The sequence below is a fragment of the Pseudomonas sp. ABa2 genome (genome assembly GCF_056676075.1).
The window spans coordinates 5,075,834-5,130,531 of the sequence record NZ_CM155239.1 but is presented as its reverse complement, the minus strand read 5'-3'; the positions used below and the strand labels follow the sequence as shown (position 1 = coordinate 5,130,531).

The window sequence follows — 54,698 nt, the reverse complement described above, 5'->3', positions numbered from 1 at the left end:
CGGCACCGCGATCAACCAGTTGCTGGTGGACGGTTTCACCGGCGCCCAGGACGCCGGCCTGGAACTGAAGCTGTTCAGCATGCTCGGCGAAATGCCGCTGACCGCCATCACCTCCTTTATCGGCATCGTGCTGGTGGTGGTGTTCTTCATCACCTCGTCGGACTCCGGCTCCCTGGTGATCGACACCATCACCGCCGGCGGCAAGGTCAACGCGCCGGTGCCGCAGCGGGTGTTCTGGGCCAGCATCGAAGGGGTGATCGCCATCGCCCTGCTGCTCGGCGGCGGCCTGGTGGCGCTGCAGGCCATGGCGGTATCGACGGGGCTGCCGTTCACCATCGTGCTGCTGGTGGGCTGCGTGTCCATCGTCAAGGGGCTGCTGAGCGAGCCGCGCTAAGCGCCGGCCTCGCCGCCTCGGAGAGCGCGCCTGCGGGCGCGCTTTTTTATGCGCGGGCCTCGCGACCTCGGGCTCGACACCCCCCTGTAGGAGCGGCGTTCCCCCCATCGCCAAGCGCCGCCCTCGTCGCTATTGGATAGCCCCGCGCCGCTTGCGCCGCGCAGGCCGGTTTTTCCTTCTGTTAGCGTCGGCCTCCGCGTTCGGCACTGCGCCGCGCGCCGCGTCGAGCACGCGATAACTATAAGGAGCAGCCATATGAGCCATGCCCGAGGGTCCAAGGGGCCCAGTACAGCCAACGACGACGGCATCCCCGCCCCGAGCGGCGCCGCCACTCTGATAGACACCGACTATGTGGTCGGCCAGGACAATATCCGCGGTCGCTACCTGGTCAATCTCGATATCCACGGCACGGTCTTCATCGTCTCGGCGCTCAGCGCGCTGTTGTTCGTGGTGCTGGCGCTGGCCCTGCACAATGAGGTGGAGCCGCTGTTCAAGGCCGTACGCGACTGGCTGACGCAGAACCTGGCGTGGTTCTTCATCGGCTCGGCTAATATCTTCGTGCTGCTGTGCCTCGGCCTGATCGTCTCGCCGCTGGGCAAGGTGCGCCTCGGCGGCACGCTGGCGCGGCCCGACTATTCCTACACGTCCTGGTTCGCCATGCTGTTCGCCGCCGGCATGGGCATCGGCCTGATGTTCTATGGCGTGGCCGAGCCGATGTCGCACTACGACTCGTCGCTGGCCGGCATCGCCGTCGGCGACAACGGCGCGCGCAGCGACTGGGCGCCGCTCGGCGCGGCGGCCGGCGATTCCGCCGAGGCGGCGCGGTTGAGCATGGCCACCACCATCTTCCACTGGGGCCTGCACCCCTGGGCGATCTACGCCATAGTCGCCCTGGCACTGGCGCTGTTCGCCTTCAACAAGGGCCTGCCGCTGTCGTTCCGCTCGATCTTCTTCCCGCTCCTGGGTGAGCGGGTGTGGGGCTGGCCGGGGCATGTGATCGACATCCTCGCGGTGTTCGCCACCCTGTTCGGCCTGGTCACCTCGCTGGGCCTGGGCGCCGAGCAGGCCTCCGCCGGGCTGCACAGCCTGTTCGGCCTGCCGGCCGACACCACCACCAAGGTGCTGCTGATCGCCGTCATCACCCTGATCGCGCTGTGCTCGGTGCTGGCCGGTGTGGACAAGGGGGTCAAGCGCCTGTCCGAGCTGAACCTGGGCCTGGCCCTGCTGTTGCTGCTGTTCGTGGTGGTCGCCGGTCCCACCGCGCTGCTGCTGAGCGGCGTGCTGGACAACCTCGGTGCCTACCTGCATTACCTGCCGGCGCTGTCCAACCCGGTCGGTCGCGAGGACGCCAACTTCAGCCAGGGCTGGACGGCGTTCTACTGGGCCTGGTGGATCAGCTGGTCGCCCTTCGTCGGCATGTTTATCGCGCGGGTCAGCCGTGGCCGCACCGTGCGCGAGTTCCTCATCGCCGTGCTGCTGGTGCCGTCGCTGGTGTCGGTGCTGTGGATGAGCACCTTCGGCGGCACCGCGTTGCATCAGGCCCTGGGCGGTCTGACCGAGCTGCAGCAGGCGGCGCTGGAGCTGAAGATGTTCGTCATGCTCGACCAGCTGCCGATCAGCGCGCTCAGCTCCTTCGTGGCCATCGTGCTGGTGGTGCTGTTCTTCATCACCTCGTCGGACTCCGGCTCGCTGGTGATCGACACCATCACCGCCGGCGGCAAGGTCAACGCGCCGCTGCCGCAGCGGGCATTCTGGGTGCTGCTCGAGGGCGCGCTGGCGGTGGCGCTGTTGCTCGGCGGTGGCTTGGTGGCACTGCAGGCCATGGCGGTGTCCACCGGCCTGCCGTTCACCCTGGTGCTGCTGGTGGGTTGCGTCGCCGTCATCAAGGGCCTGCTCAGCGAGCCGCGTGCGCTGCCGGGCGGGGCCGGGGTGCTGTCGCGCGACTAGCGTCTGTGCGAGGAGCCCCTGGCACTGGAGAAAAAGCCGCGATGCCGCTGGGTATCGCGGCTTTTTTCATGGGCGTTCGGGGCGCGCCGGCTATTCCCCTGCGAAGGTTGGGGCGCGGCTAGTGCCACAGCTCGCCCACCGGCGTATGCGTCCAGTGATGAGTGGCCGCCTGCGCCTGCAGCAGTTCGGCGGTGGCCAGGGCGTCGCTCAGCGCATGGTGCGCGCGGTACGCCGGCAGGCCGTAGCGCTGGCGGCTGTCGGCCAGGCGGATGGAGATCGGCCGTTGCCCGCGCAGGCGTCCCAGCAGGCCGGGGCGCCTGCGTGGATGCAGGCGCGCCTCCAGCGCCATGGTGTCGAGCAGGGGGAACAGCAACCCCTCGCCCAGCTGGCGGCGCAGCGCCTGGTCGAGGAAGCCGCGTTCGATGCGGTGGTAGTGCACCACCACCAGCTTGCCGGCCAGGGCCTCGAGCACCTCGCCGAGCACCGCGTCCAGCGGCGGCGCATGGCGCACGTCGGAGTGGGTGATGTGGTGGAAGGTCACCGAATCGCCGTGCAGTTCGCTGCTGGGACGCACCACCCAGTAGCGCGCCTCCTGGCAGCGGATACGGCGCAGATCGAAGGGCACCAGGCCGAGGCTGACGATGGCGTCGCGGCCCGGCTCCAGGCCGGTGGTTTCCACGTCCAGGGCGAGCAGCGGCGCCTCGCCCAGCGGCGTCTCGGCGGCCGGGCAGCCGGCGCGGTAGAAGGCCGCCAGGCGGGGATCGCGGGCAGCTTCGCCGAGCTGACGCAGGCGCTCGGACCAGTTCGCGGCGCTCATCACAGACGCCCCATGGGCTGCGCCGGATAGCGGAAGCGGAGGAATTTCTGCGCATTGCTGACGATCTGGAAGGCTTCCTTGAGGTTGTGCCGTTCCTCGCTGCTGATCTGCTCCGGTTCGATGTAGTTGCTCAGCTTGCGCTCGGCTTGCAGGTCGTGCGCCTGGTGGCGGATGCGCACCAGGCCGAGGAATTCGAAGGCGTAGCGCAGGCCCTCCAGCGCTTCGTTGGGCAGCAGCTTGGTGGTGGCGATGGCGTCCAGTCGTTCCAGCGAGTTCTGCGCGCGGGAGCCGCAGGCCAGGGCGTGCACGCGGATCAGGTCGGTGAGCGGCGCGGTGCCGCGGCCCTTGAGGTTGATGATGTGTTTCTGCTGGCCGTCGGTCTCCATCACGAAGGTGCGGAAGAAGCCCAGCGGCGGCGTGCGATTGAGCGCGTTGCGCGCCAGCGCGGCGAGGAACGCCGGGTTGCCGCTGGCGCGGCTGGCGAGCAGGTCCTTGAGGTTTTCCACCAGCTCGGTGGCGCCGTAGACGCCGTCGAGGTCGAAGAAGATGCTGGCGTTGAGCAGGGTCTCCGGGTTGGGCTGCTCGATCCACTGGATGAAGTAGTCGCGCCATACCCGCAGCGGTTTGCGCCACTTGGGGTTGTTGGCCATGATCCCGCCCTTGCAGTAGGCATAGCCGCAGGTCGCCAGGCCGTCGTTGACGAACTGCGCCAGCTCGGCGAAGTAGTCGCCGTGCAGGGCGGGGTCGAAGCTGTCGTCGAGCACCAGGGCGTTGTCCTGGTCGGTGAGCAGCAGCTGCTCGTCGCGTGCCAGCGAGCCGGCGACCATGAAGCAGTAGGGCACCGGCGGCGGGCCGAGCTTCTGCTCGGCGAGCGCCAGCAGGCGCTGGGCGAAGGCGCGGCCGATGCCGCTCATGGCCTTGCCGACCATGTTGACGTTGGCGTCGTCGGCGACCATGCGCAGGAAGGTGGCGCGCAGGTCCGGCGTCAGGCGCTTGAGCTCCTCCACCGACTGCTTGTTGAAGATGCCGTTGACCAGATACAGGCTGCTGCGCGACTCGTAGCGGACGATATCGGCCAGGTTGATGACGCCCACCGGCACGTTGCGGCTGAGCACCGGCAGGTGGTGGATGTTGTGCCGCAGCATGCTCAGCATGGCTTCGAACACCGAGTCGTCGGCCTGGGTGGTGATCGGATCGGGCGACATCACCTGGCTGACCGGGGTGTGGCCGGGCAAGCCTTCGGCCAGCACGCGGGTGCGCAGGTCGCGGTCGGTGAGGATGCCGGCCATCCGCTGCGCGGGGCGCCCGCCGGCGGCCGGGGCGGCGTCCTTCTGCGGCGCCACGACTATGACCGAGGACACGCTGTGCTCGGTCATCACCCGGGCGACTTCCTGCACCGGGGTGTCCGGCACGACGCTGACCGGCGCCCGGGTGACCAGCTTGCGCACGGTGATCTTCATCAGCTCGCTGGCCTTGCCCTGGCTGTCCTCCAGCGCCGACTTCAGGCGCGACTGGCCGACCAGCTCGACGAAGTCGGCGAAGCTGTCGAACTGCTCGCACAGCTGGTGGAACAGGACGCCGGGGATGAAATAGATCAGGCTGTCTTCCAGCGCCCGCGCCGACAGGCGCACGCGGTTGCCGCCCATCAGCCCGGCCTGGCCGAAGATCTCGCCCTCGGTCAGGCGGTTGTGCAGCTCGCCGCTGCGCCTGTGGATCTCCACCGCGCCGCTGCGCACGTAGTGCAACTCATGGATCGGCGCCCCCGGCGCGAGGATCTCGCTGCCGGCCTTGAAGTAGCCGACCTGCACCTGGCGGGCGATCTCGCCCAGGGTCTCCTCCGGCAGCTTGTCGAAAGGCGGAAAGCGCTTCAGGTGATCGCGGATCTCGATCAGCTCGATCTGCATGGGGCGTCCTTAGCTCGCGGGTGGCCTCCATCTAAGCATAGAGGCCACGGGATTCGCCCCTCTGAATGCGCCCAGCGCCGTCGCAGGCCCGCCGGCGTTTATGGCCGGACGGGGCAGCGGCTCGTGCCTCACCCCCAGTTCCAGCGGCTCTCGGCCACCGCGTCGTGGGCGTGCAGGCTTTCCGCGTGCACCACCCGCACGCGCAAGGCGCTGGCCTGCGGCAGCTGGCGCAGGACGCGGTGCAGGCGCCGCGCGGCGTCTTCGCAGAACATCAGGTTCTGCCCGTTGGCCAGGGCGAAGGCCTGCTCGTCGGCGCGTTTGACCGCGGTCTGCACCGGCGTGCCGAGGGCGCGCTCGGCGCCGTCGAGCAGCGCCAGCAGCGGCAGCTCCTTGCAATCCGGGTTCAGGCGCAGTTGCAGGGTCGCCGTGCTGCGCTGGCTGTGCGGCGTGGCGAGGATGCCCCGGGTGCTGCCGAGCCAGCCGATGATGTCGGCGCGATCGAGGTTTTTGCCTGCAAAATCTTCGTTGAATTGCTGCTGGATCAGCTGCCGGGCCAGCGCCGCCGAGCACGGGCAGGTGGACGAATAGGCCAGCTCGACCTGCAGTTCGACCTGGAATTGGCGGCCGTCCTGGCGTGCGCGAACCTCGAAGGGGTAGGCCTTCCAGCCGCTCAACGGGCTGATCAGCGCCGGGCGCTCCAGCGGCAGCGCGCCGCGCAGAGTCAGGCTGGCGCTGTCCGACAGCTCGCGGTGGCTGCCCAGGCAGTCGTCCAGCAGCCGCTGCAGCGCCGGCACGTCCAGGGGTTGGCCGGCCAGCGCCTGCAGGGCCAGGTACAGGCGTGACATATGGATGCCGCGCGCGCCGCCATCAATCAGGCTGACGCCGATATCGGCCTGGGCCGTCAGCGTCTGGCCGGCCAGCCGCAGCGGCAGGGCGATGCCGGCCATGCCGACCCAGTCCAGCGGCAGGTCGTGGTGGGTGGCTTGGGCGGCTATGTCCGGCAGGGTCTGTACGTTCATCGCAAATCCGTGGGTTGCTGGTTCGATTGAGTGTTATGTTATAACACTAAAAAATAAACCAGCCGATGTGCCATGACCCTGACTGTGCCTACCGAAGCCGAACTGCTCGCCCAGCCCGCCGACGCCTATATGAACGACGCCCAGCAGCGCTTCTTCCGCGCCCTGCTGCTGGCCCAGCGTGCCGAATTGCAGGCGCGCATCGACGAGGAATTCGCCGAACTGCGCGAGCGCGAGACCAGCAGCGACGTCGCCGATATCGGCAGCGCCGAGGAGCAGCGCCAGTGGCAGCTGCGCCTGCTGGAGCGGGAAAAGAAGCTGCTGGACAAGATCGACCAGGCGCTCGAACGCCTGGCGCGCGGTGAATACGGCTGGTGCGCCGAGACCGGCGAGCCCATCGGCCTGAAACGCCTGCTGCTGCGTCCCACCGCGACTCTGTGCATCGAGGCCAAGGAGCGCCAGGAGCAGCGCGAAAAACATCAGCGTGACCGTGACTGAACGAGGAACCCCCCATGAATCAGCGTCTACCCGTTACCGTGCTGTCCGGCTTTCTCGGCGCCGGCAAGAGCACCCTGCTCAACCATGTGCTGAAGAACCGCGAGGGCCGCAAGGTCGCGGTGATCGTCAACGACATGAGCGAAATCAATATCGACGGCGCCACCGTCCAGCAGGACGTCAGCCTCAACCGCGCCGAAGAGAAGCTGGTGGAAATGAGCAACGGCTGTATCTGCTGCACCCTGCGCGAGGACCTGCTCGACGAGGTCAGCCGCCTGGCCAGCGAAGGCCGTTTCGACTACCTGCTGATCGAATCTACCGGCATCAGCGAGCCGCTGCCGGTGGCCGAGACCTTCACCTTCCGCGACGAGCAGGGCCGCAGCCTGTCCGACCTGGCGCGGCTGGACACCATGGTCACGGTGGTCGACGGGGTGAACTTCCTGCGCGACTTCCACGAGGCCGACAGTCTGGCCAGCCGCGGCGAAACCCTGGGCGAGGAGGACGAGCGCTCGATCACCGACCTGCTGATCGAGCAGGTGGAGTTCGCCGACGTCATCCTCATCAGCAAGATCGACCTGATCAGCCAGGCCGAGCGCGAGGAACTGATGGCCATCCTCCGTGGCCTCAACACCCACGCCGAGATCCAGGCCATGAGCATGGGCCAGATCGCCCTGGACAAGATCCTCGACACCGGCCGCTTCGACTTCGAGCGCGCCGCGCAGGCGCCGGGCTGGCTCAAGGAGCTGCGCGGCGAGCACGTGCCGGAAACCGAGGAGTACGGCATCGCCTCCAGCGCCTACCGCGCGCGCCGGCCCTTCCATCCGCAGCGCTTCTTCGACTTTATCGCCCGCGACTGGGTCAACGGTCGCCTGCTGCGCTCCAAGGGCTTCTTCTGGCTGGCCAGCAAGTACCAGGAAGCCGGCAGCTGGTCGCAGGCCGGCGGCCTGATGCGCCATGGCCTGGCCGGGCGCTGGTGGCGCTTCGTGGCCAAGCAGCACTGGCCGCAGGACGAGGAGGGGCTGCAGGCGATCATGCAGCACTGGAGTGCCGAGGTCGGCGACTGCCGCCAGGAGCTGGTGTTCATCGGCCAGAACATCGACTTCGCCCGGCTGACCGCCGAGCTGGACGCCTGCCTGCTCACCGACGAGGAAATGGCCGGTGGGCCGGAGGTCTGGCGTCTGCTGCCCGATCCCTTCGGCGCCTGGCAGCAGGAGGCGGCCTGATGTTGGCCCTCAAGCTGCGCCCGGCGCCGCGTCAGGCGCTGGGCGAGGATATCCAGGTGCTCACCGAGGTGCTGCGCGACGAGGTCAACCTGGCCGTCTGGCAGCGCTGCCTGCCGGCGCAGATCGAGGACTTCGCCGCGGCGCTGCTGGCCCAGGGCGAATCCCTGGCGCAGTCCATGACCCTGGAGCTGGCGACGCCCGACAGCGCGCCGAATCTCGACGGCCTGGTGGCGCAGTACGCCGATCTGCCGGGCCAGGCCGCCTTTCTCGCCGACGTGGCCTGGCTGGTGCGCGCCTACGCCTGCCTGCTCGATGCCGAGCGCATCGGCCTGCGCCTGCGTGTGCTGGACAAGGCCATGTGCCCGCGCTTTCACGTCGACCACGTGCCGCTGCGGCTGATCACCAGCTACGCCGGGGTCGGCAGCCAGTGGCTGGAGGAGGGCGGCATGCCGCGCGCGCGCCTGGGCGATGGGTCGGCCGAGCCGCAGGACGCGGCAGCGATCCGTCAGCTGCAGGCCGGCCAGGTGGCACTGGCCAAGGGCGAGAAATGGCAGGGCAACGAAGGCCGCGGGCTGATCCACCGCTCGCCGCAGCCGCCGGCCGGCGAACGGCGGTTGCTGTTGACCCTGGATTGGCTGGCCTGAGGGCGGTTGCGACGGTTTCCGTTGGGCTTCGTCGCGGGCTCCTCAACCCACGGGATGGCCAACCAAAAAAATAGGCCGGAGCGACTGCCCCGGCCTTAAGCACCAAGAGATCATGTCGACGCGTGACTCGACATGAGGGCCATGTGAGGTACCCGCAGTCATTAGGCGCTGTTTGGGTGACGTTTTGATGTCAGGGTTCGATCCAGGTGCCCTGATACTGGCTGGTGCAGGCCGGCTGCAGATACAGCGCATCGCTGGCCACGCCGTAGTAGTGGATGTCCTGCCGATACAGACCGCTGCCGGCCCGCGCCTCCTGGCACACGCCGTAGGCGCCCGCGGGGCACTGTTCGAGGAACTCCACCTCCACCTTCTGGCCCTGCAGCTGCGGCTGGCAGAAGCCCTCGCGGAACAGCTGGCTCGGGATATTGCGGTTCTCCTGGCACAGCTGCACGTCCAGGCGCTCGGCCTGGCTGTGCACCACGCAAGCCTCGCCCAGGGCCAGGCCGGGCAACAGGGAGAACGGCAGCAACCACGCACGCATCGTATCGACTCCAGAGCAAATTGCCGGCGAATCTAGCACGCCGTCCACCTGCAGTCTGTGCTGGCAACGGCAGCCAAGACCGTCGACCATAGGCCCATGCTCAGTCAGATCCCCACCCACCTGATCGCCGGCCCCCTCGGTGCCGGCAAGACCAGCCTGATCCGCCAGCTGCTGGCGCAGAAGCCGGCGGCCGAGCGCTGGGCGGTGCTGGTCAACGAATTCGGCCAGATCGGCCTGGACGCCGCGTTGCTGGCGCGCGGCGAGGACGGCGTGGCCCTCGCCGAGGTGGCCGGCGGCTGCCTGTGCTGCGTCAACGGCGCGCCCTTTCAGGTCGGCCTCGGTCGCCTGCTGCGCCGGGCGCGGCCGGACCGCCTGCTGATCGAGCCATCCGGCCTCGGCCACCCGCTGCAACTGCTGGAGCAGCTGCGCCAGCCGCCCTGGATTGGGGTGCTGGCGGTGCAGCCGATGCTGCTGGTGCTGGACGCCGCCGCCCTGGCCCGCGGCGAGGCGCTGCCCGACAGCCAGCGCCTGGCGCTGGACGGCGCCGGCCTGCTGCTGCTGAACAAGAGCGAGCGCCTGAGCGCCGAGGACCGCGCCCGTATCGCCGCCGCATTGCCGCCGCTGCCTCTCTTCTGGACCACCCAGGGCCGTCTCGAGCTGGCGCTGCTGCCGGGCCGCTCCGCGCAGGCCGGCAACCCGGGCGCCACCGTACTGCCCAGCGCCGCAGCGCCCCTGCCGCAGCTGTGGCGCACGCCGGACGAACCCATCTGCCTGATCCAGGATCAGGCCGAAGGCTGGAGCATCGGCTGGCGCTGGCACCCGAGCCAGCGCTTCGACCTGCTCCAGGTGCAGCGCTGGCTGGACGGCCTGGACTGGCGCCGGGCCAAGGCGGTGCTGCACGGCGAAGACGGCTGGCGCTCGCTCAATGCCCTGCACGGCCAGGCCGGCGAGGGCTGGCGCTGCAGCGAATGGCGCAAGGACTCACGCCTGGAGCTGATCTTCAGCGAGGCGCAGGATGCCGCAGCCCTGCGCGTCGGCCTGGCCGCCTGCCGCGTCTCGTAGACCGCGTTAGCGGTCAGGGATGACTCTGGAACCAGGCGAGGATCTTGCCCGGCGAGCTGGCGAACCACTCGTGCCCGCCCAGCGCCTCGGTATGCCGCGCGGTCGGTATGCCCTGATGGAGCATGCGGTCGTAGTACAGCTCCATGCTCCACCAGGGCACGGTGAGGTCGACGAAGCCGTGCACGAACAGGGTCGGCGGATGGTCGGCCGGCAGCGTCGGCACGCTGCACAGCGGCCCCGAGCAGGTGGCGTAGGAGCCGGACTGGATCGCCAGCGCCTTGAATCGGCCGGGGAAGGACACCGCCATGCGGCTGCTGTTGTAGCCGCCACTGGAGATGCCGGTGGCGTACTGGCGGCTGGCGTCGAGCGGGCCGAAATGGCCGGCGGCGATGGCCTCCAGCACGTTGCCGAGGAAGTCGTAGTCGGTGCTCAGCTCGTAGTGCTGCGCCAGCCCGGGGATATTGGTCTGCCAGAACAGATCGGCCGGTGCGCTCGGCGCAACCACCGCGTAGCCGTTGTCGAGCAGGCGCTGGATCAGCTTGCCCTCGTAGAAGCCGCCGAACGGCATATTGCTGTAGTAGGTGAAGTCGTCGAGCGGGAAGAACGAGCCCTGGTAGATCAGCACCACCGGCCAGCCGGCGGCCGGCGGCGTGCCCAGCGGCGTCTGGTAGATCACCTGGCGCTGGCCGACCAGGCCGGAATCGATCCAGGCGGACTGATAGCTGCAACTGACCTTGGCTGGCAGCAGCAGGCTCTTGGCGCGCTCGCTGCAGCGCGAGGCGGCCTGGGCCTGGAGGGTGGACAGGGACAGCAACAGCAGGCAGAGACAGGCGGTGCGAAGGCGGGACATGGCGGAATGCTCCGTTGTTGTTATGGGTACCGCGCATCGAATTGAAACAGGAATTCCGATTCCGTCAAGTGCTGCAGGCCGCGCCAATCCTGGCCTGCAGGCGAATGCGGCGGGCTTGAGCGCTGCGGAGAGGAGAAAAATAGAACCGGGGGCTTGCCAGGCTGAAACCAGCGTACTAGTTTATTCGGAACCGATGTTCCGATTCCGATAAAAACAACAGCTGGAGGTCATCGTGGCACATCAAGGAAGGGGCCTGGCGGCAGCCGGCCTGGCATTGCTCGGGGCGCTGCCATTCGGCGTGGCGCAGGGGTTTCAGACCCGTCATGGCGACTGGGGCGTGTCGCTGGACACCACCCTGTCCTACGGCGTCAGCTACCGCATGGAGGGGCAGGACAGCAAGCTGATCGCCCGCGCCAACGGCGGCACAGGCGACAACACGGCGCTGATCAACTCCGACGACGGCAACCTCAACTTCAAGAAGGGCGAGCTGTTCTCCGAGGTGGTCAAGGCCGTCTCCGAGCTGGACCTGCGCTATCGGGAACAATACGGCCTGTTCGTCCGCGGCCGCGCCTTCTACGACTTCGAGCTCGAGGACGACGAGCGTCGCCATCGCCCGATCAGCGACGCCGGCCTCGACGAAGCCGGCTCCAGCGCCGACCTGCTCGACGCCTTCGTCTATGGCAGCTGGACGCTGGGCGAGCGCGCGCTGAACGCCCGTCTCGGCCGTCAGGTGATCAACTGGGGCGAGTCGCTGTTCTACCAGAACGGCATCGGCGCCACCAACCCGGTGGACATCAACGCGCTGCGCGCCCCGGGTTCGGAGATCAAGGAAGCCTACATGCCGACCGCCATGGTCTATGCCTCCTTCGAACTGCGCGACAACCTCAGCATCGAGGGCTACTGGCAGCCGGGCAAGGCCTGGGAGGCGTCGAAGATCGACCCCTGCGGCACCTACTACTCGACCCTCGACGTGCTCGGCGAGGGCTGCAACTACCTGTCGGTGGCGCCGCTGCAGGAGGCTATTCTCGGTACTGCCTTCGACAGCCCGGCCGTGGCCGCGGCCTACGGCGAGGCGCTCGGCCCCGGCTTCGTCAACGAGCTGATCCGCGGCTACCTGCCGCGCACCTTCATGCCGCGGGCGCAGGACATCGACGGCGACGACTCGCCCCAGTACGGCGTGGCCCTGCGCTGGTATGTGCCGCAGCTGAACGACACCGAACTGGGTTTCTACTACCTGCGCTACAACATGCAGGTGCCGATGATCGGCCTCACCGTCGGCCAGCCGGTGCTGGTACCGGTGGTCGGCCTGCTGCCGGACGCCAGCAGCTCGCGCTACTACGCCGAATACCTGGAGAAGCGCGACCTGTTCGGCGTCAGCTTCAACACCTCGGTCGGCGGCGACAGCATCTTCAACGGCCTGTCGCTGGCCGGCGAGCTGAGCTACCGACCGGACACGCCGATCGCCCTGGGCCTCGGCGAGTACCTGCCGGACGCCCTGTTCGGCAACCTCGCCGGCCTGCCGGTGGGCACGCGCCTGGACGGCTACCGCGAGAAGGACATGGTCCAGGCCTCGCTGTCGGCCATCTACAACTTCACCGGGCTGCTCGGCGCCAACTCCGCGACCCTGTTCAGCGAACTGGTGGCCAGCCGGGTGCAGGGCCTGGAGTCGGACGTCGACTACTACGAGGCCACCAGCAGCGCCTACGGCGCCCAGGCCAGCCTGCAGCTGACCTATAGCAACGTGTTCAACCTGGTCACCCTGGCGCCGAGTGTCAGCTACCAGTACAGCATCAACGGCGTCGCCCCTCAGCTCACCAACGGCCTCGACGAGGAAGCGCAGAGCTGGTCGCTGGGCCTCGACGCCATCTATCAGGAAGCTTTCACGGTCGGCGCCCGCTACGTCGGCTACAGCGGCGGAGGCTTGTCGAACAAGCGCACCGACCGCGACTACCTGAGCCTCAACGTCAAATACAGCTTCTAAGAGGGAACGCCATGCATCGTCTGAATATCACCCTGCTGGCCTTCGCCCTGCTGGCAGCCGCGCCGGCCATGGCCCAGGTCGACGCCGCGCAGGCCGCGCGGCTCGGCCAGGATCTCACCCCCATGGGGGCCGAGCGCGCCGGCAATGCCGCCGGCAGCATTCCCGCCTGGGACGGCGGCCTGGCCAAGGACAGCGGCGCCTTCGACGCCAAGCTCGGCTACAAGGACCCCTTCGCCGCCGACCAGCCGCTGTTCACCGTGACCCAGGCCAATGCCCAGCAGTACCGCGAGCAGCTCAGCCCCGGTCAGCTGGCCATGCTGCAGCGCTACCACGACAGCTGGAAGCTCAAGGTCTACCCGACCCGGCGCTCGGCGTCCTATCCGGACAAGGTGTACGCCGCGGTCAAGACCAACGCCACGACAGCCAAGCTGATCGAGAACGGCAACGGCATCGCCGACTTCCAGCTGGCCACGCCCTTTCCCATTCCCCAGTCGGGCCTGGAGGTGCTGTGGAACCACCTGGTGCGCTACCGCGGCGACAGCGTCAAGCGCTACTACGCCCAGGCCGTGCCGCACGCCAGCGGCGACTACTTCATGACCCGCATCGAGGATCTGTTCCTGTTCAACCAGGACGCCGGCGATCACAGCAAGGGTAACGGCAACGTGCTGTTCTACTTCCGCCAGTCGGTGCTGGCGCCGGCGCGCCTGGCCGGTACCGAGCTGCTGGTTCACGAGACCGTCAACCAGGTCAAGGAGCCGCGTCTGGCTTGGCTCTACGCCGCCGGCCAGCGCCGCGTGCGGCGCACGCCGAACGTCGCCTACGACTCGCCCGGCACCGCCTCCGAGGGCATGCGCACCACCGACAACTTCGACATGTTCTCCGGCGCGCCGGACAAGTACGACTGGCAGCTGCTGGGCAAGCGGGAAATGCTGGTGCCCTACAACAGCTACCGCTTCGCCGCCAAGAGCAACAAGTACAGCGACATCGTCCAGCGCGGCCACGTCAATCCCGAGCTGCTGCGTTACGAGCTGCACCGCGTCTGGCACGTACGCGCCACGCTGAAGGCCGGCCAGCGCCACCAGTACAAGCGCCGCGACTTCTACTTCGACGAGGACAGCTACCAGATCCTGCTGGTCGATCACTACGACAACCGCGACAACCTCTGGCGCCTCGGCGAGTCCTACACCATCAACTATTACGACCAGCCGCTGGTGTGGACCAAGGGCGACGCAATATACGACCTGATCGGCGGCCGTTATGTCATCGGTATTCTGTCCAACGAGGAGCCGGCGGATCAGTTCGATATTGCCCTGAAACCCACCGACTTCACCCCGGCGCAACTTAGAAGGGACAGTGTGCGTTAACTTTCGGCAACTTTCAGGTAATTGCAGATAAGCCGGGAAAGTTCCTCTGGCACAACTTCCCTGGGCGTCGTGCCGAGGCTGCCGACCATGGTGAAGTAGTTCATCCCGGCCAGCAGCAGATGGGCGCACAGATCGGCCGCCTGGGCGGGATTGGGGTGGCCCAGTTCGGCCGGGTTGGCCAGGGCGATACGGCAGAAGGTCTGACCGATATGGGCATTGAGCTGATGGAAGCGCTGGCGGAAACGCAGGTCCGCCGAGCTGCGCCGGATCAGCGCGCGGAGCAGACCCTCGCTGCCGTCGAACTGGCGCACCAGGCCCTGGATAAAGGCCGCGACGCGCGCCTGCAAAGGCGTTTCGGCATGTGCCAGCTGCTCGGCGAGGGCATCGATGGCGCTGCCGCTCTGCTCGATGAAGCGTTCGTGCACGGCGTACAGCAGCACGTCCTTGTCGCCCAGCAGGCGATAGAAGGTGCCCACCGAGGATTCGGCCAGCTGGGCGATCTGGGAAATGCCGGTGTCTTCGAAGCTGTCGTTGGCGAGCAGCTCGGCGGCGACGTTGAGGAAGCGTTCCAGAGCCTTTTTGCTGCGTGCCTGGGTAGGGCTGGCGATGCTGTACATGATCAATTCTCGAACCGGCACGGGCCGATTCTAGGGGGTTTGGCAAGTCAAGGCAAATAACCGATCCATTATTAGAAAGTTGTCTGGAAAGTTGATGGATTAACGCCCGGTGGATGATTCCTTTATTGCGAGTCAGGGCACTTTATTGTTTGTCGTTAATTAAGGAGTCGAGTGAGCTATGGACTATCTGCATCTACCCAGTGGACGCATCGCCTATGTTTGCCGCGGCCAGGGCCCGGCCGTGCTGTTGCTGCATGGCCTGGGCTCTTCCTCGCTCGACTGGCAGCCGCAGATCGAGCACCTGGCCCGGCACTTTCGGGTCTACGCCCTGGACCTGCGCGGCCATGGCCAGAGCGCGCCGCTGCGTGCGCCGGTGAGCCTGGCCGAGCTGGCGGCGGATGTGGCCGACTTCATCCGCGCCCTGGATATCGAGCCGTGCGTCCTGGTCGGCATCTCCATGGGCGGCATGCTCACCTTCCAGCTGCTCGCCGATCACCCCGAGCTGCTGCGCGCGGCGGCGGTAGTCAACAGCGCGCCGAGCTTTCCGCTGGACAGCTGGAAGATCCGCGCCCAGGTCGGCCTGCGCCTGCTGCTGGTGCGCGCGCTCGGCCTGCCGACGCTGGCGCGGCTGCTGGCCGGCAAGCTGTTCCCCAAGGCCGAGCAGCAGGCGCTGCGCGAGCAGCTGATCGAGCGCATCGCCGGTAACGACCGCACCTCCTACCTGCACGCGATGCGTGCCATTCCCGGCTGGAGCGCCTTGCCGCGGGCGGCGCAGGCGGACACCCCGCTGCTGGTGGTGGCCGGCGACCGCGACTACACGCCGCTGGCCTACAAGCGCGCCTATGTCGCCCAGTTGCGCAACGCCCGTCTGGAGGTGATCGAGGATTCCGGCCACGCCACCCCGCTGGACCAGCCGCAGCGCCTCAACCAGCTGCTGCAAGCCTTTATCGCCGAACATTCGCCGCCCGTGCCGGCCTGACGCGGCGCCGGCGCGCCGCTACACTGGCCAGCCGTCATTGGCTGCGGCTGGTCCTCTATGCAACTGCTTCCCTGGTCCCATTCCTGTTCCGCCGGCTTTACCCTGCGCGGCTGGCACAGCCCGCCCTCGGGCAAGCCGCTGCTGCATTTCCTGCACGGCAACGGCTACTGCGGGCGGGTCTACGAGCCGATGCTGGCGCGGCTGGCCGAGGACTTCGACCTCTGGCTGTGCGACGTGCAGGGCCATGGCGACAGCGATCACGGCGGCCGCTTCCACGGCTGGAACCGCAGCGCCGAGCTGGCGCTGGAGGCCTTCGAGGCGCTGCGCGCGCCGTTCGGCGCGGTGCCGCGCTTCGCCCTCGGCCACAGCTTCGGCGGTGTACTGACCAGCCTGATCCTGGCCCGTCACCCCGACCTGTTCCGGCGCGCGGTGCTGCTCGATCCGGTGCTGTTCAGCCCGGCGATGATCGGCGTGATGGCGCTGTCCGACGTGGTCGGCCTGGCCCAGCGCAGCGGCATGGCGAGCAAGGCGCGCAAGCGTCGCCGGCAATGGCCGGATCGCGCTGCCGCGCACGCCGCGCTGCACGGCCGCGGCATGTTCCGCGGCTGGGACGAGGCGGCTTTTTCCGCCTATATCGAGCATGCGCTGAAGGAGGTGGCGGACGGCGTCGAGCTCAAGTGCCGGCCGAGCCGCGAGGCCGAGATCTTCGGTTCCTATCCGCGCCGCCTATGGCCGTCGCTGGCCAAGGTGAGCACCCCGACCGAAGTGATCCACGGCGCGCGCAGCTATCCTTTCGTCGCCCGCTCGGTGGCGCGCTGGTGCGCGGGCAACCCCCATGTGCGCGGCCAGGTGGTGCCCGGCGGGCACTGCTTCATGCAGGAGCGGCCGGCCGACAGCGCCGAGCGGGTGGCCAACTTCCTGCTGCAGTGTGGCTAGGTCGTGAGCGCCGAGCGCGAGGACGTCTGGCTGGCGCTGTCCGACCTGTGGCTGGACAGCGAGCTGGACGAGCCCTGGCTGCGCAGCATCGCCGCGGTGCTGCGCAACAGCGGCCTGAGCCGTGCGGAGCTGGAGCGAATCTTCCACTACGAGGTGGCGCCGGTGGTGTGGCTCAACCACTGGGTAACGGCCGGGGTCTGGGGCGCCTTCGACCGCGACTGGCTGGTGGAGGGCTGCCGGCGCAACCAGGCCCGTGGGCGCTGGCATCGCGGCTGTTGCCGGCTGCTGCGCTGGCCGATGAGCTACGGCTGCCGCGGCGAATGGCGGCAGGTGCTGGCGCTGCTGGATGACGCCGAGGGCTGAGGGCTCACTCGGCCTTGCGCCGCCAATCCTCCAGGCGAATCACCTTGTCGCTGCCCTGGGTCGCCACCGGCTCCGGTTGGGCCTCGAGCACCGGGTGCGGCTGCAGCTCGATACGCCCCAGGTGCTGGCCGAACATGCTGATCTGCCCGCGCAGGCGCTGCTCGCCGGTGACGGTGAACTCGAAGTCGTAGAGCCGCGCCAGGCGCCGGTGGCCGCGGGCGTCGCGCAGGATGGCCAGGCGGCGCAGGGCCACCGCGCCGTCCAGCAGCTCGACGTCGAGCCTTGCGCAGTGCTGCTTGGCCAGGCTCAGGGCGCGTTCACGAATGCCGTGGCCGCGCCACAGCCAGGCGCAGAAGGCGGCGAACAGCATCAGCAGGAAGACATCGAACAGATCGATCATGGCGGCTCCGACGGCGGGAGACAGAGCTTAGCCTATCTGCCGCCCGCTTCTCAGCCCATGCGGTCGGGTGGACGCTGAGTGGCTCTCAGCTTTTCTCTTCGCTCAGGGCCTGGTAGCGCTGCTGCAGTTCGGCGCGGATCTGCCGGCGCTGGGCGGCCTGGCGCTGGCGGCGCAGGCCGTCGGGGGTGTCCGGCTGCAGCTCCGGCACCGGCGCCGGGCGGCCCTGCTCGTCCACCGCGACCATGGTGAAGAAGCAGCTGTTGGTGTGGCGCACCGAGCGCTCGCGGATGTTCTCGGTGATCACCTTGATGCCGATCTCCATCGAAGTGCGCCCGCAGTAGTTGACCGAGGCGAGGAAGGTGACCATCTCGCCGACGTGCACCGGCTCGCGGAAGATCACCTGGTCCACCGACAGGGTCACCACGTAGCGACCGGCGTAGCGGCTGGCGCAGGCGTAGGCGACTTCGTCGAGGTACTTGAGCAGGGTGCCGCCGTGGACGTTGCCGGAGAAGTTGGCCATGTCCGGGGTCATCAGTACGGTCATCGTCAGTTGTGCGGTTCCGGCTTCCATAGGTACTCCGTGGGCGGGGGATGGGCGGGACGCTGCAGGACGCCTGCTGTCGTGCCGGCTCGGCGCCGGGATCGCGGCGGCCTCCTGCAAGGACGCCGGCGGGTGCTCGCGCGCCACAGTCCGCGCCCGGTTTGGCCGCCGAACGTCAGCGCAGGCCGTACTGCGCCTTGAGCCGCTGCACGCTGGCGTCCTGTTCGACGAGGAAGCGGTCGAAGCGGCGGATCAGTTCCGGGTGGCGGTAGCTGCTCAGGTGGAAGCTGGTGTAGGTCAGCGGCAGTTGCTGGTCCAGCTGCAGGTAGTCGCTGGCCAGGCCCATCTCGCCGAGCTGGTAGCGCACCACCTGGGGGTTGGCGTAGAGCGCATCGAGCCGGCCGCGGGCGACCATCCGGATCAGGCTCTGGATGTCCTGGGTCTCCACCAGGTTCACCCCGCCCTTGGCCAGTAGCGGCTGCCAGGCCTCGGCGGTGAAGCCGCGCACCGTGCCGAGCTGGCGCACCCGGGCCAGGCCCTGGCCTCGCCGCTCGGCGAGCACCAGGGTGCCGTCGACGATCTGCGCGGCGGCATCGCTGTAGTGCAGGCGCCGACCGGTCTTGGCCTGGCGCGCCCAGGCCGGGTTGTCGGGGAATAGCAGATCGAGGCTCTGCTCGTCGAGCAGGTTGCGGTACAGGCGGTTGATCGGCTGCGGCAGCAGTTCCAGGGTCAGGCCCTCGTGCTCGGCGAAGGCCTGCAGCAGGTCGAGGCAGTAGCCTTCGGGCGGGCTGCCGGCGACGGCGCGGTAGTAGGGGAAGTAGTCGTGCAGCTCGATACCGACGCGCAGCGTCTCGCCCTGGCCCAGATTGGCCAGCAGTGCCAGAGCCAGCAACAGCCAGCGTTTCATGCGTTTCTCCCCGCCCCTCGCCGTAGCAAGCTTAGCCCAGGGTGCGCCGTTCAGGCGTGGCTCAGGTACCAGCGCCAGTCCTGCTCGCCCACCTCGCCCATGAACTGGCGGTACTCGGCCCATTTGATCGCCAGGAACACCTTGAGGAACTCCTCGCCCAGCGCCTGTTTGGCCCAGGCGGAGTTCTCCAGCGCGCGCAGCGCGGTGAGCCAGTCGGTGGGCAGGGTCTCGCGCGCCTGCTGGTAGCCGTTGCCGATGATGGCCGCCCCCGGGTCGATCCGCTCGCGGATGCCCTTGTGGATGCCGGCGAGGATCGCCGCCGCGGCCAGGTAGGGGTTGGCGTCGGCGCCGCAGATGCGGTGCTCGACGTGGCGACTCTTGGCCGGCCCGCCCGGCACGCGGAACGACACGGTGCGGTTGTTCACCCCCCAGCTCTTGGCCAGCGGCGCGTAGCTGTTGGCCTGGAAGCGGCGGAAGGAGTTGGCGTTGGGGCAGAAGATCGCCAGGGCGTCGTCGAGCGTGGCCATCATCCCGCCAATCGCATATTTCAACAGCGGCGTGCCCTGCGGGTCTTCGCTGGCCATGAGATTGTTGCCGTCCGCGTCGGCCAGCGACACGTGCATATGCAGGCCGCTGCCGGCCTGGTCGCCGAACGGCTTGGCCATGAAGCAGGCCTGCAGCCCGTGCTTGTTGGCCACGCCCTTGACCAGGCGCTTGTAGCGCACGCCTTCGTCCACCGCCTGCAGCGCGTCGAAGCGGTGCTCCAGGGTCAGCTCGAGCTGGCCGGGGGCGTATTCGGAGATCGCCGTGCGCACCGGCAGGCCCTGCGCCTCGCAGGCGGCGTAGAGGTCGTCGAGGAACGGCTGCAGCTGCTCCAGCTCGTACACGCCGTAGACCTGCGGTGCCTGCGGGCGCACACCGTTCATCTGCAGCGCCGGTTGCGGCCGGCCGCAGGCCGAGCGGGTCTTGTCCAGCAGGTAGAACTCCAGCTCCACCGCCATCACCGGGTGGTAGCCGTCGGCCTTGAGCGCCTCGATGGCGCGCACCAGCACGTGGCGTGGATCGCCCGGGGTGGCCGGCATGCCTTCGGTCGGGTGCATGCTCACCTGCAGCTGGCCGGTGGGCACCGCGCGCCAGGGTTGCAGGCACAGCGAGCCGGGGATGGGGTAGGTCCAGCAGTCGGCATCGGCCACTTCCCAGACCAGGCCGCTTTCTTCGACGTCCTCGCCCTGGATGGTCAGCGACAGGATCGAGCTGGGCAGCGGCCGGCCGTGCTCGTAGATGGCCAGCAGCTCGTCGCGGTGCAGCAGCTTGCCGCGCGGGATGCCGTTGGCGTCGATCAGCATCAGCTCGATGCTGCGTACCTCGGGGTGGCGTTCGAGGAAGTCGCGGGCTTCCTGGGGGTTGGCGAATTGCATGGTGGTCTCTCACCTGATGGGCACGTTGTGCACCGGGGCGTAGGGTGGATGGCGCTTTATCCATCCACCGGGTATCGGTGGCCTGTTGGTGGATGAAAAGAGCGTCATCCACCCTACGGTTTTATTCGCGGGCGCCGGGAATGGCCAGCAGCTCGGTGAGGGCCTGGTCGAGCATGCCTATCAGCTGGTCCACATCCTGCTCTGTGGTCGAGGGGCAGCACAGGGTCATATTGTGGAAGGGGGTGATCAGGATGCCGCGGTTGATCAGGTACAGGTGCAGGGCCATCTGCAGCTCGTCGTGGAACGCCGCCTCGGCCTCGGCGCCGGTGCGCGGCGCGGTGGCGCAGAACTGGAATTCGCAGCGCGCGCCCAGCTCGGTCACCGACCAGTTCAGCGCGTGCTGGCCGATCAGGCGGCGAAAGCCCGCCGCCAGTCTGGCGGCCAGGGGCAACATATGGGCGTAGGCGGCCGGGGTCATCACCTGTTCCAGGTTGGCGCGCATGCAGTGCATGGCCAGGGCGTTGGCCGACAGCGTGGTGCCCATGCCGCTATGGCCGTGACCCTGGCTGTCTGCGCTGGCGCGCTGGCGCGCGGCGGTCATGGCGTCGGCCATCGCCGCGCTGCAGCCGAAGATGCCGCAGGGCACGCCGCCGGCGATGGGTTTGCCGACCACGAAGAAGTCCGGCTCGAGATCCCAGAGTTTGGTGCAGCCGCCGATATCGGTGGAGATGGTGTGGGTTTCGTCGATGATCAGCAGGCTGCCGTACTTGCGCGTGAGTTCCCGGCACTGCTGCATGAAGCCCGGATCGGGCAGGACCATGCCGATATTGGTCATGGCCGGCTCGCAGAGCAGGGCGCAGATGTCGCCCTGGGCCAGCGCGGCCTCCAAGGCGGCGACATCGTTGAACGGGATCGAGCGGCTGTACTGGGTCAGGTCGTAGGCCTGGCCGACCAGCCCGGAGCGGGCCACGGTCTGGCCGTCTCTGTGGCGCACCATCACGTCGTCCACCGTGCCGTGGTAGCAGCCGTCGAATACCAGCAGGGTCTTGCGCTGGGTAATGGCGCGGGCCCAGCGCAGCACATAGCGATTCGAGTCCGTTGCCGTGGCGGTCACCTGCCAGTAGGGCAGGCCGAAGCGCGCCGCCAGCAGCTCGCCGCAGACCACGGCGTCCTCGCCCGGCAGCATGGTGGTCAGGCCGTTGTTACCCTGTTCGGCGATGGCCGTGGCGATCGGGTCCGGCGAGTGGCCGAACATGCTGCCGGTGTCGCCCAGGCAGAAGTCGATGTACTCGTGGCCGTCGACGTCGTAGAAGCGCGCGCCCTTGGCCCGCTCGACGAACAGCGGCACCGGCGTCGACCAGTCGGCCATCCAGTGCATCGGCACGCCGCCGTACAGCGAATGCCGCGCGCGCTCGGCCAGGGCGACGGACTTGGGGTTGCGGGCCAGGAACAAGGCGCGCTCGGCGGCGGCGAAGCGTTCCACGGCGGCGGGGCTGATAGCGCTGGCGGTCATCTGGGCATACCTCGGTAAGAATCTGGCGGCATGATATTTTGTGATCACATATTAGTAAATGATGTCGATGAATCCGCTATATTTCGCCGATATACGGTTTTTTAGTGATCACAAATAAGGTGCGCCAGTTCGTCGCTTAGGCACAAAGCGGCGTCTGGAGTACACTCGTGCACATTTTTCACGGAGGCCGCCATGCGTGACTGTAGCCTGACCCTTGCCCAACTGCCGGCGCCGCCGCTGGAGGTGCTCGATGGCCGATAACCTGCAGGAGCAGCTGTACCAGAAGATTCGCGAGGGCCTGCTGGCCGGGCGTTTCCAGCCCGGCGAACGGCTGAAGATCCGCGACCTGGCGGCGCAGTGGGGCACCAGCCCGATGCCGGTGCGCGCGGCGTTGCAGCGGCTGGTGGCCGAGGGCGCGCTGGAGGGCGAGCCGCAGCGTTCGGTGCGGGTGCCGGCGATGACCCGCGAGCGCTACGAGAACATCTTCCAGGTGCGCCTGGGCCTGGAAGGGCTGGCGGTGGAACTGGCCACGCCGCGCCTGCAGGCGGCCGATCTGGCCCTGCTGCGCGACTGCGTGGCGCGCATGGATGCGGCCATCGAGCAGCGTCAGGTGCAGGACTACCTCCGCGCCAACAGCCAGTTCCACCTGCACCTGTACGCCGCCTGCGGCAACCCGGTGCTGCTGCGCTCGATCGAGTCGCTGTGGTTGCAGATCGGCCCCTTCTTCAACCGCCTGTTCACCGGCGCCGACCTGTCGCTGCGGCTCAATGACTTCCACGAGGACGCTTTCGCCGCCATCGAGGCCGGCGACGCCAAGGCCGCGCGCCAGGCGATGGAGCAGGATCTGCTGTACTTCGCGCGCTTTTTGCTCAACCTGCTGGCGCTGGAGCAGGGCGAGGGATGAGGCGCTGCCCCCCAACGGCGTCGGGGGAGTCCTGCAGGCGGGGTTAGCCGCCAGCATGGTCAGTGGGGCGGGCGGCACTTTCGCGGCGGGGTGACCCAGCGCCGCTGCCCGGCCCTCAGCTTTCCAGCCAGACGTCGCGGCACCAGTGCCACACCGAGTCCCAGCTCTCGTCGGTCAGCTCGCCCTCGTCGCCGTCCCACAGCCAGACCTGGCCTTCCACGTCCACCGCATAGTAGTCGCGGCCGCTCTGGCACAGCGGCACCAGGTCGCGCGGCAGGCCCAGGCTCCAGGCCTCGGCGGCCACTTCCGGCAGGTAGGTGTGCGATTGCGGGTCGCTGGCGGTGACCGGCTCCAGGCGGCCGTAGACCACGTCGCTGACCTTGAGCAGGAACTCGCGCAGCTCGAAGGGCAGGTGGATGAGGATCTGCTCCTGGATCTCCACCAGGGTTTCCTCGTCCGGCAACTCCAGCGGCACCGGCACCGGTTCGTTGAGTTCGCGCAGCTGTTCGATGACTTCTTCCACGGTGGCAACCTCCTGATCAATGCGGCGGGCTTTATACCCCAACAGCCTGCTGGGGCGGTATCGGTGCGCGACGGCTTCAGCCGGCGTGGAAGAAGGCCAGCTTGTTGCCGTCCGGATCGCGGAAGTAGCCGATATAGAAGCCGGGCATGCGTTCGCCCGGTGCGCCTTCGTCGCTGCCGCCGAGGCTCAGTGCCTTGGCGTGCAGTTCGTCGACCTTGGCCCGCGAGCCCGCCACCAGGGCGGTCATGCAGCCGTTGCCGACGCAGGCCTGCTCCTGGTCGTAGGGCAGGCAGACGCCGAACATCGGCTGCTTCATGCTGGTGCCGAACAGGGTCAGCCGGCCGATATCCACCAGCGGCTTGGCGCCAAGGCCGGCGAGCAGCTCGCCGTAGAAGGCCTTGGCCTTGTTCAGGTCGTGGGTACCGACTGTGGTGTATCCGATCATCCGCGCGTGCTCCTCGAGGTAGGCGCTATCACTCTAGCCGAAAGTCGACGGGCAAAAGAAACCCGGGACAAGCCCGGGTTGCTGTGTTGCGCGGCGCGATCAGTTCTGGCGGATGCCGGCGATCAGCCAGGGCTGGTTGTCGCCCTGGGCGCGTTCCAGGCGCCAGCTTTCGCTGAACGGCTCGCCCTGGTCGAAACGCGAGGTCTTGGCCACGCCGCTGAAGGTCAGGGTGGCGGTGGTCTTCTCGGCATTGTCGTCGACGCCGTCCAGCTGCACGGCCAGCTCGTCGATGTAGGTGGACTGGAAGCCCTCGCCCAGTTCGGCACGCTCGCGTTTGAGGAAGTCCAGCAGCTGCGGGGTGACGAACTCGGCGATCTTGTCCATCTCGTCGGCGTCCCAGTGCTGCTGCAGGCTGAGGAAGTGCTCGCGCCCGGCGGCGATGAAGCTCTGCTCGTTGAACCAGGCCGGGGCGTTGATCACCGGACGGGCCGCGGCAGCGGCGTTGCCGCCGAAGATCGAGGTCGGCGCGGCGCTGGCCGGCATTTCGCGCTGGTAGGGCGCGCCGGCGGCGGCGACTTGCGGCTGCTGGCGGGCGCGACGGGCGGCGAGGAAGCGGAACAGCAGGAAGGCGATCAGGCCGAAGATCAGCATGTCCATGATCTGCAGGCCTTCGAAACCGTCACCCATGAACATCGAGGCGAGCAGGCCGCCGGCGGCCAGACCGGCCAGCGGGCCGAGCCAGCGCGAAGCGCCGCTGGCGGCGGCCGGTTGGCGACCGGCGGTCGGGGCGGTGGCGGCCGGCTGCGTGGGCTGGGCCTGACGGGTCTGGTGGCTGGGCGCGGAGCCGAACGACTTGCCGCCGCCGAAGCGCTTGGCATGGGCCTCGAAGCTGAAGGTCAGGGCCAGGCACAGGACCATGGCGATACTGAGGAAACGCTGCATCACGGTTTTCTCTCTGGTGGAAAGGCGTGGCGGCATCTTGCCCGGCATGGGCGGCGATGACCAGTGACAGAATGTTTCCGGCTTTTGCTTTGCGCCGCGACGGTGCAGCATGGCGGTCGATTCGAGCCTGTCCGGAGCCGCCACCTTGTATCAGCCGAAAGCCTTCGCCGTGAGCGATCTTGCCGCCCTGCACCAGTTGATCGAGCAGAGCCCGCTGGCGACCCTGGTCAGCCCGGGCGCAAACGGCCTGCAGGCCAGCCATCTGCCGTTGCTGCTGGTGGCGCAGGAGGGCGAGTTCGGCACCCTCTACGGTCATTTCGCCCGGGCCAACCCGCAATGGCGCGAGCTGAACGGCGACGCCGAGGCGCTGGCGATCTTCCAGGCCGGCGAGGCCTACGTCAGCCCCGGCTACTACCCGAGCAAGGCCGAGCACGGCAAGGTGGTGCCGACCTGGAACTACCAGGCGGTGCACGTGCGCGGCCGGCTCGAGGTATTCGACGAGCGCGAGCGCCTGCTCGATCTGGTCGGCCGCCTCAGCGCCCATCACGAGCGGGGGCGGGCGCAGCCCTGGGCGGTAAGCGATGCGCCGGCCGACTATATCGACAGCATGCTGCGCGCCATCGTCGGCTTCGCCCTGCCGATCCGGCGGATCGAGGGCGTGCGCAAGCTCAGCCAGAACAAGGGCGCCGCCGACTTCGCCGGCGTGCGCGAGGGTTTGGCGCAGTCGTCGCGGGCGGAGGAGCGGCGGATCGCCGAGGCGATGGCGGGTCTGAAGCGCTAGGCTGTCGCCGGGCCGCCCAGGCGGTGCGCATCACGGCCTTGTCGGGATTGCGCCCCGGTGTGCGGTTGCTCCTGTAGCCGGATGCAATCCGGGCCTGTGCACGAGGATTTCCGCGCCGCGCATGCGCGCCATTTCCCCTTCAGCGGCGCAGCAGCAGGGCCAGCGCGCCGCAGCGCAGCTGGCCGCGCAGGAAGGCGCGGAATTCGGCGGCGTCTTCCTCGGGGTGGCGCAGCCAGTGCACGAAGCTGCGCAGGTAGGCGCCGGTGAGCAGGGTCTCTTCGGCGATGCGGCGCAGGTGCAGGGTCTCCCGCCCGGCGGCCTCGCGCCACCACTGCACGGTGCGGCTGACGCGCATCAGGCCGAGCAGCTGCAGGTGGATATGCCCGGGCTCGAGCTTGTACAGCAGCATCTGCCCGGTCACCGCGCGGTGCGCGGCGAGGCTGTCGAGCCAGGCCAGCAGGCAGGCTTCCAGGCGCTGTTCGGCGTTCAGTTCGGCGAGGTCGGGCTGGCGTGCGCGGGCCAGCATGGCCAGGTCGGCGCGGTCGAACCAGGCTTCGACCAGGGCGTCCTTGTCGCGATAGTGCGGGGCGATGTCGTCCAGTCCGGCGCCGAGGGCGGCGGCCACTTCGAACAGGTGCAGGCGCTCCCAGCCGCAGACGTCGGCCAGCTGCAGGGCGCTGTCGAGGATGCGGGCGGGGGTGAGGGCGGCTTTCTTCATCGGTTCACCTCGCCTTCGAGTATGGCCGCGCCGCCGCCACCCAGGGCCTGAAACGACAAACGGAAGCCGAGGCTTCCGTTTGCGGGCATGTCATCCGGGCTACGCAGTTCGTAGGGTGGATCACGCTTCACCGATCCACCGTTTGGTGGATGTGGAAAGCGACAGCTACGCGCCCCGATCCACCCTACGCTTGTCCGGCTGCGACGCTCGCCTCAGCGCCAGTTGTACAGCTCTTTCTCCGAGACTGAATGCATCGGCGCGGCGAGGGCCTGGAAGGCCTTCATCGAGGCCCAGATGCGGCCGTTCAGCTCGCTCTGCGCGGCCAGCTCGCCGAGCACCACATCGGCCTCGCGCTGCATGGCGTCGAGCACCTCGTCGGGAAAGCGCTTGAGCAGGGTGCCGCTCTTCTTCAGCTGATCCAGGGCCAGGGCATTGTGGTAGACGTAGTCGTCGAGCATGTCCTGGCTGGCGCCGCGGGCGGCCTCGGTGAGGATCGCCTGCAGGTCGGCCGGCAGGCTGTCCAGGGCCTTCTGGTTGACCAGCAGCTCGAGCACTGCCTGTGGTTCCTGCCAGCCCGGGTAGTAGTAGTACTTGGCCGCCTGCTGCAGGCCGAAGGCCTGGTCGTTGTAGGGGCTGACCCAGTCGGTGGCGTCGATGGCGCCGGTCTGCAGGGCGGTGAACACCTCGCCGCCGGGGATGTTGACGGTGATCGCGCCGAGCTTGGCCAGCACCTCGCCGCCCAGGCCCGGGGTGCGGATCTTCAGGCCCTTGAGGTCGTCCAGCGAGTTGATTTCCTTGTTGAACCAGCCGCCCATCTGCATACCGGTGTTGCCGACCACGAAGGGCTTCACCCCGTGCGGCGCATAGGCCTCGTCCCACAGCGCCTGGCCGCCGCCCTTGCTCAGCCAGGCGTTCATTTCCAGGGTCGACAGGCCGAACGGCACCGAAGTGAAGAACTGCGCGGTGCTGACCTTGCCCTTCCAGTAGTAGGCGGCGCCGTGGCCCAGCTCGGCGGTGCCGCGCGACACGGCGTCGAACACCTCCAGCGGCGGCACCAGTTCGCCGCCGGCGTAGACCTTGATGGTCAGGCGGCCGTCGCTCATGGTCTTGACCCGTTCGGCCAGGCGCTCGGCGGCGGTGCCGAGGCCGGGGTAGTTCTTCGGCCAGGCGGTGACCATCTTCCACTGGTAGGTCTGCGCCGGGGCGGCGGCCTGCTCGCTGCCGGCCTGGTCGTCCTTGCAGCCGGCCAGGCCGAGGGCGGCCAGCAGGGCCGCGGTGGCGGTGAAGAGATGACGGCGATTCATCGGGGCTTCCTTATTGTGGGTTCTCAATCCCGTGGTCCGGAGGCGAATCGGGACGATGGTCAAAGCGCCTCCAGCTTGGCGTAGCTGAGCATCAGCCACTTGCTGCCTTCGCTTTCGAAATTCACCTGCACCCGCGCCTGCGCGCCGGCACCCTCGAAATTGAGGATGGTGCCCTCGCCGAACAGGCTGTGACGCACGCGCTGGCCCAGGTTGAAGGGGGTCTGCGGCACGGCGCTGCCGGCGAACAGGCTGCCGCCGCCCATCGCACTGGTGCTCATGGGCCGGCTGACGCTGTTGGACAGGCGCACTTCCTGAATCAGCGGTGCGGGGATTTCGCGGACGAAGCGCGACACCTTGTTGTAGGTCTCGCTACCGTAGAGACGCCGGGTCTCGGCGTAGCTGATCACCAGCCTGTGCATGGCACGGGTAATGCCGACATAGGCCAGGCGGCGTTCTTCTTCCAGGCGGCCCGGTTCTTCCAGGCTCATCTTGTGCGGGAACAGACCCTCTTCCATGCCCACCAGGAACACCAGCGGGAATTCCAGGCCCTTGGCGCTGTGCAGGGTCATCAGTTGAATACTGTCTTCGTTCTCGGCGGCCTGGGTGTCGCCGGCCTCCAGCGAGGCGTGGGTGAGGAAGGCCTGCAGCGGGGTCAGCTCGTCGTCCTCATCGTTCTCGAAGGTGCGCGCGGCGCTGACCAGTTCCTCCAGGTTTTCCACCCGGGCCTGGCCCTTCTCGCCTTTTTCCGCCTGGTGATAGGCGAGCAGGCCGCTCTGCTCGATGACGGTCTGGGTCATCAGGTGCAGGGGCATGGCCAGGACCTTCTCGGCCAGGGTCTCGATCAGCTCGATAAAGCCGGCCAGGGCAGTGGAGGCGCGTCCCGGCAAAGCCTTGCCCGCCAGCATCAGGCGAATCGCTTCCCACATGTGCACGTCGTGGGCGCGGGCGTATTCGCGGATGCTCTCGATGGTCTTCTCGCCGATGCCGCGCGCCGGCACGTTGACGATGCGCTCCAGCGCCGCGTCGTTGCCGCGGCCGTCGAGCAGGCGCAGGTAGGCCATGGCGTTCTTGATCTCGGCGCGCTCGAAGAAGCGCTGGCCGCCGTAGATGCGGTAGGGGATCTTCTCGCGCAGCAGCGCCTCTTCCAGCACCCGCGACTGGGCGTTGGAGCGGTAGAGGATGGCGATCTCGCTGCGCTTGAGGCCTTCCTTGCGCAGCGCGTCCTCGATGCTCTCGACCACGTAGCGCGCTTCGTCGTGCTCGTTGAACGCGGCGTACAGCGCCAGCGGCTCGCCGTCGTCGCCGTCGGTCCAGAGTTCCTTGCCCAGGCGCCCCTGGTTGTTGGCGATCAGCGCGTTGGCGGCCTTGAGGATGCCGGCGGTGGAGCGGTAGTTCTGCTCCAGGCGGATCAGCTGGGTATCGGGGAAGTCGCTGGAGAACTGCTGGATGTTCTCGATCCGCGCGCCGCGCCAGCCGTAGATCGACTGGTCGTCGTCGCCCACCACCATCAGGCTGTCGCCGCCCTGGGCCAGCAGGCGCAGCCAGGCGTACTGCACGGCGTTGGTGTCCTGGAACTCGTCGACCAGGATATGGCGGAAGCGCCGCTGGTAGTGCTCGAGCAGGCCCGGCTTGTCGCGCCACAGGTCGAGGGCGCGCAGCAGCAGCTCGGAGAAGTCGATCACCCCGGTGCGCGCGCAGGCCGCCTCGTAGGCCTCGTAGATGCCGCGCATGGTGGCCAGGAACAGGTCGCCGCCGGCCTGGATATGCGCCGGGCGCAAGCCCTCGTCCTTCTGCCCGTTGATAAACCACTGCGCCTGCTTGGCCGGCCAGCGCTGCTCGTCCAGGCCCAGCTCGCGGATCACCCGCTTGATCAGGCGCTGCTGGTCGTCGGAGTCGAGAATCTGGAAGTTCTCCGCCAGCCCGGCTTCCTGCCAGTGCGCGCGCAGCAGGCGATGGGCCAGGCCGTGGAAGGTGCCGACCCACATGCCGGCCGGGTTGTGGCCGAGCATCTGCTCGATGCGCGCGCGCATCTCGGCGGCGGCCTTGTTGGTGAAGGTCACCGACAGGATCGAATGGGGCGAGGCGCCCACCGCCTGGATCAGCCAGGCGATGCGGTGCACCAGCACGCGGGTCTTGCCGGAACCGGCGCCGGCCAGCACCAGTTGGCGCCCCAGCGGGGCGGCCACGGCCTGGACCTGGGCGTCGTTGAGAGAAGCGATCAGGAGTTCGGGGTCGTTTTGCATCGCGGCATTCTAGGGGGCGCGGCCACGTCGGGCAAACCGCGCGCGGCGCACGGCGGCAGCTGACGACCGGCGGGTCAGCGCGGCGACCGGCGAACCAGGGCGGCGGCGGCGCGGACGGCCCGTCGAAAGTTAGGCGCGAGCGGGTGAAATTGGTCACATCTTGGTTGGGCGATGCGTCTGTCTCGGGTATTCTGCCGCGACGCCTAGGCACCATTACAAGAAAATCGCCTATGACCGCCACCACTAGCGCCGTAGTCCCTGAAGTGACGCTGGATCCGTACGCGGCCGAACAGCTGTTCGCCACGGATATCGCCGTCGAACGTACCCGCCTGCTCTACCAGGGCTCGCGCCTGCCCACCCTGTTGATGCTGCTCACTGGCCTGGCCTGTGCCTTCCTGTTATGGAGCGAGCAGCGCGCGCCGCTGCTGGCCGCCTGGCTGGGCTGGATGGTGCTGCTGGTATTGCTGCGCCTGGTGCAGGTCAAGGCCTTCGACGCCGCGCTGCCCAGCCGCCAGGCCGAAGCCCGCTGGCGCCGGCGCTTCCTGATTGGCGCCGGTGCCTCGGGGCTGACCCTGGCCTTCGCCGCCATCGTCCTGGTGCCGGCCGATGCCTTCTATCAGCAGGCGCTGCTCTACGGCCTGATCGCCGCGGCGATCCTCTCCGCCAGCGTCGCCTACGCCGTCAGCCTGCCGGCCTTCCTCACCTTCGCCTTGCCCTGCCTGCTGCCCTCGGTGACCTTCCTGCTGGCTGAAGGCAACAACCTGCAGCGCGGCTGGGGCGGGCTCGGCGTGATCCTCTCGCTGGCCTTGCTGGTGGTGGCCTGGCAGGTTAACCGCCTGGTCCAGCGCAGCCTGCTGCAGCGCTTTCACAACCAGGCGCTGATCGCCAACCTGGAGCACGCCAAGCTGCGCGCCGAGGGCCTCAACGAGGAGCTGGCGCGCGAGGTGGAACAGCGCCGGCGCGCCGAGCGCGAGCTGCGCGGCGCCCATGGCGAGCTGGAAATGCGCGTGGCCGAGCGCACCCTGGAACTGGACGAGGCGACCCACGCCCTGGGCAAGAGCCAGGCGCGCCTGGCCCTGGCCCTGGAGGCCAGCGAACTGGGCCTGTGGGACTGGGATCTGGAAAGCGACCAGGTGCACCACTCGCACCTGCGCGAGCTGTTCGGCCTGGACGCCGAGCAGGTGCAGGTGATGCTGCGCGACCTGACCCCGCGCCTGCACCCGGACGACCTGCCGACGCTGCGCCGCGCCCTGGTCGAGCATATGAAGGGGCGCAGCGACGGCTATCAGGTGGAATACCGGTTCAAGCACGCCGACGGCCACTGGCTGTGGATCGAGGACCGCGGTCGCGCGGTGGAGCGCGACGCCGCCGGGCGCGTGCGGCGCATGCTCGGCACCCGCCGCGACGTCAGCGCGCGGCGTCAGCAGGAACAGCAGCAGCGCCTGGCGGCCACGGTGTTCGAGGCGGCCAGCGAGGGCATCTTCATCCTCGACCCGGACTACCGCCTGCTGGCGGTCAACCGCGCGTTCAGCGCGGTGACCGGCTACGCCCGCGAGGAGGTGCTGGGGCGCACGGTGACCAGCCTGATCGGCAGCCGCGAGATGCGCCGCCAGTACCAGCTGATCCGCCAGGAGCTGGACGGCAGCGGCAGCTGGCAGGGCGAGCTGATCGAGACGCGCAAGAGCGGCGAGCTCTACCCGCAATGGCTGCAGCTCAACCTGGTGCGCGACGCCAGCGGGCGGCCCAGCCATATCGTCGGCTTCTTCGCCGACCTCAGCGCGCGGCGCGAGGCCGAGGAGCGCCTGCGCTACCTGTCGCACTACGACGAACTGACCGGCCTGGCCAATCGCAGCCTGTTCAGGGAGCGCCTGCACGAGGCCAGCCAGCGCGCGCGGCAGAGCGGGCGCAGCGTCGCCCTGCTGCATATCGACCTGGACCGCTTCAAGCTGCTCAACGACAGCCTCGGCCACGAGGTCGCCGACCAGCTGCTGCGGCAGATGAGCCGCCGCCTGACCCAGGCGGTGCCGGAGGCCGACTGCATCGCGCGGCTGTCCGGCGACGAGTTCGCCATCATCCTCGATGCCTACGGCAGCCTGTCCAGCCTGGCGCGGGTGGCCAGCCGGCTGCTGGCCAAGCTGCGCGTGCCGATGGACGTCGGCGGCCACGAACTGGTGGTCAGCGCCTCGCTGGGCATCAGCCTGCTGCCGGACTACGCGCGCGAGATCAGCGCGCTGATCAGCCAGGCCAACATGGCCGTGCAGCACGCCAAGCACCTGGGCGGCAACACCTTCCAGTTCTTCACCGACAACCTGCAGGCCTGCACCCTGGAGCGCCTGCAGCTGGAGAACCAGCTGCGCAAGGCGATCGAGGAGGGCCAGCTGGAAGTGTTCTACCAGCCCAAGCTGTGCCTGGCCGACGACCGCCTGAATGCCGCCGAGGCGCTGGTGCGCTGGCGCCATCCGCAGCAGGGGCTGGTGCCGCCCGGCGAGTTCATCGGTCTGGCCGAGGAAACCGGGCTGATCGCGCCGATCGGCGAATTCGTCCTGCGCCAGGCCTGTCGGCAGGCGCGCGAGTGGCAGCGCCAGGGCCTGGCGGAGATCCGCGTGTCGGTGAATATCTCGGTGCATCAGCTGCGCCAGGGCAACCTGACCAGCCTGGTGCGCCAGGTGCTGGAGGAAACCGACCTGGCGCCGCGATACCTGGAGCTGGAGCTGACCGAGAGCCAGCTGCTGGACAACGTCGACAGCGTCATCGCCACCTTCCGCCAACTGCGCGAGCTGGGGGTGAAACTGGCGATCGACGACTTCGGCACCGGCTATTCCTCGCTCAGCTACCTCAAGCGCTTCCCGGTGCACTACGTGAAGATCGACCAGACCTTCATCCGCGACCTGTCGCCGGGCGGCGAGGACGCGGCGATCACCCGCGCGATCATCGCCATGGCCCACAGCCTGGAGCTCAAGGTGGTGGCCGAGGGGGTGGAGACCCAGGCGCAGATGGATTTCCTCAAGAGCCAGCACTGCGACGAGATCCAGGGTTTCCTCATCAGCCGGCCGGTGGAGGCCGAGGCCTTCGCCGCCTTGCTGCGTGCGCAGATCGACGCCCCGGTGTACTGAGGCTGTTCCCTCCCTACCCAGGCGCCGCGGGGACGGCCGGGCCGACCGAATCAAAGATGGCTGCCGGCGTGCGCCGTCCTGGGGGATGCTGGGGGCTCCCGCTCACGACAAGGAGTTCCCGATGGCCAATGCCCCATCCCTGAGCCTTGGCCAGCGCCTGCTGCTGGCTTCGCAGCGCATGGCGCCGGTGCCGGTGAAGGCGGCCCTGGTGCAGAAGCTCGGCGCCGAGCAGGCGGCGCAGCTGTCGCCGCATCTGCCGCCGGCGCAGCTGCGCGAGCTGATCCTGGCGCTGCCCGTCGAGTTCCTCGCGCAGGTCACCACCCACCTCGACCCGCAGCTGATCCTCGGCACCTACCTCAGCCTGCCCGACAGCCTGCACCTGGAGGTGGCGCGCCGGCTCTGCGTGATCGGCGCCTTCGCCACCGCCGCGCGCTATGCCGAATGCCTGTCGGCCAGGCAGGTCAAGGTGCTGATCTACGGCATCAACGACGCCGACCATGTGCTGCAGATCGCCCGCCATATCCTCGATATCGAGCTGATCGTGCAGAGCCTGCGCAGCTTCTCCACCGCCTACCTGTGCAAGCTGACCGAGGCGGCGGCCGCCGACGACAACGTCGCGGTGTCCGCCCGGGTGCTCGCCGGCCTGCCGTTGCCGCGCCAGGCGGACGTCTGCGCCCACCTCAGACCGGCCGTGCTGCGCGAGCTGCTGCCGCAGCTGCTGGCCGCCAACCCGCAACTGCGCGACCTGCTGCCCGAACGCCTGCAGCAGACGATCCTGGCCTAGGCTGCGCCACCGACTCTCACTTGGCGAACAGCTGGCCGATATCCTTGAACGCCTTGAACTCCAGGGCGTTGCCGCAGGGATCGAGCAGAAACAGGGTGGCCTGCTCGCCGACCTGGCCGGCAAAGCGCACGTGGGGCTCGATGACGAAGGCCGTGCCACGTGCCTGCAGGCGCTCGGCCAGCGCCTGCCAGTCTTCCCAGGCCAGCACCACGCCGAAATGCGGCACCGGCACGTCGTGACCGTCCACCGGGTTGCGGTGCGCCGCCTCCTGGTGCGCCATCTTCGGCGCTTCATGGATCACCAGCTGGTGGCCGAAGAAGTCGAAATCCACCCACTGCTCGCTGCTGCGGCCTTCGGCGCAGCCGAACAGCTCGCCGTAGAAGTGCCGCGCCGCGGCCAGGTCGTACACGGGAATCGCCAGGTGAAAGGGGGCTAGGGCCATTGCGGAGTTCCTCTTGGTTGTTCGCCCCCAGCCTAGCAACAGCTAAATCGATTGAAAGCGAATATCCTTGCTCGCAAGCTCAAATAATTTTGATGGATTGCCGATGCTGCGCGAGTTCAAGACCTTCGTCGCCGTCGCCCGTCTGGGCACCTTCGCCGCCGCCGGCCAGCAGGTCGGCCTGACCCAGTCGGCGGTCAGCGCGCAGATGCGCGTGCTGGAACAGCAGCTGGGCGTGCGCCTGTTCGACCGCAGCGGCCGCGCCGCCGTGCTCAACGCCGCCGGTCGGCATGCCCTGCCGCTGGCCGAGCAGATGCTGGCGTTGTACGCGCAGATGGCGCTGCCGCAGGCGGCGGACCAGTGGCAGGGTGAGCTGCGCGTCGGCGCCATCGCCACCCTGCAGACCGGCTTGCTGGCCGAGGCGCTGCCGCGCTTTCGCCAGCTGGCGCCGCGGGTCGAGCTGAAGCTGGTGCCGGGGGTGTCGCTGCAGCTGCTCAGCCAGCTGGATGCCGGCGAACTGGATCTGGCCCTGCTGATCAAGCCGCCGTTCCCGCTGCCCAAGGAGCTGCTGCAGGTGCCGCTGGCGCGCGAGCCCTTCGTGCTGATCGCGCCGCTGGCGACGGAGGGCGACGATCCGCTGCGGCTGCTCGCCGAACAGCCGTTCGTGCGTTACGACCGCGCCTCGTTCGGCGGCCGTCAGGTCAGTCGTTTCCTCCGCGAACAGCGCCTGAGCGTGCGCGAGGTGCTGGAGCTGGACGAGCTGGAGGCCATCGTGCGCCTGGTGGAGAACGGCATGGGCGTGGCCCTGGTGCCGCGCGCCGGGCTGTGGTTGCAGCGGCCGACGCGGCTGCGGGTGCTCGAGCTGGGCGAGCTGACCTTCCACCGCGAACTGCTCGCCCTGCTGCGCCGCGCCCAGCGCCAGCCGGCGATGGATTGCCTGCTGCAGTGCCTGCAGGCGTAGACACCCTGCGTGCGCAACCTGCAGAAAAAAGCCCGCACGGCGGCGGGCTTTTGGATCGGGCAGTGGCTGCGGCTTAGAACGCCGGCACCACGGCACCCTGGTACTTCTCGGCGATAAAGGCTTTGACCTCGGCGCTGTTCAGCGCCTTGGCCAGCTTCTGCATGGCGGCGCTGTCCTTGTTGTCCGGACGGGCCACCAGCAGGTTGACGTAGGGCGAGTCGCTGCCTTCGATGGCCAGGGCGTCCTGGGTCGGGTTGAGCTTGGCTTCCAGGGCGTAGTTGGTGTTGATCAGGGCGAGGTCGACCTGGCTCAGCACGCGCGGCAGGGTGGCCGCTTCCAGTTCGCGCACCTTGATCGCCTTGGGGTTTTCGACGATGTCCTTGGGCGTGGCGAGGATGCCGGCTTCCGGCTTGAGGGTGATCACCCCGGCCTTTTGCAGCAGCAGCAGGGCACGGCCGCCGTTGGTGGCGTCGTTGGGGATGGCCACGGTGGCGCCCTGCGCCAGTTCGCCGAGGTTCTTGACCTTGCTGGAGTAGGCGCCGAAGGGCTCGACGTGCACGCCGACCACGCCGACCAGCTCGGTCTTGCGGCTGGCGTTGAACTCGTCCAGGTAGGGCTGGTGCTGGAAGAAGTTGGCGTCGAGGTTCTTCTGCTGCACCTGCAGGTTGGGCTGCACGTAGTCGGTGAACACGCGCACCTTGAGTTCCACGCCTTCTTTGGCCAGCGCCGGTTTGACGAATTCGAGGATCTCCGCGTGCGGCACCGGGGTGGCGGCGACGTTGAGGGTTTCGGCCTGGGCCGAGAAGGCCGCGCAAGCGGCCAGGGCAGTCAGCAGTTTCTTCATTTCAAGGTTCCTTTTGGGAAGGTTCGCGCGGGTCCCGCGGGTGGCGAGTCGCCGCTTTTCATCATTACTTGCGAGAAAAATGTACGACGAGGCGATCACCGACCATCTGCAGCACCTGCACCAGGATCAGCAGGAGGATAACGGTCACCGCCATCACGTCCGGCTGGTAGCGCTGGTAGCCGTAGCGCACGGCCAGGTCGCCGAGGCCGCCGCCGCCGATCAGGCCGCTCATGGCGGTGTAGGAGACCAGGGTGATGGCGGTCACGGTGGCCGCCGCCAGCAGGCCGGGCAGGGCCTCGGGCAGCAGTGCGCGGGTGATGATCTGCCAGGTGCTGGCGCCCATGGCCTGGGTCGCCTCGATGATGCCGCGCTCGACTTCGCGCAGGGCGGTCTCCACCAGACGGGCGAAGAACGGCGTGGCGCCCACCACCAGCGGTGGGATGGCCCCGGCGACGCCCAGCGAGGTGCCGACCAGCAGCTCGGTGAGGGGGATCATCAGGATCAAGAGGATGACGAAGGGCACCGAGCGCAGGATGTTGACCACCAGCGACAGCGCGCCGTAGAGCGCGTTCTGTTCGAACAGCTGGCGCGGGCCGGTGAGAAACAGCAGCACGCCGAGCGGCAGACCGAGCAGCACGGTGAACAGCATGGAGCCGAGCAGCATGTTCAGGGTGTCGAGGCTGGCCTGCCAGATTTCCGGCCAGAACACGTTGGGTAGCAGTTGTTCGAGCATCAGCGCAGTACCTCCAGATGCACCTCGGCGGCGCCGAAGCGCGCCAGCGCGGCGTCGATGTCGCCACCGGTCAGGGCCAGGGTCAGCTGGCCGTAGGGGGTGTCCTTGATGCGGTCGATGCGCCCGGCGAGGATGCTGTAGTCCACCCCGGTCTCGCGCGCCACGGTACCCAGCAGCGGGGCGTAGGTGGCCTCGCCCTGGAAGGTCAGGCGCAGGATGCGGCCCTGCACATGGGCGAAGTCGTCGTGCTGCTCGGCCTCGTCGACGTGCTCGGACTCCAGCACGAAGCGCCGCGTGGTCGGGTGCTGCGGATGGAGGAACACCTGGGCCACCGGGCCTTCCTCGACTATGACGCCGGCGTCCATCACCGCCACGCGGTCGCAGACGCGGCGGATCACGTCCATCTCGTGGGTGATCAGCACTATGGTCAGGCCCAGTTCGCGGTTGATCTCGGCCAGCAGCTGCAGCACGGCGGCGGTGGTCTGCGGGTCGAGGGCGCTGGTGGCCTCGTCGCACAGCAGGATCTTCGGCCGGGTGCTCAGCGCCCGGGCGATGCCGACGCGCTGCTTCTGCCCGCCGGAGAGCTGCGCCGGGTACTTGTTGGCGTGCTCCTGCAGGCCGACGCGGGCCAGCAGCTCGGCGACCCGGGCGTCGATCTCGGCGCGGCTCAGCTCGCCGGCCAGGCGCAGCGGCATGGCGATATTTTCGGCGACGGTCTTCGACGACAGCAGGTTGAAGTGCTGGAAGATCATCCCGACCTGCTGGCGGAAGCGGCGCAGGCCCTGGGCATCGAGGGCGGTGACGTCGACGCCGTCGATCTCGATGCGCCCGCCGGAGGGCTCCTCCAGGCGGTTGATCAGGCGCAGCAGGGTGCTCTTGCCGGCGCCGGAATGGCCGATGATGCCGAACACCTGACCGCGTTCGATCTGCAGCGCGGTCGGCTGCAGTGCGGGAATCTCGCGGCCGGCGACGCGGTAGGCCTTGTGGACGGATTGAAACTGGATCACGCGAACGACCTTTTGGGTATGTTCAAGGGCGGGCTCCACGGTAGGTGAGCCGGCCAGCGGGCGCCGGGGGGGCGCAAAAGGGCGCTAGTCTACCCGGCCGTGTTTAGGCCGAGAAAATCTTTGTTGGCCTATGGTTATTACAAAATCGCATTACCGTTAAGCGCTACGCCGAACCGTAGGGTGGATGACGCTTCACTCATCCACCAGCACCGCGGATTCGCCGGCATAAACGGGGTCATCCACTCTCACCCTGCACTCAACCGCGCTGCGGGCTCAGCAGCAGGCGCGGCACCTGTTGCGGCACGATTTTCTGGCTCAGTTGCGGGCGAAAGGTCGGGTCGAGCTTCTTGATCCGCGCCGACAGCAGCGCCGCGACCCAAGGATAGTCCTTGGCCTCGCGCACTTCGATGCGCACGGCGCAGCGGAAGGTCACCACGTCCGCCGCCACGCCATCGAGCAGGCGGCGCAGGTGCTCGTTGTCCTGCTTGTCCAGCATCGGCATGGGCACCGCGCTGCTGGCCGCGGCGGGATCGATCAGGCGCGCCCTGGGCGGCTCGGCGACGGCCGGCGCGGGGGCGGCGATCTTGGCCGGAACGGCGGCGACCAGGCGCTCGACTGCCAGGCGCTGCTCGCGCAGTTGCGCCTGACGCTGCGCGTCGAGCTGGGCGGCGGCGTCGCGCGCCTGCTGTTCGGCGGCGGCCTGGCGGGCGTCGCGGGTGTTCTCGATAGCCTGCTGCAGATCGCCGCTCAGCGCCGGGGCCTGCGGCAGCAGGCTGCGCGCCTGGCCGAGGGCCTTGGCGGCGCGATCCAGATCGCCCTGCTGCAGGGCTTCGCGGCCCTGCTGCAGATAGGCGTCGGCCAGCTGGCGGCGGTACTGCTCGAGACGGGTGTCGCCGGCGGCGCTGCGCTCGAGGGCGGCGAGCTGGGTCTGGGCATCGTCCAGCCGCTCCTCGGCCAGGCTCAGGTCGAGCTGGCGCAGGGCGAGCACCAGCTCGTCGACCGGCGGCAGCGGCTGCTGCGGGGCCTGCTGGCAGCCAGCGAGGAACAGAACCAGCAGCAGGGGGAAACCACGGAAAACGAACGACTTCATGACTGTGCGTCTCGGATTGTGCAAAAAACGCGCAATCATACAGGGTTGCACCGGCGAATTCACGCCGATCGGCAAGGCTCTGACCCGGATGGCATCCGGGCTACGCAGGGGCGAGGGCGCTATCAGGCGTTGCGCTTGGGCAGGGCGAAGCTGGCGAGAAACAGTGCGGCGGCGCTGACGACTATGGACGGCCCGGCCGGGGTGTCCTGGAACCAGGACAGGCTGAGCCCGGCGCACACCGCCACCAGGCCGAGCAGGCTGGCGCCCAGGGCCATCTGCTCCGGGGTGCGCGCGTGGCGCTGGGCGGCGGCCGCGGGGATGATCAGCAGCGAGGTGATCAGCAGCACGCCGACTATCTTCATTGCCACGGCGATCACCACGGCAATCAGCAGCATCAGCGCCAGGCGGATGGCCGCCACCGGCAGGCCCTCGACCCGTGCCAGCTCCTCGTGCACGGTGATCGCCAGCAGCGGCCGCCACAGCAGCGCCAGCAGCACCAGCACCAGCGCGCTGCCGCCGAGAATCCAGGCCAGGTCGGCTGGGCCGACGGCGAGCAGGTCGCCGAACAGGTAGCCCATCAGGTCGATGCGCACCTCGTGCATAAAGCTCAGCACGACGAGCCCCAATGACAGGGTGCTATGGGCGAGGATGCCCAGCAGGGTGTCCGAAGCCAGCGGCTGGCGCTGTTGCAAGGTCACCAGCAGCACGGCGAGCAGCACGCAGCCGACCGTCACCGCCAGGGTCGGGCTGACGTCGAGCATCAGGCCGAGGGCCACGCCGAGCAGGGCGGCGTGGGACAGGGTGTCGCCGAAATAGGCCATGCGCCGCCACACCACGAAGGAGCCGAGCGGGCCGGCCACCAGGGCCAGCGCCAGGCCGGCGAGCAGGGCGTTGAGGAGAAAATCGGGCATCAGTGTTTGCAGTCCGGGCCGTGGACGTGGGCCGGGCCGTGGATGGTCAGGCCCGTCTTGACCACGCTGCCGTGCAGGTCGTGGTCATGGTCGTGATGGTGGTGGTAGACGGCCAGGCTCTTGGCGTCCTGGCCGAACAGTTCGATAAAGGCCGGATCGAAGCTGACCTGTTCCGGGTGGCCGGAGCAGCACACATGGCGATTCAGGCAGACCACCTGGTCGGTGGCGCTCATCACCAGGTGCAGGTCGTGCGAGACCATCAGCACGCCGCAGCCGTGGCGCTCGCGCAGGCGCGAGATCAGCCGGTACAGTTCGGCCTGGCCGGCGACGTCGACGCCCTGTACCGGCTCGTCCAGCACCAGCAGTTCGGGCTCGCGCAGCAGCGCGCGGGCCAGCAGCACGCGTTGCAGCTCGCCGCCGGAGATGCCCTGCAGCGGGCTGTCGATCACCTGTTCGGCGCCGACTTCGGCCAGCGCGGCCAGCGCGCGGGTGCGGTCGACACCCGGCACCAGGCGCAGGAAACGCAGCACCGACAGCGGCAGGGTGGCGTCGACGTGCAGCTTCTGCGGCATGTAGCCGATGCGCAGGCGCGGCTTGCGCCAGACGCTGCCGCGCTCGGCCTGCAGCAGGCCGAGGACGACGCGCACCAGGGTGGTCTTGCCGGCGCCGTTGGGGCCGATCAGGGTGACGATCTCGCCCGGGCGCACGCTCAGATGGGCGTCTTCCAGCACCGCCTGGCCGTTGAAGCTGACGCTCACCTGCTCCAGCCGGATCAGCGCCTCGCTCATGCCGCGCCCTTGCAGCCGGCGCAGAGGCCGACCACTTCCACGGTCTGCGCTTCGACGGCGAAGCCGACCCCGGCGGCGCCCTCGACTATGGCCTGGCTGATGGCCGGCTGTTCCAGCTCGATGGCGGCATGGCAGGCGCGGCAGATCAGGAACTGACCCTGGTGCGCGTGCTCCGGGTGGCTGCAGCCGACGAAGGCGTTGAGCGAGGCGATGCGGTGCACCAGGCCGTTTTCCAGGAGGAAATCCAGCGCCCGGTAGACGGTCGGTGGCGCGGCGCGGCGGCCGTCCTCGTCGCTCAGCACGCCGAGGATGTCGTAGGCGCCGAGCGGCTTGTGGCTGGCCCACACCAGTTCCAGCACGCGCTTGCGCAGGGCGGTCAGGCGCAGGCCCTGGCGCGTGCAGATGGACTCGGCCTCGGCCAGGGCATGGCTGACGCAGCGGGAGTGGTCGTGGGGGCGCGAGGCCAGGGGCGTGTCGGTCATGGGCAAGGACGGCGCGGGCTGGAGACGTTATTATATTACCCGTTCAATCCCGCCCGAGTATGCCCCGTGTCGCGTCTTTTCTGTCTCGTTGCCCTGCTGTTCGTCGCCAATGCCCAGGCCGAGGTGCGCCTGCTCACCAGCATCAAGCCGCTGCAACTGATCGCCGCGGCGGTGCAGGACGGCGTCGGCGTGCCCGACGTGCTGCTGCCCCCCGGCGCCTCGCCGCATCACTATGCGCTGCGTCCGTCCGACGTGCGCCGGGTGCGCGAGGCTGACCTGCTGTACTGGATCGGCCCGGACATGGAAGGCTTCCTGCCGCGGGTGCTGGATGGGCGCGACAAGCCGGACGTGGCGGTGCAGGAACTGCCCGGCCTGAGCCTGCGTCATTTCGGCGACAGCCATGCTGGGCACGGGCACGAGCACGAGCACGACGAGCATGGCCATGATCAGGCGGACGACGGCCTGGGTCACGATCACGACCATCGCCCCGGCAGCCTCGACGCCCACCTCTGGCTGCTGCCGGCCAACGCCCGGGTGATCGCCGCGCGCATGGCCGCCGACCTGGCCAATCTCGACGCCGCCAATGCTGCGCGCTACGCCGCCAACCTGCAGGCCTTCGAAGCCCGCCTGGATGCACTGGATGGCCGTATCCGCCCGCAGCTGGCGAGCATCGCCGACAAGCCCTATTTCGTCTTCCACGAGGCCTACGACTACTTCGAGGCCGCCTACGGGCTCAAGCACGCCGGCGTGTTCAGCGTGCTCGGCGAGGTGCAACCCGGCGCCCGCCACGTCGCCGCCATGCGCCAGCGCCTGCAGCAGGCCGGTCCCAGCTGCGTGTTCAGCGAGCCGCCGCTGCGCCCGCGCCTGGCGGAAACCCTTACCGCCGGCCTGCCGGTGAAACTGGCCGAGCTGGATGCGCTCGGCGGCGAGCTGCCGGTGAGCGCCACGGGCTACGAGCAACTCCTGGAAAATCTGGCCAATGGCCTGACGGAGTGTCTGGGTAGTCTGTAATACGAGTCTCGCTCTGCTTCCGGGCGAGGTCCTCATAATTCGTAGCGCCTTCTCGCGGCAGTACCCGTGGGAGGGCTTTAGCCGCGACCAGCCGAGCTACGAACTGTAACCACTCGTACGTTGCCGCTCGCAGTCGCTAACCACTAGGCTTGCGCTTTTGCCGCGAGCGCCCGCCATGTCGCCATCCGCACCTCGCCCGTCCAACGCCACGCTGGTGCTGCTGGCCTCGCTCTATTGCGCGCAGGGCCTGCCGTCCGGGCTGATCGCCCACTCGCTGCCGGTGCTGCTGCGCCAGCACGGCGTCGACCTGGCGCTGATCGGCCTGCTCAAACTGCTGGCGCTGCCCTGGCTGCTCAAGGTGTTCTGGGCGCCCTGGATCGACCGCCTGGCTTCACCGCGCTTGGGCCATCACCGCGGCTGGATTCTGCCGCTGCAGGCAGGCGTGATCCTCTGCGTGGCTGCGTTAGCCACGTTGGCGCCGCAGACCCTGTTCGGCTCAGGCCTGTGGCTGCTGCTGGGCTTGCTGCTGACGATCAATCTGCTGGCGTCCACCCAGGACATCGCCACCGACGGCCTTACCGTGCGCCTGCTGCCCGAGCGCTGGCGCGGCCTGGGCAACAGCCTGCAGGTGGGCGGCTACAAGGTCGGCATGATCGTCAGCGGCAGCGGCTTGCTGCTGGTGATCGACCCGCTGGGCTGGAACCTTGCCGTTGGTCTGCTGGCCGGGCTGATTCTGCTGATGACCGTGCCGATCTGGCTGTTCCCCGAGCGCCGGATGTTGCCCTTCCAGCCGGCATTGGCGGAAAGCGCACTGGGCCCGCGTCTGCTGCTCGAGCACTACCGCGGCCTGCTGGCGCAACCCGGCATGCTGCTGTGGCTGGCAGTGGTGCTGACCTTCAAGCTGGGCGATTCGCTCGGCTCGCCGATGATCAAACCGATGCTGGTGGACCAGGGCTGGAGCACCGCGGCGCTCGGCCAACTGACCCTGATCAGCAGCCTGGCCGGCATCGGCGGCGCCCTGCTCGGCGGCCTGCTCTACGCCCGCATCGGCGTGTTGCGCGCGCTGATCCTGTTCGGCGCCCTGCAGGCTCTCGGCATCGCCGCCCTGGCACTGCTGGTGGGGCAGGGCGGCAATGTCGGACTGGTCTACGCCGTGACCCTGTTCGAACAGGTGGCCGACGGCATGTCCACCGTCGCCCTGTTCGCCGCCATGATGCGCATGTGCCGCCCCGAACACGAAGGCGCCGACTTCACCTTGCAGGCCTCGGCGCAGTTGCTGCTGTCCGGCTTCGTCGGAGCCAGCAGCGGGGTGTTGGCCAAGGCGTTGGGGTATGAGGGGTTGTTCATCGGGGCGGGGGTGTTGGGGTTTGCGGTATTGCTGATCGTGCTGGCGCATGCACGAACATCGAGGTAAGGGCGCTGGTCGCCAAACTGAAGTGCGATGCACGGTTGCCTCCCACTCGCAGCTTAAGCCTTTTGCAGGGAGGCTTGCGGCGCGTTGCTTGCTCCTTGGTTAATGAGCGCATTTGCTTCAGCCAAAAAGTTCTCTGTGAGGGACGTATTGCTCAGAAAGAAGCGTTGATTGTCTTCCTTCATGTCGATCGTCAGTGACTTGAAGAATGGATTTCGCCGGATGCGGATCTTCTTGATCTCACTGGCACGAAGCAGTTCGTTGCGACGGTAGGACTCGGATTCGTCATCGTACTGGATCCCGTTGTCCGTCAACGATACGCGGACATGTTGGTCACGTCGGCCCAATGTAGATGCAATTACAAGAATGACGTTTGCGGTCAGCGATAGTCCCAGAGGCCAACCCAGCACGTACTCATCCAGGTCGCCAAAAGGGAAAAACACAAGAAATAGCTGTGCGCTTGTGATGGCGGCACTGAGCATTGTCCAGGACAGCACGCTGAGGTATTGGGCATGGTTCCAGGTGGCTTGTTGCATGGTCTTTCCCTGACTTCTTTGAGTTTATGTACGGATTTATACGTCCAGCTCACGTTCACGCTCCAAATCGATAAGGCGCGTAGTTGGACCGTTTGGCTGTAGGCGTTCTGTGACGATCTGTGGCCAGCGATTGCGGGAACGGCGCTTGGCGATGTTGTAGGTGAACTCCTGCAGCCAGTTCATCGGGTAGAAGAGCAGGTGCCCCAGATAGAGAACCGCATCAGTCCATTCCAGGTAGTTCTTGCCCTCGTTGGCTGTCTTTTTGTCGGCGATCTTTTGCCGCCGGAAGGCAAGAAATCCTGTGGGTTTGGTATGGGCAGAAAGCATTTCCTTTACGTATGCGTCAGAGGCGCTGCGCTGGCCGTTCTCATCGAACCAGGGACCATTGTCCATATAGGCGCGTAGCCATTCCCAGAGGCCTTTTTGCATTTGCAGGGTTTTGCCCATCGGTAGACCAAGGTTTACCAGCAACGCGTTATCGGGCTCGCCGAGGCGGCGTACGAGGATTTCCAGTGAGGCATTTCGCATACCTCCGGTATGTGGACCAACCATAATGAACTCGCCTGCCAGCGCCTGTATACCGTCCCAAGGGCTGTGGTACAGCTTGCCGTTGTGATCGAAATAGACTTCTCGGGTGCGGCGGTTGAAGAGTATCGGCAAGGGGAGTGGACGACGGGTTTCCCACAGGAACGGAATAACGAACAGAGCGGCTGCTAAGATTACTCCTGTCAAAATGCCATCTGTATTTCCGCTCAGGATGAGGATGGAACACATGAGAAGCGCCGTTACCCCACCAACTCCCCCCAGTGCTCCAGTCAGCATTCCCCGGTCGGAATCTCCGCCGGTCTTGATCGCCAGATAATGTTCCGTATGTTCATCGGTAACGAACATCTCCCACGGCTTTTCTCCAGTGGACTCATCGGCGCGCAGGAGCACGCTGGGGGCTTGCCCGAAGCGAGTACGGGCTTGTTGGATCAGGTCGCTTACAGCCATGCAAGTTCCTTGATTTCTATGGCAGGGAGGGTTATTCCCTCGACGGGCGAATAGCTCAGTTCGCCACGTATGGCGTCGAGCTTGTCACCGTTTTCTTCGTGATAAACGCGACGGTAGACAGCCACGCCAGGTTCGGGTTTGACCCGTGTGCCGCCGTGGTGATCGAAGTCTTTCCCGGTCCATTCCACGGCCTTGCGTGTGCCGCCCAAGCCGAAGAAACTGCCCCAGGTTTCGTGCCCTTTGAAATGGATCATCTCGTCAGTCAGTGCGCTCTTGCCTGGCAGTCTTAGCAAGACGTAGGTGATGGTTTGCATGCCACGATATGGATTCAATTCGTTGAGACGGTAAGCCTCGAAACTGATCGGGAATACTACCTTGTAAAACTCGGTCATCGACTTTTCGTAACTGCTCGACCAGTCGGCAGGCCGGGTGCCGAATCGGGTACGTTTGACCCAGGTTTCAAGAGGTGTGTCCTGGGTATATTGGCGGGCAATTACTCCGCCGACGATCAGGATGGTCCACCCCAGAGCGCGGGCGGCCAGGTGTGGCGCCACGCTAACGCCGCGGCCTATGACGGCAGCCTCGCCAGCGATGACTGCGGCGCGTGCGGCACGTATAGCCCGGAAGCTCTGCACGTAAAGACGCAAGCTGGCGGCGGAAGCCAGGGTCAATCCGGCATTGATGGCTGTGGTATCTAAGTCGCCGGCTTTGTAGGCCTCTAGCGCCTCGATGCCGTAGACCAATACGTCGAAGCCAGAGGTTACCGATTGTAGGATCGATGCTTTAGCGGCTACCCCCAGTGCATCAGCCAAAGCTTTCTGCGAAGCGATGTGCGTGGCCCCATTGAGCTTGACTGCTGCTTCCCAGTCGACTTCAGAAACTTTTTGTAAGGTCGCTGCTATTGCGCTAGAAACTCCAAAAGTTCCTCCCACAAAACTCAGCCAATGTTTTCCCGACTGCTTTTCAGTTAGCTGTAACCCGCCCCATATAAAATTCACCCCTGCCATCAGCGCTACCAGGCACTTGATAGGTGCTTTTTCTAGCGTTCCTTTGCCGAGATCGAGCATCCTTTTGAGGTCGACATCCGCCGCCATTTGGGTAGGCAGGGGAGGCAAGTCTCTGGCCGGCAGCATTCTGAAGAAAGGCAGTGCCTCGCTGACCGCAACACTTAGCTGTGTGGGTTTTAGACGGGCTGGTAGATTAGGGCGTGTGCCCATCAGATCGCTCATCCACTCACCCAGTTGCCGCTGAGTGACAGCCTCAATAGCAAGGCGCTGCTGGCTTCGCGCCAGAGCTGCGGCGAGGTAGAGACGTCCGGCGGCCTTGGATCCTTCGTCAGCTTTCTGCAGACCCAAGCCCACGATAGGCGCGAGCGCTGTAAACAGGGCTTCCAATGGCGAACCCAGAATATGCCGACCTAGTTTATCGGCTGCCTGGTTCAGCAATTGCGCTAGTCTGCGGGCTTCGTTCAGCGCGCTCGCACCGTTGTCTCTTGCGCCGTCAGCCAGCCCTACCAGGGAATTGAGCTCACCGACCCCGAGGCGTTTGCCCAAACCCAGTAATGCCCAAACCAGCCAGGGTTTACCCTCTTGCTGCTGGAGTGTTAGAGCATTGGCTATGGCTTTGGCCCCTGGGCCGGTTGTCGCCGGGCCGAGACAGGCTGCAGCAAAGTGGAGTTCTAACTCCGCACGTGGATCGGGTTGGGTGATGTCGAAATGGCCACAGGCAGTATCCAGGCTGGCAGGGCCGCGCTGAGCTAGGGTATTTAGCCAAGCTGACCAAAGCTCGCTGATGCGGCGCACATCGGCGCTGTAATCTTCCTCCTCTTGCGTTTGCTGCTGCCAGGTAGTTTGTAGCTTGCGGTAATTGGTGATGCTGCGCAGTTGGCCGCCGATTTGCGGGTCGCTTTCTGCCAGAGATTTGAGTACGCCTGCCATGGCCCAGTCTTCACCATGGATTTCACGCGTCACCTCGAATGCCTGCTGGCGAGCGCGAAGCAGCTTGGCCAGATCCAGCAATACGCCCCACGGATCGTCGATCAAAGCATAGGCTTGTTGCTCGCAGCGCTGCATGTCGTCGAGCAGCTTTGGCCAGGCTGGACGGTGACTGGTTGAGGGTTCACAACTCCAGCCATACCAGTTGGCATCCATGTAGTCGCCGATACGTTCGTGGATCGTGCGAGCTTGGCCGCTGAATGGTGCTGCTCCGGGAGTGATGGTGCGCATTACGCGCTGACGTACATTCTCTTTTCCCTTGGCTGAGTTGAACTGGCTATCGCTCCACTGGCGAGGTGACCACGCCAGCATGGCCGGTGTTCCTGCGGGAAGGAGTAAATAGGGCAGGCTACGCGCGTCGATGACTTTGCCGCCGCGAGCTGTTTGGGTAAAGGCAGCCGCGTTGACACGGTACTCGACCAGTTGTTTTAGGCCGCTCTGCCAGACGTACAGCCAGCCATCGCGTAACAGGCGGGCGGTGTAGTTCAGCGGACGGCCCTTGAGTGGCTCGAAGTAATCGCCTATTGCAGGAAAGTCTCCCTGTACAGCTGGCAAGCCATAGGCGCTGGTATCCACTGTCAGGGTCGGGCCGAGCGCATAGCGTAGCGGGAGTACAGCACTGAGCAGGGGGCATCCAGCGACCGTCAAGCTGGATGGGGCGGGAGTTTGAGCAGTCATAGAAGAGCCTCCTGTGCCCTGTCGTCCTGTTCGGCAAGTGCTTCCAGCAGTCGCCAGTCGAGCGTCATTTGCGCGGCGAGATCTAGTTCGGCTGGCGCGCCGTCTTTCTCGGGCTGTTCGTTTTGCCAGGCACAGAAGATCGTGCCTTCGTGATGAAGCCAGATGCGTGAGATTCGGTGCCAGAATCCCACCGGCCATTGCCCTTCGCGCCGCCATGCCTGATACAGAGGCCGGGCGTCACCCAGGCGTAGCCAGAGTTCGCGATGTTCTGGGGTGAAGATGCGCAGGCGGCGCTGCAGTATGCGCTGCAGATCGTCCATCGAAGCATCGCTTTCCAGCCAGAGACCATCCTTGATTTCGGTTCCGTGTCTCCAGGCGTCATAAGCCATGCTGCCAACCGGAGCATCCAGCAAAATCGGGCCAGCGTCCGCTATGGGCTCATAGGCCGTACCGAGCAATAACGGTCTTGGTTGATGGCTAGGGAAGCACTGATAAAGCCACGCCGTCGCACTCTCGTAACGAGCTCCGTCGAGCAGAATGGCACCGTTTCCATCGGGCATTGGGGCGCTCATGCCTTATCTCCCTTTGGTGCCTTAGCGGCTTCGCACACTTCACATACGCCGGCTCGGGTGCTGCGAAACAGCATGTTTTGTTTTACCAGGGCTTCCAGTGGAATTCCCGGCACATCCGCATCAGCCGGCTTCGCCGCCCCCGGCAGTATCGGCGCCGCCCCCGAGCCGCTGCCCGGTGCGCCTCCGGAGTTGATCTTGATCACCGGCCCGACCAGGGTGATGCCGCCGCCGTCGAGTTTGATAAAGCTGCCGCCGCCCTTGAGGGTGAGTTCGCTGCCGGCTTCGAGTACGACCTTGAGGCCGCTGGAGAGGTGGATTTCCTGGCCGGCCTGGATAAATTGGCCGTTGCCCAGCTTGATGTGCTGGCTGTCGCCGACGGTGAGGTGGTCGTTGGCCTTGATCTCGGTCTTGCGGTCGGCGTGGGTGGTGCGGTGTTCTTCGGCCTTGAAGTGGCTGTAGGCATTGGCCTCGACGGTGTCGTGGCGTTCGTTGCCGACGCGGATCTTCTGGTCGTGCTCGACGTTCTCGTCCCAGTCGCGCTGAGCGTGGACGTAGATCTGCTCGGCGCCCTTGCGGTCTTCGATGCGCAGTTCGTTGTAGCCACCGCCGCCAGGGCTGCTCAGGGTCTTGAACACGCTGCGGGTCTTGTTTGCCGGCAGGTCGTAGGGCACCACATGTTCGGCGTGGTACAGGCAGCCGGTGATCAGCGGCTGATCGGGGTCGCCTTCGAGGAAGGTGACCAGCACTTCCATGCCGATGCGCGGGATGGTGATGGCGCCGTAACGATCACCGGCCCAGCTGGAGCTGACCCGCAGCCAGCAGCTGGTCTTGTCGTCGGCCTGGCCTTCGCGATCCCAGAAGAATTGCACCTTCACTCGACCATATTCGTCGCAGTGGATTTCCTCGCCGACAGGTCCCGTGACCACGGCGCTCTGGCTGCCGAGTATGCGCGGCTTGGGGTGGGCCAACTGGGGACGGTAGGGCACGTTCCAGGGCGCGGCGGTGAAGCGGTTGCGGTAGCCCTGGGTGAAGCCGTCGGCAGGCTGGGTGTCGCTGGTCACCGACTCTTCCAGCACCTGCGGCTGCTTGCCTTCGTGCAGCACTTCGGTGAGCAGCCAGAGCTGGTTCCACGCCTCGCGCGGATGGCCTTCCAGGTCGAGGAAGTGGCCGCTGACCAGGGTCGGCGAGTCGCCGTCGCCCTGGGCCAGTTCGAAGTCGTGGCGGTGGCGCTCCAAGGCGCGCTTGGCCAGGTGCTTGCCGCGTTCGCGGTCGGTATAGCGGCCCGGGTAGTCGTAGTCTTCCAGCTTGGGTTGGGCATCGCCGTCGGCCTTGGCTTCCAGCTGCAGGCGCGGTTTCTCGAAGTCGTAGTCGCGGCGGGTGACCTGGCTGGTGCGGGTTTCCACGCGCACGCCGAAATGCTTGATCACCGGGTCGTCGGCCACCAGGCCGCTGTCCTGCTGGTAGGCCAGCGGTGCCAGGCGCGGGAACACAGTCTGGTCGTCGCCGAAGCACAGTACATGGCCTTCGCTGCTGTGCTGGAAGTGGTAGTGGATGCCTTCTTCCTCGCACAGGCGCTGGACGAAGTGCAGGTCGCTCTCGTCGTACTGCACGCAGTATTCACGCTCGGGGTAGAGCGAGCCGAGCTGGAACTGGTAGGCGTCAGCCTGGATGCCGTGTTCCTCCAGCACCTGGCCGATGATCTGCTCCACCGTCAGGTGCTGGAAGATGCGCTGGTTGGTGCGGTGCGCCAGGTAGGCCAGTTGCGGCAACAGGGTCAGGCGGTAGCGCGTCATGCGCTTGCCGGATTCGCCCTGGGCGATACGGTGGATCAGGCCGTGGATGCCGTCTCCATTGGGGCTGAAGGCGAGGAAGGCGCGCTGGTGCAGCAGGCTCTCCAGATCGAGGTCGGGGCGTTCGCCGATCAGTTCCACGTCGAAGGCGTAAGGCTGGCTGATCGCCTCGCACCCTTTGAACTCGAGCACCTGCAGGTCGTGTTCGACACCGTCGATGCTGAGGCTGAAATGGGTCTGGTTGGCCTGGGCGAACATTCGTTGTTCCTCTCGATCATTCCATGATGGGCGCGTGGCGCGCTCCAGGTTGTAACCGAATCGGCCGCCGCGCGCTGGCAACGGTCGAGGTTTTCGGCAGGCAGCCTGCCGAAACGCAGCGGCCAGGACGATGCCTGGCCGCTGCGGTGACGCGGACGCGATCCCGGCTTAGGCGGAGATCGGGGTACGCCAGTCGTCGGAGCCGGAAGTGCCGGAGACTTCGTGGGTCCAGACGATCTTGCGGTAGGTGAAGTAGACGTCTTCCAGGTGGGTGAAGTGCGCCATGTTCGGGTCCTGGCAGTTCGGCATGCGCGACTGCACGTCGACGATCACCGCGTCTTCCAGTTCGATGGTGAAGTAGTGCTCCTGGGTACCGGTGGAGGAGGTGCGGTACCACTCCAGACGGCACTTGTTCAGACGCTCGCCGGAGGTCAGGGCGTTGAAGATCAGCGGCGAGGACTTGTCGAAGACCTTGGTGATCATCAGCGGCTTGTGCACGCGCTGGCCGGTCGGTTGGCCGGACTGCGGGTCGCGCGGGATGATGACCTGGTGGTTGTAGGCTTGCACCAGAATCTGGTCTTCATGACCTTCCTGGAAAATATTGCCGACCGAGTCCTCGGTGAAGGTACCAGCGGTGATCAGACCTTGTTTGGTGCCTTCGAGGGACAGATACGCGGGTGTTGGCATGAGTGCTCTCCTTGCCTGGGTCATGGATCGTGATCGATCCGGGAGTCAGGCTCATAGCGAGCGGCGTGCCAAGTAATTTAATTTCAATAAAATCAATTAGTTGATATGACCTAATTGATGTTTTCGGTCATTGTGAGCGCTGCGTCACGTCTGGTTGCGCAACAAGTTGCGCAGTGCTGTGCAGCTTGTTGCGCAGCCTGCTGCAGGGCCCATGGTCGCTGGGCTGGGCCCGGCCCGGCGGAGGGTTATCCACAGCGGTCTGCGCAAGAAGCTGCCAGGTCGCTCACTCGGCCCAGTGCCGGCCATGGCGCTCCAGCAGGTGCTGCAGCTGCTCCGGGCCGTCGCTGCCGGCCGGGTAGGGACGCGGGCTCTGGTAGTGCTGATGCCAGCCCTGCAGGATGGGGTCGACCCACTGCCAGGCGGCCTCCACCTCGTCGCGGCGCATGAATAGCGTCGAGTCGCCTTCGATCACGTCCAGCAGCAGGCGCTCGTAGGCGTCCCAGCGGCGCTGCTGGCTGAAGGCGTCGGCCAGGTTGAGGTCCAGTTCCACGGGTTTGAGGTGCATGCCCTTGCCGGGGTTCTTGGCCATCAGCTGCAGGCTGATGCGCTCCTCGGGCTGTAGGCGGATCAGCAGCTGGTTGGCCTGGCCCTCGTGGAACAGGCGATGCGGCACCGGCTTGAACTGGATGAGGATTTCCGAGGTTTTCTTCGCCAGGCGCTTGCCGGTGCGCAGGTAGAAGGGCACGCCGGCCCAGCGCCAGTTGTCGATTTCCACCTGCACGGCGACGAAGGTTTCGGTGTCGCTGTCGTTGTCGACGTTCTTCTCGAAGTAGTAGGCCGGCACGTCGTGCCCGCCGATCTTGCCGGCGGTGTACTGGCCGCGCACGGTCTTGTCCTGCACGTCGAGGCCGCTGATCGGCTTGAGCGCCTCGAGAATCTTCACCTTCTCGTTGCGCACCGCCTCGGCGTCGAAGCGCACCGGTGCCTCCATGGCCACCAGGCAGAGCAGCTGCAGCAGGTGGTTCTGGATCATGTCGCGCATGGCGCCGGCATGGTCGTAGTAGGCGCCGCGGTTTTCCACGCCGAGGGTTTCGCACACGCTGATCTGCACGTGGTCGATATGCCCGGCGCGCCACACCGGCTCGAACAGGGCGTTGGCGAAGCGCAGCGCCATCAGGTTCTGCACGGTTTCCTTGCCCAGGTAGTGATCGATGCGAAACACCCGCGCCTCGTCGAACACCGCGCCGATGGCGGCGTTGATCGCCCGTGCCGAGTCTAGCGAATGGCCGATGGGTTTTTCCAGCACGATGCGCGCCTTGGGGCCGGCCAGGCCGGCGTTGGCCAGGTGCGCGGCGATGTCCTCGAACAGGTCCGGCGCGGTGGCCAGGTAGTAGACCCGCACGCGCTCGTCGTCGCGCCCCAGGCGTTTGCTCAGGCGGCCGAAGTCGGCGCTCTGCGCGGCGTCCATGGCGAAGTAGTCGAGGCGCGCGGCGAAGCTGGCCCAGGTGCCGGCATCGAAGTCGGCGCGTGCCACCTGAGCCCGGCAGCGGCGCTCGGCCAGGGCCTGGTAGGCCTCGCGGCTGTGGCTGCTGCGGGCCAGGGCGAGGATGCGCATGTCGGCGTGCAGGCGCCCCTCGCGGTGCAGGTGATAGAGCGCGGGCAGCAGCTTGTGCAGGGCCAGATCGCCAGTGCCGCCGAAAACCAGCATGTCGCAGGGGATGCTCAAGGGGAAAGCTCCGACTCGTTAACCTGTGCGCGGGTGCGAGCCATGTAGTATAACTACAAGGTCACTACAACCGCCGGCCACCGATCATAACCGAGCCATGGCCGGTCGAGCGCCGCGCTTGACCCTTTTCTTCATAGAGCCGAATCCGTGAATCTGTTGCAACACATCGCCCAGTCGCGCCACCTGCTGCGCAAGTCCGAGCTCAAGGTGGCCGACCACGTCCTGCTCGATCCCGCTTCGGTGATGCACAGCTCCATGGCCGAGCTGGCCCACAGCGTCGGCATCAGCGAGCCGACCATCGTGCGTTTCTGCCGCGCCATCGGCTGCAGCGGCTTCCAGGACCTCAAGCTGAAGCTGGCGCAAAGCCTGGCCGCCGGCGCCAGCTTCGGCCAGTTCGCCATCCACGAGGACGACTCGGTCGCCGACTTCAGCCTGAAGATATTCGACACCACCCTGCACACCCTGATGGAAGTGCGCGAGAAGCTCGACCCCGAGGCGCTGCAGCGCGCCATCGCCGCCTGCGCCCAGGCGCAGCGCGTGGAGTTCTACGGTTTCGGCGCGTCCGGCGCGGTGGCCGCCGATGCCCAGCACAAGTTCTTCCGCCTGCTGCTGACCGCCGCCGCCTACTCCGACCCGCATATGCAGGCGATGAGCGCGGTGACCCTCAAGCCATCCGACGTGGCCATCTGCATCTCGCAGTCGGGGCGTTCCAAGGACCTGTTGATCACCGCCAACCTGGTGCGCGAGTCCGGCGCCACGCTGATCACCCTGTGCCCGAGCCAGACCCCGCTGGCCGACCTGGCCACGGTCAACCTGGCCATCGACGTGCAGGAAGACACCGAGATCTACACCCCGCTGACCTCGCGCATCGCCCACCTGGTGGTGATCGACGTGCTGGCCATGGGCGTGGCCATGGCGCGCGGGCCGAGCCTGGTCAACCACCTCAAGAGCGTCAAACGCAGCCTGCGCAGCCTGCGCCTGTCGCCGAAGTCGCTGCGCAACGTCGAGGACTGAGTGCAGCCGGTTTCACCGGCTGTTCATGTGGGCGCCGTCAAAGCGTCATCTGCCCGGAGGATGCTGAGGGCTCCAGTCCTCGTTCCGGGAGAACCGAGATGCCTCGTATCTTCGATGACGCGCCACTGCAGGCCAAGCCTGACGCCAAGACCCGCCGCAAACTCCAGGACCAGCGCCGCATGGCCTATCGCCGGGCCATCGAGGCCTACGCCGAGCAGTGCCAGCTGCAGCGCGAACTGGCCGACTATCCCGACCTGATCCCTGCCGGCTACCTGCTGGCCGGCGCCCAGCGCAACGCCGCCTGAACCCTGGCTGCGCCCGGCGCTCGCCGGGCCGGCCCGCCAGGGTTGCCCGATCCTGCGGACTTATTGCCCGGTTCTGCCGATCTGCGCGCGGGCCGACGACAGCGCCCGCGCGCCCCTCTAGAGTGATGCTCTGCCCCGCTGCGCATGACGCACGCGGGCCAGCGTGACCTGTCGGCCCTGGCTGCCGGCTATCCAAGACCGGCCTGAAAAAGGTGGCAAACCATGATTACCCTGAACCTCAATGGCCAAGACCATGAGCTCGACGTGGCCGACGACATGCCGCTGCTGTGGGCCTTGCGCGACGTCGCCAATCTCACCGGCACCAAATACGGCTGCGGCATGGCGCTGTGCGGCGCCTGCACGGTGAACGTGGAGGGGCAACCGACCCGCTCCTGCGTGACCCCGGTGTCGGCGCTGGTGGGCAAGCGCATCACCACCATCGAGGCGGTCGGCGAAGACGCCGTGGGCAAGGTGGTGCAGGACGCCTGGCGCCGGCTCGACGTGGTGCAGTGCGGCTACTGCCAGTCCGGCCAGATCCTGGCCGCCACGGCGCTGCTCAGCGGCAACAAGGCGCCGAGCGACGCCGATATCGACGCGGCCATGAGCGGCAACATCTGCCGCTGCGCCACCTATGTGCGGATTCGCGCCGCCATCCACGACGCCGCCAAGCAACTGGCCTGAGGAGAGACGCAGCATGGGCAAGATCGAAACCCCCGATAGCGCCGCCCGCGGCATCCTCAACGTCAGCCGGCGCAGCCTGCTCAAGGGCGCCGGCGGCCTGGCCCTGGGCATCTTCTTC

54 protein-coding genes (2 of these 54 running past the window's edge) are annotated in these 54,698 nt (G+C 67.1%); 22 read left to right on the top strand and 32 right to left on the bottom strand.

Annotation, left to right across the window (positions count from 1 at the left end; all coding sequences use genetic code 11):
• Together AC1G9C_RS24685 and AC1G9C_RS24680 are read left to right on the top strand one after the other, a co-directional pair.
• On the top strand, positions 1-394 hold the 3' end of the coding sequence (locus AC1G9C_RS24685; protein WP_480409085.1) for a BCCT family transporter. 1,274 nt of this gene lie to the left of the window's left edge; the window shows 394 of its 1,668 coding nt (coding positions 1,275-1,668); its start codon lies off the left edge, out of view; the stop codon is at positions 392-394.
• A 255-nt stretch (positions 395-649) separates the two neighbouring features.
• Positions 650-2,341: a BCCT family transporter gene (locus AC1G9C_RS24680; RefSeq protein WP_480409084.1), complete on the top strand. Its 1,692-nt coding sequence runs from the start codon at positions 650-652 to the stop codon at positions 2,339-2,341.
• 118 nt (positions 2,342-2,459) lie between these two features.
• On the opposite strand, the gene AC1G9C_RS24675 is transcribed toward AC1G9C_RS24680, so the two are convergent.
• The 3 genes from AC1G9C_RS24675 to folE2 form a co-directional block, all read right to left on the bottom strand.
• The gene (locus AC1G9C_RS24675; RefSeq protein WP_021443115.1) at positions 2,460-3,158 is read right to left on the bottom strand and encodes a 3'-5' exonuclease; all 699 of its coding nucleotides are present in this window, start codon (positions 3,156-3,158) and stop codon (positions 2,460-2,462) included.
• A complete protein-coding gene (locus AC1G9C_RS24670) occupies positions 3,158-5,062 on the bottom strand; it encodes a DUF294 nucleotidyltransferase-like domain-containing protein (protein ID WP_480409083.1) in 1,905 nt (634 codons plus the stop codon). Before AC1G9C_RS24670 ends, AC1G9C_RS24675 begins: the two co-directional genes overlap by 1 nt.
• A gap of 128 nt (positions 5,063-5,190) precedes the next feature.
• The gene (folE2, locus tag AC1G9C_RS24665) at positions 5,191-6,081 is read right to left on the bottom strand and encodes a GTP cyclohydrolase FolE2 (protein ID WP_480409082.1); all 891 of its coding nucleotides are present in this window, start codon (positions 6,079-6,081) and stop codon (positions 5,191-5,193) included.
• A 72-nt stretch (positions 6,082-6,153) separates the two neighbouring features.
• Here folE2 and dksA point away from each other — a divergent pair, with 72 nt between their 5' ends.
• From dksA to AC1G9C_RS24650, 3 genes are read left to right on the top strand one after another with little or no spacing between them, the layout of a single operon-like run.
• Positions 6,154-6,576 carry an RNA polymerase-binding protein DksA gene (dksA, locus tag AC1G9C_RS24660; protein WP_021443112.1) on the top strand — a complete coding sequence of 141 codons (423 nt, stop codon included), beginning with the start codon at positions 6,154-6,156 and terminating at the stop codon, positions 6,574-6,576.
• A gap of 14 nt (positions 6,577-6,590) precedes the next feature.
• Positions 6,591-7,796 carry a zinc metallochaperone GTPase ZigA gene (gene zigA, locus AC1G9C_RS24655; protein ID WP_480409081.1) on the top strand — a complete coding sequence of 402 codons (1,206 nt, stop codon included), beginning with the start codon at positions 6,591-6,593 and terminating at the stop codon, positions 7,794-7,796.
• Complete coding sequence (locus tag AC1G9C_RS24650) at positions 7,796-8,440, top strand: DUF1826 domain-containing protein (RefSeq protein ID WP_480409080.1); 645 nt, start codon at positions 7,796-7,798, stop codon at positions 8,438-8,440. Before zigA ends, AC1G9C_RS24650 begins: the two co-directional genes overlap by 1 nt.
• A 190-nt stretch (positions 8,441-8,630) precedes the next feature.
• On the opposite strand, the gene AC1G9C_RS24645 is transcribed toward AC1G9C_RS24650, so the two are convergent.
• Positions 8,631-8,981, bottom strand: coding sequence for a hypothetical protein (locus AC1G9C_RS24645; protein ID WP_021443109.1), 351 nt, complete (start codon positions 8,979-8,981; stop codon positions 8,631-8,633).
• Between the two features lie 96 nt (positions 8,982-9,077).
• Between AC1G9C_RS24645 and AC1G9C_RS24640 the strand changes: the two genes are divergently transcribed.
• The gene (locus AC1G9C_RS24640; protein WP_480409079.1) at positions 9,078-10,043 is read left to right on the top strand and encodes a CobW family GTP-binding protein; all 966 of its coding nucleotides are present in this window, start codon (positions 9,078-9,080) and stop codon (positions 10,041-10,043) included.
• A gap of 13 nt (positions 10,044-10,056) precedes the next feature.
• Here the strand turns inward: AC1G9C_RS24640 and AC1G9C_RS24635 are convergent, their stop codons facing one another.
• Positions 10,057-10,893: an extracellular medium-chain-length polyhydroxyalkanoate depolymerase gene (locus tag AC1G9C_RS24635; RefSeq protein WP_480409078.1), complete on the bottom strand. Its 837-nt coding sequence runs from the start codon at positions 10,891-10,893 to the stop codon at positions 10,057-10,059.
• A 232-nt stretch (positions 10,894-11,125) separates the two neighbouring features.
• Between AC1G9C_RS24635 and AC1G9C_RS24630 the strand changes: the two genes are divergently transcribed.
• A complete protein-coding gene (locus AC1G9C_RS24630; RefSeq protein ID WP_480409077.1) occupies positions 11,126-12,874 on the top strand; it encodes a DUF1302 domain-containing protein in 1,749 nt (582 codons plus the stop codon).
• An 11-nt stretch (positions 12,875-12,885) separates the two neighbouring features.
• Positions 12,886-14,238 carry a DUF1329 domain-containing protein gene (locus AC1G9C_RS24625; protein WP_480409076.1) on the top strand — a complete coding sequence of 451 codons (1,353 nt, stop codon included), beginning with the start codon at positions 12,886-12,888 and terminating at the stop codon, positions 14,236-14,238.
• On the opposite strand, the gene AC1G9C_RS24620 is transcribed toward AC1G9C_RS24625, so the two are convergent.
• On the bottom strand, positions 14,235-14,855 hold the full coding sequence (locus AC1G9C_RS24620; protein ID WP_480409075.1) for a TetR/AcrR family transcriptional regulator: 621 nt from the start codon (positions 14,853-14,855) through the stop codon (positions 14,235-14,237). The two genes, AC1G9C_RS24625 and AC1G9C_RS24620, sit on opposite strands and share 4 nt — an antisense overlap.
• A 178-nt stretch (positions 14,856-15,033) precedes the next feature.
• On the opposite strand from AC1G9C_RS24620, the gene AC1G9C_RS24615 reads away from it, so the two are divergent.
• From AC1G9C_RS24615 to AC1G9C_RS24605, 3 genes are read left to right on the top strand one after another with little or no spacing between them, the layout of a single operon-like run.
• Positions 15,034-15,834, top strand: coding sequence for an alpha/beta fold hydrolase (locus tag AC1G9C_RS24615; RefSeq protein ID WP_480409074.1), 801 nt, complete (start codon positions 15,034-15,036; stop codon positions 15,832-15,834).
• Positions 15,835-15,891: 57 nt separating this feature from the next.
• Positions 15,892-16,770 carry an alpha/beta fold hydrolase gene (locus AC1G9C_RS24610; protein ID WP_480409073.1) on the top strand — a complete coding sequence of 293 codons (879 nt, stop codon included), beginning with the start codon at positions 15,892-15,894 and terminating at the stop codon, positions 16,768-16,770.
• Positions 16,771-16,773: 3 nt separating this feature from the next.
• Positions 16,774-17,133: a DUF7079 family protein gene (locus AC1G9C_RS24605; protein WP_480409072.1), complete on the top strand. Its 360-nt coding sequence runs from the start codon at positions 16,774-16,776 to the stop codon at positions 17,131-17,133.
• Between the two features lie 4 nt (positions 17,134-17,137).
• Here AC1G9C_RS24605 and AC1G9C_RS24600 read toward each other — a convergent pair whose 3' ends face one another.
• From AC1G9C_RS24600 to AC1G9C_RS24580, 5 genes are all read right to left on the bottom strand, one after another.
• The gene (locus tag AC1G9C_RS24600) at positions 17,138-17,533 is read right to left on the bottom strand and encodes a DUF3301 domain-containing protein (RefSeq protein WP_122110153.1); all 396 of its coding nucleotides are present in this window, start codon (positions 17,531-17,533) and stop codon (positions 17,138-17,140) included.
• Positions 17,534-17,618: 85 nt separating this feature from the next.
• Positions 17,619-18,104: an acyl-CoA thioesterase gene (locus tag AC1G9C_RS24595; protein ID WP_021445701.1), complete on the bottom strand. Its 486-nt coding sequence runs from the start codon at positions 18,102-18,104 to the stop codon at positions 17,619-17,621.
• Between the two features lie 145 nt (positions 18,105-18,249).
• Entirely contained in the window at positions 18,250-18,981 is a 732-nt protein-coding gene (locus AC1G9C_RS24590; RefSeq protein ID WP_480409071.1) for a substrate-binding periplasmic protein, read from the bottom strand.
• Positions 18,982-19,031: 50 nt separating this feature from the next.
• Positions 19,032-20,399 (bottom strand): glutamine synthetase family protein, encoded by a 1,368-nt coding sequence (locus tag AC1G9C_RS24585; RefSeq protein ID WP_480409070.1) that lies wholly within the window; start codon positions 20,397-20,399, stop codon positions 19,032-19,034.
• 121 nt (positions 20,400-20,520) lie between these two features.
• A complete protein-coding gene (locus tag AC1G9C_RS24580) occupies positions 20,521-21,912 on the bottom strand; it encodes an aspartate aminotransferase family protein (protein WP_480409069.1) in 1,392 nt (463 codons plus the stop codon).
• Positions 21,913-22,162: 250 nt separating this feature from the next.
• Here AC1G9C_RS24580 and AC1G9C_RS24575 point away from each other — a divergent pair, with 250 nt between their 5' ends.
• Positions 22,163-22,816 (top strand): GntR family transcriptional regulator, encoded by a 654-nt coding sequence (locus AC1G9C_RS24575; protein WP_021443679.1) that lies wholly within the window; start codon positions 22,163-22,165, stop codon positions 22,814-22,816.
• Positions 22,817-22,931: 115 nt separating this feature from the next.
• Here the strand turns inward: AC1G9C_RS24575 and AC1G9C_RS24570 are convergent, their stop codons facing one another.
• The 3 genes from AC1G9C_RS24570 to AC1G9C_RS24560 all read right to left on the bottom strand — a co-directional run bounded on the left by AC1G9C_RS24570 (position 22,932) and on the right by AC1G9C_RS24560 (position 24,726).
• Complete coding sequence (locus AC1G9C_RS24570; protein ID WP_021443680.1) at positions 22,932-23,339, bottom strand: SMI1/KNR4 family protein; 408 nt, start codon at positions 23,337-23,339, stop codon at positions 22,932-22,934.
• A 76-nt stretch (positions 23,340-23,415) separates the two neighbouring features.
• Positions 23,416-23,784, bottom strand: coding sequence for a VOC family protein (locus AC1G9C_RS24565; RefSeq protein ID WP_480409068.1), 369 nt, complete (start codon positions 23,782-23,784; stop codon positions 23,416-23,418).
• Between the two features lie 99 nt (positions 23,785-23,883).
• Entirely contained in the window at positions 23,884-24,726 is an 843-nt protein-coding gene (locus AC1G9C_RS24560; protein ID WP_480409067.1) for a Tim44 domain-containing protein, read from the bottom strand.
• A gap of 145 nt (positions 24,727-24,871) precedes the next feature.
• Here AC1G9C_RS24560 and AC1G9C_RS24555 point away from each other — a divergent pair, with 145 nt between their 5' ends.
• Positions 24,872-25,507: an FMN-binding negative transcriptional regulator gene (locus AC1G9C_RS24555; protein WP_480410441.1), complete on the top strand. Its 636-nt coding sequence runs from the start codon at positions 24,872-24,874 to the stop codon at positions 25,505-25,507.
• Positions 25,508-25,646: 139 nt separating this feature from the next.
• Here AC1G9C_RS24555 and AC1G9C_RS24550 read toward each other — a convergent pair whose 3' ends face one another.
• The 3 genes from AC1G9C_RS24550 to uvrD all read right to left on the bottom strand — a co-directional run bounded on the left by AC1G9C_RS24550 (position 25,647) and on the right by uvrD (position 29,772).
• On the bottom strand, positions 25,647-26,225 hold the full coding sequence (locus AC1G9C_RS24550; RefSeq protein WP_480409066.1) for a TetR/AcrR family transcriptional regulator: 579 nt from the start codon (positions 26,223-26,225) through the stop codon (positions 25,647-25,649).
• Between the two features lie 212 nt (positions 26,226-26,437).
• A complete protein-coding gene (locus tag AC1G9C_RS24545) occupies positions 26,438-27,529 on the bottom strand; it encodes a TRAP transporter substrate-binding protein (RefSeq protein ID WP_480409065.1) in 1,092 nt (363 codons plus the stop codon).
• Positions 27,530-27,588: 59 nt separating this feature from the next.
• Positions 27,589-29,772, bottom strand: coding sequence for a DNA helicase II (gene uvrD, locus AC1G9C_RS24540; protein ID WP_480409064.1), 2,184 nt, complete (start codon positions 29,770-29,772; stop codon positions 27,589-27,591).
• Positions 29,773-30,002: 230 nt separating this feature from the next.
• Here uvrD and AC1G9C_RS24535 point away from each other — a divergent pair, with 230 nt between their 5' ends.
• Positions 30,003-32,885, top strand: a complete 2,883-nt coding sequence (locus AC1G9C_RS24535; protein ID WP_480409063.1) for an EAL domain-containing protein — start codon at positions 30,003-30,005, stop codon at positions 32,883-32,885.
• Positions 32,886-33,006: 121 nt separating this feature from the next.
• Positions 33,007-33,669 carry a hypothetical protein gene (locus AC1G9C_RS24530; protein WP_480409062.1) on the top strand — a complete coding sequence of 221 codons (663 nt, stop codon included), beginning with the start codon at positions 33,007-33,009 and terminating at the stop codon, positions 33,667-33,669.
• A gap of 16 nt (positions 33,670-33,685) precedes the next feature.
• Here the strand turns inward: AC1G9C_RS24530 and AC1G9C_RS24525 are convergent, their stop codons facing one another.
• Complete coding sequence (locus AC1G9C_RS24525; protein WP_480409061.1) at positions 33,686-34,111, bottom strand: VOC family protein; 426 nt, start codon at positions 34,109-34,111, stop codon at positions 33,686-33,688.
• Positions 34,112-34,214: 103 nt separating this feature from the next.
• On the opposite strand from AC1G9C_RS24525, the gene AC1G9C_RS24520 reads away from it, so the two are divergent.
• A complete protein-coding gene (locus AC1G9C_RS24520) occupies positions 34,215-35,069 on the top strand; it encodes a LysR family transcriptional regulator (RefSeq protein ID WP_480409060.1) in 855 nt (284 codons plus the stop codon).
• A 73-nt stretch (positions 35,070-35,142) separates the two neighbouring features.
• Here the strand turns inward: AC1G9C_RS24520 and AC1G9C_RS24515 are convergent, their stop codons facing one another.
• From AC1G9C_RS24515 to zur, 7 genes are all read right to left on the bottom strand, one after another.
• Positions 35,143-35,913 (bottom strand): MetQ/NlpA family ABC transporter substrate-binding protein, encoded by a 771-nt coding sequence (locus AC1G9C_RS24515; protein ID WP_021443439.1) that lies wholly within the window; start codon positions 35,911-35,913, stop codon positions 35,143-35,145.
• A 64-nt stretch (positions 35,914-35,977) separates the two neighbouring features.
• Entirely contained in the window at positions 35,978-36,646 is a 669-nt protein-coding gene (locus AC1G9C_RS24510; protein WP_480409059.1) for a methionine ABC transporter permease, read from the bottom strand.
• Positions 36,646-37,653 (bottom strand): methionine ABC transporter ATP-binding protein, encoded by a 1,008-nt coding sequence (locus AC1G9C_RS24505; protein WP_480409058.1) that lies wholly within the window; start codon positions 37,651-37,653, stop codon positions 36,646-36,648. The genes AC1G9C_RS24510 and AC1G9C_RS24505 overlap by 1 nt, the downstream gene beginning before the upstream one ends.
• A gap of 256 nt (positions 37,654-37,909) precedes the next feature.
• Entirely contained in the window at positions 37,910-38,743 is an 834-nt protein-coding gene (locus AC1G9C_RS24500) for a PA5502 family lipoprotein (protein WP_480409057.1), read from the bottom strand.
• Between the two features lie 122 nt (positions 38,744-38,865).
• Positions 38,866-39,654, bottom strand: coding sequence for a zinc ABC transporter permease subunit ZnuB (gene znuB / locus AC1G9C_RS24495; protein ID WP_021444556.1), 789 nt, complete (start codon positions 39,652-39,654; stop codon positions 38,866-38,868).
• Positions 39,654-40,442, bottom strand: coding sequence for a zinc ABC transporter ATP-binding protein ZnuC (gene znuC / locus AC1G9C_RS24490; RefSeq protein WP_480409056.1), 789 nt, complete (start codon positions 40,440-40,442; stop codon positions 39,654-39,656). The genes znuB and znuC overlap by 1 nt, the downstream gene beginning before the upstream one ends.
• Positions 40,439-40,924 (bottom strand): zinc uptake transcriptional repressor Zur, encoded by a 486-nt coding sequence (gene zur, locus AC1G9C_RS24485; RefSeq protein ID WP_122110166.1) that lies wholly within the window; start codon positions 40,922-40,924, stop codon positions 40,439-40,441. Before zur ends, znuC begins: the two co-directional genes overlap by 4 nt.
• 66 nt (positions 40,925-40,990) lie before the next feature.
• On the opposite strand from zur, the gene znuA reads away from it, so the two are divergent.
• Positions 40,991-41,935 carry a zinc ABC transporter substrate-binding protein ZnuA gene (znuA, locus tag AC1G9C_RS24480; RefSeq protein WP_480409055.1) on the top strand — a complete coding sequence of 315 codons (945 nt, stop codon included), beginning with the start codon at positions 40,991-40,993 and terminating at the stop codon, positions 41,933-41,935.
• 175 nt (positions 41,936-42,110) lie between these two features.
• On the top strand, positions 42,111-43,349 hold the full coding sequence (locus tag AC1G9C_RS24475) for an MFS transporter (RefSeq protein ID WP_480409054.1): 1,239 nt from the start codon (positions 42,111-42,113) through the stop codon (positions 43,347-43,349).
• Between the two features lie 53 nt (positions 43,350-43,402).
• Here the strand turns inward: AC1G9C_RS24475 and AC1G9C_RS24470 are convergent, their stop codons facing one another.
• The 7 genes from AC1G9C_RS24470 to zwf form a co-directional block, all read right to left on the bottom strand.
• Positions 43,403-43,882 (bottom strand): hypothetical protein, encoded by a 480-nt coding sequence (locus tag AC1G9C_RS24470; protein WP_480409053.1) that lies wholly within the window; start codon positions 43,880-43,882, stop codon positions 43,403-43,405.
• A 36-nt stretch (positions 43,883-43,918) separates the two neighbouring features.
• Entirely contained in the window at positions 43,919-44,875 is a 957-nt protein-coding gene (locus AC1G9C_RS24465; RefSeq protein WP_480409052.1) for a hypothetical protein, read from the bottom strand.
• Positions 44,866-47,547 (bottom strand): toxin VasX, encoded by a 2,682-nt coding sequence (locus tag AC1G9C_RS24460; protein WP_480409051.1) that lies wholly within the window; start codon positions 47,545-47,547, stop codon positions 44,866-44,868. Before AC1G9C_RS24460 ends, AC1G9C_RS24465 begins: the two co-directional genes overlap by 10 nt.
• Complete coding sequence (locus AC1G9C_RS24455; RefSeq protein WP_480409050.1) at positions 47,544-48,119, bottom strand: DUF4123 domain-containing protein; 576 nt, start codon at positions 48,117-48,119, stop codon at positions 47,544-47,546. The genes AC1G9C_RS24460 and AC1G9C_RS24455 overlap by 4 nt, the downstream gene beginning before the upstream one ends.
• On the bottom strand, positions 48,116-50,167 hold the full coding sequence (locus AC1G9C_RS24450; protein ID WP_480409049.1) for a type VI secretion system Vgr family protein: 2,052 nt from the start codon (positions 50,165-50,167) through the stop codon (positions 48,116-48,118). Before AC1G9C_RS24450 ends, AC1G9C_RS24455 begins: the two co-directional genes overlap by 4 nt.
• Positions 50,168-50,335: 168 nt before the next feature.
• Entirely contained in the window at positions 50,336-50,854 is a 519-nt protein-coding gene (locus AC1G9C_RS24445; protein WP_003241180.1) for an Hcp family type VI secretion system effector, read from the bottom strand.
• Between the two features lie 283 nt (positions 50,855-51,137).
• Positions 51,138-52,562 (bottom strand): glucose-6-phosphate dehydrogenase, encoded by a 1,425-nt coding sequence (zwf, locus tag AC1G9C_RS24440; RefSeq protein WP_480410440.1) that lies wholly within the window; start codon positions 52,560-52,562, stop codon positions 51,138-51,140.
• 165 nt (positions 52,563-52,727) lie between these two features.
• Here zwf and hexR point away from each other — a divergent pair, with 165 nt between their 5' ends.
• The 4 genes from hexR to AC1G9C_RS24420 all read left to right on the top strand — a co-directional run.
• Entirely contained in the window at positions 52,728-53,594 is an 867-nt protein-coding gene (hexR, locus tag AC1G9C_RS24435) for a transcriptional regulator HexR (RefSeq protein WP_021445989.1), read from the top strand.
• A 98-nt stretch (positions 53,595-53,692) separates the two neighbouring features.
• Positions 53,693-53,899 (top strand): PA3496 family putative envelope integrity protein, encoded by a 207-nt coding sequence (locus AC1G9C_RS24430; RefSeq protein WP_021445990.1) that lies wholly within the window; start codon positions 53,693-53,695, stop codon positions 53,897-53,899.
• Between the two features lie 222 nt (positions 53,900-54,121).
• Positions 54,122-54,580, top strand: a complete 459-nt coding sequence (locus AC1G9C_RS24425) for a (2Fe-2S)-binding protein (RefSeq protein WP_480409048.1) — start codon at positions 54,122-54,124, stop codon at positions 54,578-54,580.
• A 13-nt stretch (positions 54,581-54,593) separates the two neighbouring features.
• Positions 54,594-54,698: the 5' portion of a xanthine dehydrogenase family protein molybdopterin-binding subunit gene (locus tag AC1G9C_RS24420; RefSeq protein WP_480409047.1), read on the top strand. It continues 2,133 nt past the right edge of the window; only the first 105 of its 2,238 coding nucleotides appear in the window; it begins with the start codon at positions 54,594-54,596; its stop codon lies beyond the right edge, outside the window.

Excerpts from the sequence above, each read along its gene's own strand:
- AC1G9C_RS24680 (WP_480409084.1), top strand. The coding sequence starts at position 650 with ATGAGCCATGCCCGAGGGTCCAAGGGGCCCAGTACAGCCAACGACGAC.
- AC1G9C_RS24675 (WP_021443115.1), bottom strand. The coding sequence starts at position 3,158 with ATGAGCGCCGCGAACTGGTCCGAGCGCCTGCGTCAGCTCGGCGAAGCT.
- AC1G9C_RS24670 (WP_480409083.1), bottom strand. The coding sequence starts at position 5,062 with ATGCAGATCGAGCTGATCGAGATCCGCGATCACCTGAAGCGCTTTCCG.
- folE2 (WP_480409082.1), bottom strand. The coding sequence starts at position 6,081 with ATGAACGTACAGACCCTGCCGGACATAGCCGCCCAAGCCACCCACCAC.
- dksA (WP_021443112.1), top strand. The coding sequence starts at position 6,154 with ATGACCCTGACTGTGCCTACCGAAGCCGAACTGCTCGCCCAGCCCGCC.
- zigA (WP_480409081.1), top strand. The coding sequence starts at position 6,591 with ATGAATCAGCGTCTACCCGTTACCGTGCTGTCCGGCTTTCTCGGCGCC.
- AC1G9C_RS24650 (WP_480409080.1), top strand. The coding sequence starts at position 7,796 with ATGTTGGCCCTCAAGCTGCGCCCGGCGCCGCGTCAGGCGCTGGGCGAG.
- AC1G9C_RS24645 (WP_021443109.1), bottom strand. The coding sequence starts at position 8,981 with ATGCGTGCGTGGTTGCTGCCGTTCTCCCTGTTGCCCGGCCTGGCCCTG.
- AC1G9C_RS24640 (WP_480409079.1), top strand. The coding sequence starts at position 9,078 with ATGCTCAGTCAGATCCCCACCCACCTGATCGCCGGCCCCCTCGGTGCC.
- AC1G9C_RS24635 (WP_480409078.1), bottom strand. The coding sequence starts at position 10,893 with ATGTCCCGCCTTCGCACCGCCTGTCTCTGCCTGCTGTTGCTGTCCCTG.
- AC1G9C_RS24625 (WP_480409076.1), top strand. The coding sequence starts at position 12,886 with ATGCATCGTCTGAATATCACCCTGCTGGCCTTCGCCCTGCTGGCAGCC.
- AC1G9C_RS24620 (WP_480409075.1), bottom strand. The coding sequence starts at position 14,855 with ATGTACAGCATCGCCAGCCCTACCCAGGCACGCAGCAAAAAGGCTCTG.
- AC1G9C_RS24615 (WP_480409074.1), top strand. The coding sequence starts at position 15,034 with ATGGACTATCTGCATCTACCCAGTGGACGCATCGCCTATGTTTGCCGC.
- AC1G9C_RS24610 (WP_480409073.1), top strand. The coding sequence starts at position 15,892 with ATGCAACTGCTTCCCTGGTCCCATTCCTGTTCCGCCGGCTTTACCCTG.
- AC1G9C_RS24600 (WP_122110153.1), bottom strand. The coding sequence starts at position 17,533 with ATGATCGATCTGTTCGATGTCTTCCTGCTGATGCTGTTCGCCGCCTTC.
- AC1G9C_RS24595 (WP_021445701.1), bottom strand. The coding sequence starts at position 18,104 with ATGGAAGCCGGAACCGCACAACTGACGATGACCGTACTGATGACCCCG.
- AC1G9C_RS24590 (WP_480409071.1), bottom strand. The coding sequence starts at position 18,981 with ATGAAACGCTGGCTGTTGCTGGCTCTGGCACTGCTGGCCAATCTGGGC.
- AC1G9C_RS24585 (WP_480409070.1), bottom strand. The coding sequence starts at position 20,399 with ATGCAATTCGCCAACCCCCAGGAAGCCCGCGACTTCCTCGAACGCCAC.
- AC1G9C_RS24580 (WP_480409069.1), bottom strand. The coding sequence starts at position 21,912 with ATGACCGCCAGCGCTATCAGCCCCGCCGCCGTGGAACGCTTCGCCGCC.
- AC1G9C_RS24575 (WP_021443679.1), top strand. The coding sequence starts at position 22,163 with ATGGCCGATAACCTGCAGGAGCAGCTGTACCAGAAGATTCGCGAGGGC.
- AC1G9C_RS24565 (WP_480409068.1), bottom strand. The coding sequence starts at position 23,784 with ATGATCGGATACACCACAGTCGGTACCCACGACCTGAACAAGGCCAAG.
- AC1G9C_RS24560 (WP_480409067.1), bottom strand. The coding sequence starts at position 24,726 with ATGCAGCGTTTCCTCAGTATCGCCATGGTCCTGTGCCTGGCCCTGACC.
- AC1G9C_RS24550 (WP_480409066.1), bottom strand. The coding sequence starts at position 26,225 with ATGAAGAAAGCCGCCCTCACCCCCGCCCGCATCCTCGACAGCGCCCTG.
- AC1G9C_RS24545 (WP_480409065.1), bottom strand. The coding sequence starts at position 27,529 with ATGAATCGCCGTCATCTCTTCACCGCCACCGCGGCCCTGCTGGCCGCC.
- uvrD (WP_480409064.1), bottom strand. The coding sequence starts at position 29,772 with ATGCAAAACGACCCCGAACTCCTGATCGCTTCTCTCAACGACGCCCAG.
- AC1G9C_RS24535 (WP_480409063.1), top strand. The coding sequence starts at position 30,003 with ATGACCGCCACCACTAGCGCCGTAGTCCCTGAAGTGACGCTGGATCCG.
- AC1G9C_RS24530 (WP_480409062.1), top strand. The coding sequence starts at position 33,007 with ATGGCCAATGCCCCATCCCTGAGCCTTGGCCAGCGCCTGCTGCTGGCT.
- AC1G9C_RS24525 (WP_480409061.1), bottom strand. The coding sequence starts at position 34,111 with ATGGCCCTAGCCCCCTTTCACCTGGCGATTCCCGTGTACGACCTGGCC.
- AC1G9C_RS24520 (WP_480409060.1), top strand. The coding sequence starts at position 34,215 with ATGCTGCGCGAGTTCAAGACCTTCGTCGCCGTCGCCCGTCTGGGCACC.
- AC1G9C_RS24515 (WP_021443439.1), bottom strand. The coding sequence starts at position 35,913 with ATGAAGAAACTGCTGACTGCCCTGGCCGCTTGCGCGGCCTTCTCGGCC.
- AC1G9C_RS24510 (WP_480409059.1), bottom strand. The coding sequence starts at position 36,646 with ATGCTCGAACAACTGCTACCCAACGTGTTCTGGCCGGAAATCTGGCAG.
- AC1G9C_RS24500 (WP_480409057.1), bottom strand. The coding sequence starts at position 38,743 with ATGAAGTCGTTCGTTTTCCGTGGTTTCCCCCTGCTGCTGGTTCTGTTC.
- znuB (WP_021444556.1), bottom strand. The coding sequence starts at position 39,654 with ATGCCCGATTTTCTCCTCAACGCCCTGCTCGCCGGCCTGGCGCTGGCC.
- znuC (WP_480409056.1), bottom strand. The coding sequence starts at position 40,442 with ATGAGCGAGGCGCTGATCCGGCTGGAGCAGGTGAGCGTCAGCTTCAAC.
- zur (WP_122110166.1), bottom strand. The coding sequence starts at position 40,924 with ATGACCGACACGCCCCTGGCCTCGCGCCCCCACGACCACTCCCGCTGC.
- AC1G9C_RS24475 (WP_480409054.1), top strand. The coding sequence starts at position 42,111 with ATGTCGCCATCCGCACCTCGCCCGTCCAACGCCACGCTGGTGCTGCTG.
- AC1G9C_RS24470 (WP_480409053.1), bottom strand. The coding sequence starts at position 43,882 with ATGCAACAAGCCACCTGGAACCATGCCCAATACCTCAGCGTGCTGTCC.
- AC1G9C_RS24465 (WP_480409052.1), bottom strand. The coding sequence starts at position 44,875 with ATGGCTGTAAGCGACCTGATCCAACAAGCCCGTACTCGCTTCGGGCAA.
- AC1G9C_RS24460 (WP_480409051.1), bottom strand. The coding sequence starts at position 47,547 with ATGACTGCTCAAACTCCCGCCCCATCCAGCTTGACGGTCGCTGGATGC.
- AC1G9C_RS24455 (WP_480409050.1), bottom strand. The coding sequence starts at position 48,119 with ATGAGCGCCCCAATGCCCGATGGAAACGGTGCCATTCTGCTCGACGGA.
- AC1G9C_RS24450 (WP_480409049.1), bottom strand. The coding sequence starts at position 50,167 with ATGTTCGCCCAGGCCAACCAGACCCATTTCAGCCTCAGCATCGACGGT.
- AC1G9C_RS24445 (WP_003241180.1), bottom strand. The coding sequence starts at position 50,854 with ATGCCAACACCCGCGTATCTGTCCCTCGAAGGCACCAAACAAGGTCTG.
- zwf (WP_480410440.1), bottom strand. The coding sequence starts at position 52,562 with ATGCTGGTTTTCGGCGGCACTGGCGATCTGGCCCTGCACAAGCTGCTG.
- AC1G9C_RS24430 (WP_021445990.1), top strand. The coding sequence starts at position 53,693 with ATGCCTCGTATCTTCGATGACGCGCCACTGCAGGCCAAGCCTGACGCC.
- AC1G9C_RS24425 (WP_480409048.1), top strand. The coding sequence starts at position 54,122 with ATGATTACCCTGAACCTCAATGGCCAAGACCATGAGCTCGACGTGGCC.